Origin of the sequence: Henriciella sp. (assembly GCF_029936995.1) — a bacterium.
In the GTDB taxonomy this organism is placed as follows: domain Bacteria; phylum Pseudomonadota; class Alphaproteobacteria; order Caulobacterales; family Hyphomonadaceae; genus Henriciella.
Map to the genome: position 1 here is coordinate 450,309 of NZ_JAPYRE010000004.1, position 54,491 is coordinate 504,799.

General features: G+C 56.3%; 57 protein-coding genes (1 of these 57 only partly in view). 46 read left to right on the forward strand and 11 right to left on the reverse strand.

The genetic code is table 11. From position 1 onward, the window contains the following. From Q1K31_RS11705 to Q1K31_RS11825, 25 genes are all read left to right on the forward strand, one after another. On the forward strand, positions 1 to 243 hold the final stretch of the coding sequence (locus Q1K31_RS11705; RefSeq protein WP_300379594.1) for a DEAD/DEAH box helicase family protein. It extends 2,361 nt beyond the left edge of the window; the window shows 243 of its 2,604 coding nt (coding positions 2,362-2,604); its start codon lies beyond the left edge, outside the window; the stop codon is at positions 241 to 243. Between the two features lie 467 nt (positions 244 to 710). Further along, a complete protein-coding gene (locus tag Q1K31_RS11710; RefSeq protein ID WP_300379596.1) occupies positions 711 to 854 on the forward strand; it encodes a hypothetical protein in 144 nt (47 codons plus the stop codon). Beyond that, a complete protein-coding gene (locus Q1K31_RS11715) occupies positions 851 to 1,786 on the forward strand; it encodes a hypothetical protein (RefSeq protein ID WP_300379598.1) in 936 nt (311 codons plus the stop codon). The genes Q1K31_RS11710 and Q1K31_RS11715 overlap by 4 nt, the downstream gene beginning before the upstream one ends. Further along, a complete protein-coding gene (locus Q1K31_RS11720) occupies positions 1,783 to 2,019 on the forward strand; it encodes a hypothetical protein (protein ID WP_300379599.1) in 237 nt (78 codons plus the stop codon). The genes Q1K31_RS11715 and Q1K31_RS11720 overlap by 4 nt, the downstream gene beginning before the upstream one ends. A 370-nt stretch (positions 2,020 to 2,389) precedes the next feature. Continuing rightward, positions 2,390 to 2,704 (forward strand): hypothetical protein, encoded by a 315-nt coding sequence (locus Q1K31_RS11725; RefSeq protein ID WP_300379601.1) that lies wholly within the window; start codon positions 2,390 to 2,392, stop codon positions 2,702 to 2,704. A 235-nt stretch (positions 2,705 to 2,939) separates the two neighbouring features. Continuing rightward, positions 2,940 to 3,134 carry a hypothetical protein gene (locus Q1K31_RS11730; protein ID WP_300379603.1) on the forward strand — a complete coding sequence of 65 codons (195 nt, stop codon included), beginning with the start codon at positions 2,940 to 2,942 and terminating at the stop codon, positions 3,132 to 3,134. 15 nt (positions 3,135 to 3,149) lie between these two features. Continuing rightward, entirely contained in the window at positions 3,150 to 3,701 is a 552-nt protein-coding gene (locus Q1K31_RS11735; RefSeq protein WP_300379605.1) for a hypothetical protein, read from the forward strand. 10 nt (positions 3,702 to 3,711) lie between these two features. Beyond that, positions 3,712 to 4,329, forward strand: a complete 618-nt coding sequence (locus tag Q1K31_RS11740) for a hypothetical protein (protein WP_300379607.1) — start codon at positions 3,712 to 3,714, stop codon at positions 4,327 to 4,329. A gap of 350 nt (positions 4,330 to 4,679) precedes the next feature. After that, the gene (locus Q1K31_RS11745; RefSeq protein ID WP_300379609.1) at positions 4,680 to 4,823 is read left to right on the forward strand and encodes a hypothetical protein; all 144 of its coding nucleotides are present in this window, start codon (positions 4,680 to 4,682) and stop codon (positions 4,821 to 4,823) included. 9 nt (positions 4,824 to 4,832) lie between these two features. Continuing rightward, positions 4,833 to 5,162, forward strand: coding sequence for a hypothetical protein (locus tag Q1K31_RS11750; RefSeq protein ID WP_300379611.1), 330 nt, complete (start codon positions 4,833 to 4,835; stop codon positions 5,160 to 5,162). Between the two features lie 102 nt (positions 5,163 to 5,264). After that, positions 5,265 to 5,651, forward strand: coding sequence for a hypothetical protein (locus Q1K31_RS11755; protein WP_300379613.1), 387 nt, complete (start codon positions 5,265 to 5,267; stop codon positions 5,649 to 5,651). Then, positions 5,651 to 6,058 (forward strand): hypothetical protein, encoded by a 408-nt coding sequence (locus Q1K31_RS11760; RefSeq protein WP_300379615.1) that lies wholly within the window; start codon positions 5,651 to 5,653, stop codon positions 6,056 to 6,058. Before Q1K31_RS11755 ends, Q1K31_RS11760 begins: the two co-directional genes overlap by 1 nt. Beyond that, complete coding sequence (locus Q1K31_RS11765; protein ID WP_300379617.1) at positions 6,055 to 7,572, forward strand: terminase; 1,518 nt, start codon at positions 6,055 to 6,057, stop codon at positions 7,570 to 7,572. The genes Q1K31_RS11760 and Q1K31_RS11765 overlap by 4 nt, the downstream gene beginning before the upstream one ends. Then, positions 7,556 to 8,023, forward strand: coding sequence for a hypothetical protein (locus Q1K31_RS11770; protein ID WP_300379619.1), 468 nt, complete (start codon positions 7,556 to 7,558; stop codon positions 8,021 to 8,023). Before Q1K31_RS11765 ends, Q1K31_RS11770 begins: the two co-directional genes overlap by 17 nt. 1 nt (position 8,024) lies before the next feature. Continuing rightward, positions 8,025 to 8,330: a hypothetical protein gene (locus Q1K31_RS11775; RefSeq protein ID WP_300379620.1), complete on the forward strand. Its 306-nt coding sequence runs from the start codon at positions 8,025 to 8,027 to the stop codon at positions 8,328 to 8,330. Next, the gene (locus tag Q1K31_RS11780; protein WP_300379622.1) at positions 8,330 to 10,033 is read left to right on the forward strand and encodes a portal protein; all 1,704 of its coding nucleotides are present in this window, start codon (positions 8,330 to 8,332) and stop codon (positions 10,031 to 10,033) included. The genes Q1K31_RS11775 and Q1K31_RS11780 overlap by 1 nt, the downstream gene beginning before the upstream one ends. Further along, positions 10,034 to 10,342, forward strand: coding sequence for a hypothetical protein (locus tag Q1K31_RS11785; RefSeq protein WP_300379624.1), 309 nt, complete (start codon positions 10,034 to 10,036; stop codon positions 10,340 to 10,342). Further along, entirely contained in the window at positions 10,323 to 10,994 is a 672-nt protein-coding gene (locus Q1K31_RS11790) for a hypothetical protein (RefSeq protein WP_300379626.1), read from the forward strand. The genes Q1K31_RS11785 and Q1K31_RS11790 overlap by 20 nt, the downstream gene beginning before the upstream one ends. A gap of 23 nt (positions 10,995 to 11,017) precedes the next feature. Continuing rightward, positions 11,018 to 12,019 (forward strand): major capsid protein, encoded by a 1,002-nt coding sequence (locus Q1K31_RS11795; protein ID WP_300379628.1) that lies wholly within the window; start codon positions 11,018 to 11,020, stop codon positions 12,017 to 12,019. 26 nt (positions 12,020 to 12,045) lie between these two features. Continuing rightward, positions 12,046 to 12,501: a Bbp16 family capsid cement protein gene (locus Q1K31_RS11800; protein WP_300379630.1), complete on the forward strand. Its 456-nt coding sequence runs from the start codon at positions 12,046 to 12,048 to the stop codon at positions 12,499 to 12,501. Between the two features lie 12 nt (positions 12,502 to 12,513). Next, entirely contained in the window at positions 12,514 to 12,723 is a 210-nt protein-coding gene (locus tag Q1K31_RS11805; protein WP_300379632.1) for a hypothetical protein, read from the forward strand. Then, entirely contained in the window at positions 12,724 to 13,392 is a 669-nt protein-coding gene (locus Q1K31_RS11810) for a hypothetical protein (RefSeq protein ID WP_300379634.1), read from the forward strand. It begins immediately after the preceding gene. Beyond that, the gene (locus Q1K31_RS11815) at positions 13,389 to 15,827 is read left to right on the forward strand and encodes a hypothetical protein (RefSeq protein WP_300379637.1); all 2,439 of its coding nucleotides are present in this window, start codon (positions 13,389 to 13,391) and stop codon (positions 15,825 to 15,827) included. Before Q1K31_RS11810 ends, Q1K31_RS11815 begins: the two co-directional genes overlap by 4 nt. A 3-nt stretch (positions 15,828 to 15,830) precedes the next feature. Continuing rightward, on the forward strand, positions 15,831 to 16,406 hold the full coding sequence (locus Q1K31_RS11820) for a hypothetical protein (RefSeq protein WP_300379639.1): 576 nt from the start codon (positions 15,831 to 15,833) through the stop codon (positions 16,404 to 16,406). Positions 16,407 to 16,408: 2 nt separating this feature from the next. Continuing rightward, the gene (locus tag Q1K31_RS11825) at positions 16,409 to 18,136 is read left to right on the forward strand and encodes a hypothetical protein (RefSeq protein WP_300379641.1); all 1,728 of its coding nucleotides are present in this window, start codon (positions 16,409 to 16,411) and stop codon (positions 18,134 to 18,136) included. Here the strand turns inward: Q1K31_RS11825 and Q1K31_RS11830 are convergent. Next, a complete protein-coding gene (locus Q1K31_RS11830) occupies positions 18,117 to 18,371 on the reverse strand; it encodes a hypothetical protein (RefSeq protein WP_300379644.1) in 255 nt (84 codons plus the stop codon). The two genes, Q1K31_RS11825 and Q1K31_RS11830, sit on opposite strands and share 20 nt — an antisense overlap. 12 nt (positions 18,372 to 18,383) lie before the next feature. Between Q1K31_RS11830 and Q1K31_RS11835 the strand changes: the two genes are divergently transcribed. Beyond that, the gene (locus tag Q1K31_RS11835) at positions 18,384 to 24,188 is read left to right on the forward strand and encodes a hypothetical protein (protein ID WP_300379646.1); all 5,805 of its coding nucleotides are present in this window, start codon (positions 18,384 to 18,386) and stop codon (positions 24,186 to 24,188) included. On the opposite strand, the gene Q1K31_RS11840 is transcribed toward Q1K31_RS11835, so the two are convergent. Further along, positions 24,185 to 24,445, reverse strand: a complete 261-nt coding sequence (locus Q1K31_RS11840; protein WP_300379649.1) for a hypothetical protein — start codon at positions 24,443 to 24,445, stop codon at positions 24,185 to 24,187. The two genes, Q1K31_RS11835 and Q1K31_RS11840, sit on opposite strands and share 4 nt — an antisense overlap. Here Q1K31_RS11840 and Q1K31_RS11845 point away from each other — a divergent pair. The 7 genes from Q1K31_RS11845 to Q1K31_RS11870 are packed head-to-tail and all read left to right on the forward strand — an operon-like array spanning position 24,444 to position 29,036. Then, positions 24,444 to 26,864 carry a hypothetical protein gene (locus Q1K31_RS11845; RefSeq protein WP_300379651.1) on the forward strand — a complete coding sequence of 807 codons (2,421 nt, stop codon included), beginning with the start codon at positions 24,444 to 24,446 and terminating at the stop codon, positions 26,862 to 26,864. The two genes, Q1K31_RS11840 and Q1K31_RS11845, sit on opposite strands and share 2 nt — an antisense overlap. Next, the gene (locus Q1K31_RS11850; RefSeq protein ID WP_300379654.1) at positions 26,861 to 27,382 is read left to right on the forward strand and encodes a glycoside hydrolase family protein; all 522 of its coding nucleotides are present in this window, start codon (positions 26,861 to 26,863) and stop codon (positions 27,380 to 27,382) included. Before Q1K31_RS11845 ends, Q1K31_RS11850 begins: the two co-directional genes overlap by 4 nt. A 41-nt stretch (positions 27,383 to 27,423) precedes the next feature. Next, positions 27,424 to 27,687 carry a DUF6527 family protein gene (locus Q1K31_RS16665; protein WP_367187579.1) on the forward strand — a complete coding sequence of 88 codons (264 nt, stop codon included), beginning with the start codon at positions 27,424 to 27,426 and terminating at the stop codon, positions 27,685 to 27,687. Then, the gene (locus tag Q1K31_RS11855) at positions 27,687 to 28,133 is read left to right on the forward strand and encodes a hypothetical protein (protein WP_300379657.1); all 447 of its coding nucleotides are present in this window, start codon (positions 27,687 to 27,689) and stop codon (positions 28,131 to 28,133) included. Before Q1K31_RS16665 ends, Q1K31_RS11855 begins: the two co-directional genes overlap by 1 nt. 25 nt (positions 28,134 to 28,158) lie before the next feature. After that, positions 28,159 to 28,344 (forward strand): hypothetical protein, encoded by a 186-nt coding sequence (locus Q1K31_RS11860; protein WP_300379660.1) that lies wholly within the window; start codon positions 28,159 to 28,161, stop codon positions 28,342 to 28,344. After that, the gene (locus Q1K31_RS11865) at positions 28,331 to 28,627 is read left to right on the forward strand and encodes a hypothetical protein (RefSeq protein WP_300379663.1); all 297 of its coding nucleotides are present in this window, start codon (positions 28,331 to 28,333) and stop codon (positions 28,625 to 28,627) included. The genes Q1K31_RS11860 and Q1K31_RS11865 overlap by 14 nt, the downstream gene beginning before the upstream one ends. Beyond that, on the forward strand, positions 28,614 to 29,036 hold the full coding sequence (locus tag Q1K31_RS11870) for a hypothetical protein (RefSeq protein WP_300379666.1): 423 nt from the start codon (positions 28,614 to 28,616) through the stop codon (positions 29,034 to 29,036). The genes Q1K31_RS11865 and Q1K31_RS11870 overlap by 14 nt, the downstream gene beginning before the upstream one ends. Before the next feature lie 654 nt (positions 29,037 to 29,690). Here the strand turns inward: Q1K31_RS11870 and Q1K31_RS11875 are convergent. From Q1K31_RS11875 to Q1K31_RS11885, 3 genes are all read right to left on the reverse strand, one after another. Next, a complete protein-coding gene (locus Q1K31_RS11875; RefSeq protein WP_300379670.1) occupies positions 29,691 to 30,095 on the reverse strand; it encodes a hypothetical protein in 405 nt (134 codons plus the stop codon). Positions 30,096 to 30,223: 128 nt separating this feature from the next. Continuing rightward, positions 30,224 to 31,768, reverse strand: a complete 1,545-nt coding sequence (locus Q1K31_RS11880; RefSeq protein ID WP_300379673.1) for a recombinase family protein — start codon at positions 31,766 to 31,768, stop codon at positions 30,224 to 30,226. Next, positions 31,768 to 32,019 carry a hypothetical protein gene (locus Q1K31_RS11885; RefSeq protein ID WP_300379676.1) on the reverse strand — a complete coding sequence of 84 codons (252 nt, stop codon included), beginning with the start codon at positions 32,017 to 32,019 and terminating at the stop codon, positions 31,768 to 31,770. Before Q1K31_RS11885 ends, Q1K31_RS11880 begins: the two co-directional genes overlap by 1 nt. Positions 32,020 to 32,344: 325 nt before the next feature. Here Q1K31_RS11885 and Q1K31_RS11890 point away from each other — a divergent pair, with 325 nt between their 5' ends. From Q1K31_RS11890 to Q1K31_RS11935, 10 genes are all read left to right on the forward strand, one after another. Continuing rightward, a complete protein-coding gene (locus tag Q1K31_RS11890; RefSeq protein WP_300379678.1) occupies positions 32,345 to 32,941 on the forward strand; it encodes a hypothetical protein in 597 nt (198 codons plus the stop codon). Then, positions 32,938 to 33,501 (forward strand): ankyrin repeat domain-containing protein, encoded by a 564-nt coding sequence (locus Q1K31_RS11895; RefSeq protein ID WP_300379681.1) that lies wholly within the window; start codon positions 32,938 to 32,940, stop codon positions 33,499 to 33,501. Before Q1K31_RS11890 ends, Q1K31_RS11895 begins: the two co-directional genes overlap by 4 nt. Before the next feature lie 526 nt (positions 33,502 to 34,027). Further along, on the forward strand, positions 34,028 to 34,225 hold the full coding sequence (locus Q1K31_RS11900; protein WP_300379683.1) for a hypothetical protein: 198 nt from the start codon (positions 34,028 to 34,030) through the stop codon (positions 34,223 to 34,225). Between the two features lies 1 nt (position 34,226). After that, the gene (locus Q1K31_RS11905; RefSeq protein WP_300379685.1) at positions 34,227 to 37,499 is read left to right on the forward strand and encodes a helicase-related protein; all 3,273 of its coding nucleotides are present in this window, start codon (positions 34,227 to 34,229) and stop codon (positions 37,497 to 37,499) included. Next, a complete protein-coding gene (locus Q1K31_RS11910; RefSeq protein WP_300379688.1) occupies positions 37,496 to 38,188 on the forward strand; it encodes a DUF4391 domain-containing protein in 693 nt (230 codons plus the stop codon). The genes Q1K31_RS11905 and Q1K31_RS11910 overlap by 4 nt, the downstream gene beginning before the upstream one ends. A gap of 17 nt (positions 38,189 to 38,205) precedes the next feature. Continuing rightward, entirely contained in the window at positions 38,206 to 40,185 is a 1,980-nt protein-coding gene (locus Q1K31_RS11915; protein WP_300379691.1) for a site-specific DNA-methyltransferase, read from the forward strand. Between the two features lie 13 nt (positions 40,186 to 40,198). Next, positions 40,199 to 43,294, forward strand: coding sequence for a DEAD/DEAH box helicase family protein (locus tag Q1K31_RS11920; protein WP_300379692.1), 3,096 nt, complete (start codon positions 40,199 to 40,201; stop codon positions 43,292 to 43,294). Beyond that, positions 43,291 to 44,568, forward strand: coding sequence for an SIR2 family protein (locus Q1K31_RS11925; protein ID WP_300379696.1), 1,278 nt, complete (start codon positions 43,291 to 43,293; stop codon positions 44,566 to 44,568). Before Q1K31_RS11920 ends, Q1K31_RS11925 begins: the two co-directional genes overlap by 4 nt. Further along, positions 44,555 to 46,606, forward strand: coding sequence for a DUF87 domain-containing protein (locus Q1K31_RS11930; protein ID WP_300379698.1), 2,052 nt, complete (start codon positions 44,555 to 44,557; stop codon positions 46,604 to 46,606). Before Q1K31_RS11925 ends, Q1K31_RS11930 begins: the two co-directional genes overlap by 14 nt. 158 nt (positions 46,607 to 46,764) lie before the next feature. Further along, positions 46,765 to 47,268 carry an antirestriction protein ArdA gene (locus Q1K31_RS11935; RefSeq protein ID WP_300379702.1) on the forward strand — a complete coding sequence of 168 codons (504 nt, stop codon included), beginning with the start codon at positions 46,765 to 46,767 and terminating at the stop codon, positions 47,266 to 47,268. Here the strand turns inward: Q1K31_RS11935 and Q1K31_RS11940 are convergent. Next, on the reverse strand, positions 47,265 to 47,474 hold the full coding sequence (locus Q1K31_RS11940) for a hypothetical protein (protein WP_300379704.1): 210 nt from the start codon (positions 47,472 to 47,474) through the stop codon (positions 47,265 to 47,267). The genes Q1K31_RS11935 and Q1K31_RS11940 overlap by 4 nt on opposite strands. A 350-nt stretch (positions 47,475 to 47,824) precedes the next feature. Here Q1K31_RS11940 and Q1K31_RS11945 point away from each other — a divergent pair, with 350 nt between their 5' ends. Both Q1K31_RS11945 and Q1K31_RS11950 read left to right on the forward strand, forming a co-directional pair. Continuing rightward, positions 47,825 to 48,646, forward strand: a complete 822-nt coding sequence (locus Q1K31_RS11945) for a type IV toxin-antitoxin system AbiEi family antitoxin domain-containing protein (RefSeq protein WP_300379706.1) — start codon at positions 47,825 to 47,827, stop codon at positions 48,644 to 48,646. Continuing rightward, positions 48,636 to 49,574: a nucleotidyl transferase AbiEii/AbiGii toxin family protein gene (locus Q1K31_RS11950; RefSeq protein WP_367187575.1), complete on the forward strand. Its 939-nt coding sequence runs from the start codon at positions 48,636 to 48,638 to the stop codon at positions 49,572 to 49,574. The genes Q1K31_RS11945 and Q1K31_RS11950 overlap by 11 nt, the downstream gene beginning before the upstream one ends. Positions 49,575 to 49,584: 10 nt before the next feature. Here Q1K31_RS11950 and Q1K31_RS11955 read toward each other — a convergent pair whose 3' ends face one another. Continuing rightward, on the reverse strand, positions 49,585 to 50,016 hold the full coding sequence (locus tag Q1K31_RS11955) for a hypothetical protein (protein WP_300379711.1): 432 nt from the start codon (positions 50,014 to 50,016) through the stop codon (positions 49,585 to 49,587). Positions 50,017 to 50,110: 94 nt separating this feature from the next. Between Q1K31_RS11955 and Q1K31_RS11960 the strand changes: the two genes are divergently transcribed. Continuing rightward, on the forward strand, positions 50,111 to 51,865 hold the full coding sequence (locus Q1K31_RS11960) for a type IV secretory system conjugative DNA transfer family protein (protein ID WP_300379714.1): 1,755 nt from the start codon (positions 50,111 to 50,113) through the stop codon (positions 51,863 to 51,865). A gap of 3 nt (positions 51,866 to 51,868) precedes the next feature. Here Q1K31_RS11960 and Q1K31_RS11965 read toward each other — a convergent pair whose 3' ends face one another. The 4 genes from Q1K31_RS11965 to Q1K31_RS11980 form a co-directional block, all read right to left on the reverse strand. Next, positions 51,869 to 52,207, reverse strand: coding sequence for a hypothetical protein (locus tag Q1K31_RS11965; RefSeq protein WP_300379717.1), 339 nt, complete (start codon positions 52,205 to 52,207; stop codon positions 51,869 to 51,871). Between the two features lie 34 nt (positions 52,208 to 52,241). After that, positions 52,242 to 52,496 carry a hypothetical protein gene (locus tag Q1K31_RS11970; RefSeq protein ID WP_300379719.1) on the reverse strand — a complete coding sequence of 85 codons (255 nt, stop codon included), beginning with the start codon at positions 52,494 to 52,496 and terminating at the stop codon, positions 52,242 to 52,244. A gap of 68 nt (positions 52,497 to 52,564) precedes the next feature. Further along, positions 52,565 to 53,833 (reverse strand): relaxase/mobilization nuclease domain-containing protein, encoded by a 1,269-nt coding sequence (locus Q1K31_RS11975; protein WP_300379722.1) that lies wholly within the window; start codon positions 53,831 to 53,833, stop codon positions 52,565 to 52,567. Between the two features lie 35 nt (positions 53,834 to 53,868). Further along, entirely contained in the window at positions 53,869 to 54,330 is a 462-nt protein-coding gene (locus Q1K31_RS11980; protein ID WP_300379725.1) for a hypothetical protein, read from the reverse strand. Positions 54,331 to 54,491 lie beyond the last annotated feature (161 nt).

The following is a 54,491-nucleotide window of genomic DNA, read 5'->3' on the forward strand; positions in this document are numbered from 1 at the left end:
AAGACGGTCTGGAAGGCAGCCCTGTCTTATTGTGCCATGCACTCATCGAAGGGCGAAGATCATGCTCGCAGATGGGCATTTGGCATCGTGTTCGGAAGATCGGGCATTTATCCGACTTCCAAGCCCCCAAGAGGCTGGTACGATATGACCATACCTGCGTCTTTTGATCAGCATGCCTTCTCGCTGGTTGAGCGGGAAACCAAGCGCTTCCGGAAAAACAAGAGAACACGGAGGGCTGCTTAATGCCTCGCAGAAAAGACGCGCCTTATGCAAAATGCTCGGTAAAGAATTGCGCAAGAGATGCGAATAAGCCTGGGGCTGCGCGTGGATTTTGTCCAGCGCATTACAGGCGCTGGAATCTCTATGGCGATCCACTTGGTACAAAGCAAAAGAGCCCACCCCAGACGGAGCAATGGATTTGTGATGTTGCCCTGACATATTTGGGAGATGACTGTCTTATCTGGCCCTTTCAAAGAAATGTTCATGGCTATGGGGTTATAGCTAGTGAACGCCGCCCGCATATCGCCTCTCGCGTGATATGTGAGCGAGCACATGGCGCGCCTCCCGATAAAGCAGTGCATGCCGCGCATAGCTGCAATAACGGCCGTCTTGGATGCGTAAATCCACGCCACTTGGCATGGAAAACTGCTGCGGAAAACGAACGGGATAAGGTCGCAGTGGGTAGAGATAATGCCGGATCGCGGCATGGAATGTCTAAGCTTACCGAAGATGATGTTCGAACGATCCGTAACCGGAAAGATGTAAGCGCCGAGGAAATGGCGTTTCGGTTCAATGTGTCCAAGTGGGCAATCTTCGATATTCGAAGTGGACGGCGTTGGGGGCATATCGCATGAGCCAGACGCTGGACGAAGCCATGCGCGAAGCCTGCGAGAAGGTGGGCATCTGCGTACCGCGCAATACCAAGCCCGGCATATGGGCGAAATCACCTGTTGTCGGTAAGGCCAAAAGCAACACGTCTGGCCGCGTCCTGATTTTCGATGATCGCCAGGGTGGCGTTGCCCACAATTGGGCAAACGGCCTGCAAGAGATATTCAAGCTGAACGGGCAAGGCAGAAGCCGGCTGTCTGACAAGGAGCGCCGCGAGATTGCCGAGCGCCAGAGAGAACGCCAGCGCCGCCAGCAAGAGCAGTATGAAGCGGTGTCGCGTATCTGCACGGCTATCGTGCAGGATTGTGAGGCGACAACGCATCCGTATCTGGAACGCAAGGGCTTCCCGAACGAGGTCGGCCTTGTTCATGAAAACCCGCTAAAGCATTTCCCGGCAAGCAATCTGGGCGAAAGCCTCATGCGTGCCATGCCCGATCTTGGTCAGCCGCTCCTTATCGTGCCGGGCCGGATCGGCAAGACGATCACGACCGTGCAATTCATTACCCCGGAAGGCGAGAAGAAAAACATTCTTGGCGGCAAGATGGACGGCGCAAGCCACAGGATCGCCACAGGACGCGAGACATGGGTTGCAGAGGGCATTGCGACCGCACTGACCCTGCGCGCTGCCCTGAAGCTACTGGGGCGCTCTGCGACGGTTTTGAGCGCGTTTTCTACGGCCAATGTCGCCAAGGTGGCCAGTGAGCATCCCGGCGCGATCATCGCAGCCGATCACGACAAGCCAGTCGAGCAATTTGATGGCCTTGGGACGGGGGAATATTACGCCCGCCGCTCTGGCCATGTGTGGGCCATGCCTCCGGTGCGTGGCGACTTCAACGATTACCAGGACAGTGACGGCCTGAGAGCCGTGGCCCTGCAATTGAGAGGGGTGTCTGCATGAGGATCAAGACTCTCAGGAACGCGGCGAAACTGGCGCAGATGCGCGCGCATGGCGATGACCGTGCGACGATCAAGCGTGCGCGCCAAGATCGCTGTGTAGAGAGCGTCATGGGCCTCATAAGGAAGTACGTCAGCGAAGACGATTTTCACAAGATCACAAAGCGCGGCTGCCTTCACGTGGCCGATTTTCCCGAAAAACAAAGACGAAAGGAGGAACGGGCTGTTCGTACCTGACGCGGACAATCGCCAGCGGTCGGTTTGGTAGACGGTAGCGCTGGAGATTCATTGCCCACTATGGGGCGGGACCAAGGCAAAGCGCAGTCCGAAAGAGAGAAGCGCGGTCCCCGGCACAGTGACTATCAGTGTCGCAAGTAGCTCTCGACTTTCCGGGGATAGGTCACACCACCGGAAGGGCCTGACACGACGGTTCGGCTCCGGCCAGCAAGATCGTGAAGGGCATGGGGACCACCCCGGCCATTTGGCGGGGGCTGGTCGTCCTATGCCTTTCTCTCAGGTTCTCACCAACCAGCAAGACCGAAGAAGAACAGAAATTAGAGACAGTGATGAAGAACAGATTTTCAAATTTGAGCCCGGGGAAAACCTCATGATGTCGAAACCCATGCTCTACGCGATGACCCGTGCCGCATCAGATGCTGGTCAGCCGCTTGCGCTTGCAAAACTCAAGGGCTCGCACCTGCCGCACCACCTTAGCCGCGCCCGGTTCTATGCCTGGGCCTATCTGCGTGCCGTTGACCCGGAAAAATACTCCATGCCCGTACTGGCTCGGCTGTTTGCCATAAAGGACCATACGAGCGTCCTCTACGGCGTTCGCCGCATGTACGCCAAGCACGGTGAAGCGCATTTCTGGGAGCTGGCCGACGCTGACGGGCTGGTTTGCAAACTGGAGGGCGCAGCATGAGCCGCAAGCCCTTTGATAAGGTCCATTGTGTGACGCAAGCGTGGGGCGGTCATCCCGCGCCATCCCCACGCGGCTCCTGCCAGCACACCATCATCACAGACGGCAAGGCCCGCCTCTGCGGCACAGAGTGCAAGGGCCAGCTGTGTGATGAGCATAAGCACGCAACAGCCCCGCTCCCCGGCGCAAGACGCTGGCCGGGCGGGAAGGCGCAATCTGGAATGAGTGGGAGAGTGTGATGTTTGAAACACTCCCCCGCCTCGAACCCCGCTGCGGCTCATGGATCTGCACATCTCCTACAGGTCACGTTGTTGAGACCTTCATGAAGCCTAAGGCCCAGCAGGCGCTTGATGCAGGCTGGAAAGTCCAGACAGCGCAGCAGTATCTCGCCGGCCTGAACGCGCGCAACACCTCCAAACCTTCCACCCCATGACACCGGAGTCCCTTCATGGCTAGAACCCGCAACAAGACCAAAGCCCGGAAAAAGCCGTCAGGTGAGCTGGCACTGAAGGGCACACCTCGCCGCAAGCCTAGTGGCAAGATGCGCGATCGCCCCGTTGATGCCCGCCGGGTGAAGCCCACACCGGAGCAGGAGGCCCGCCGCAAGATACTGCTGAAGGGCGCACCGGGTTCACCAGACGATCCGCTCGGAGTGGCAAAGGCTCATGGCCACCTGAGCGAGCGGCATTGCGAAGCCCTGCACCGATACCGCAACAAGGTGCAGATGTTCCGCATGGCCTCTGGCGCGCCACGTGAGGCCCCTGATATCCTCTCTACGCTGGAACCCTCACGAGGCGAGGGCCTGACCAGCGAGGAAGCCCTGAAGCACATCCAGGACAGCTACAGCGCCGCCGAGGACGTACTGCGCCAGTGCCGCCGGAAGGAGAATGAGGCCCTGCAAATTCTGGTCGCGACATGGGGCTGCACGATCACGCGGCGCACATGCGAGGTGCTGGAATATCCGGCGGAACTTCTGGCCGTGCATTTCGGGATAGTATAGGATTTGTCTTATGATCCAGCTTCAACAAACGCTCGATAAATTGACCGCCGAGTTAGCGTGCATAGATGAGCCGCAAAATTTGAAATCTCGAATTAGTATATTCCTAGCTGAGGATACGTATAATTTCATAATGACGGGTAACTTGCGCGCCAGCCAGCGGGAGGTCGAAAATTTGATAAGCGACGAACCCAAGACGCTGGCCGGTTGCCCTTACGCTGTTACCAGCAGTATCGATTCTGGATGCGCTTTAATCATGGCAGGCTGGAAGCCGGTTGTCCTGTTTCACTTTCCTACGGGAGGAGCAGTCAGGATACGTCCGGAGGTGGACGAAGATCAGATTGAGGCCTTACAGGCAATCTTCGCCCGCAACCAAGCTGATGTGGTGCAGGTGCGCAATCCGGTTATCAAGGTGTTGAAATCCCGTCAGCTGGCGCCTGTATTGACGCCGCCGATCTCAGATAATCCGGAGTCTGAAAAAGTGGATTATTGGGCGGTTGATTTGAGATATCTGGCCCGCACCGGCTTGCTGGAGCAGACACCGATAGGGAGAGACGGAGGGGCATTTTACGCCCTTACACCGCTCTGCAGGCACGCCTTTAAAGAGTTCGAATATTTGCGGTTCCGGTAATTTCCACAACCAGTTGTGTCGTCCCGTTGACGGACTTACCAAATCATGAGAAATGGGGACACAGGAATAAGGGGAGTTGCGGCTAACGCGCTCCCCTTTTGTGATTCTGACGCCCTGCCGATCGTCTGGAGCGCAATCGAGGTCCGGCGGCACCGGCGTAGCGAAGCTGCTCAAGTCTGAATACGGTCCTCGCCTCTGCTCAAACGGGTACGCGAGGGCTTTCTAACACCGCCCGCGCCACACCCGGCAGCGGGCTTTCTCATATCATCCCGTGCAGTTCACTGTGCGGCCCCCGTTGGACTGTCCGCAGGCTTTCGGGGCTTTCTCACATCCCCACATCGGAGGCCCCCATGGATTCCCTTCTCACGGAACACGAACACCGCTGTGACACGGAAGCAGAAGCCGCAAGGGCAGAGCTGATCCGGCAGGCGGATGATGAAGGCGACTGCGGCCCACGCATGAAGCCCATGCCCGCTGAAGGCAAACGAGACTAGGAGAACGATATGATGCAGAGCTACGGACAGCGCGCCCCTGAGCCGGACGGCGAAGATAAGCCTAGTGCTGCTGCTCGCCTGACCGACGCCGTGAAATGTCTTGAGGGCGCTGTGGAGCACTTTCGTGAGGCCGAGCGCCTGTACATTGAGGCGCAGAACAAGCTCGCCAGCGAGCGCCAACACTTTAACGAGACGCTGAAAGAGTTCCAAGGCGTCACTTCCGATACTTATGCGGAAGCCCGGCAATTTTGTGCGGAAGATTACTCTTATCGTGCGCCCAGATCTGCAGGTGTAAATCTGGCAAATGCCGAATGCACTGGCGTGACGTTCACAATCTAACCCTATCCCACCCCAGCCCGCGACCATAGCGGTCACTCCTGACTTGTGCCTAGCCCGTCGCGCTAAGCGTCCGGGCGGGGTGGTTTATTTGAGAGGCAAGGAATGGCAACACGCTCAATTCTGAGGCCTGTGCTACGTCCGGTCCTGCGGCCCGTTCTTGGCGGGGAGGCTGAAGTCACGCCACCGCAGCCCGCCGTCGCAACGCCGTCGATCACCAGCCCGTCTGATGCCGCAACCGATATCGGCCTGACGCCCGAGCTGACCAGTTCGGCCTTTGCGGTCACCAATGGCGGCTCTTACGAAGTCCGCGATGTGTCCGGCACGATCACGCTAACGCTGGAACGCAGCCTGAACCGAGGCTCAGACTGGGTGGCTGTTCCTGACGGCGAGTTCACGGCAGCAGCGACCGGCTACATCGACGCGCCCGGAACATATCGCCTGATTGCCTCTGGCGTGACAGGTGGCTCTGCGGTTGGGACGCTCGGCTAATGGCGCGCACAGCGTTCTCCGAAGCTGTCTTTGAGCGTATACTCGGACGCATTGCATCCGGCGAGAGTATTGCCAGCATCTGCAAGGACAAGGATATGCCCGCGCAGTCCACGTTTTATGTGTGGTTGGATCAGAAGGAAAATCTCGCGGAGAGATACGCGCGCGCGAGAGAGACACAAGCCGACGCGATCTTCGATGAAATTATCTCGATAGCCGACGATGGGCAGGACGACGAGGATAACGCGGAAAACGTTCAGCGGTCCCGGCTGCGGGTTGATGCGCGCAAATGGGTTGCCGCCAAGCTAGCACCAAAGAAATATGGTGACCGCGTTGCGCTGGATCACACGGTAAGCAGCAACCTTGCTGATCGTTTTGCCCGCGCTGAAAAGCGAACGGCTGAAGAGTGACGCCCTCCCAGTTTGATGACCAGCTCATTGAAAGGGCGGTCCAGTTTCGCCACGATCCTGACGGCTGGAGCGACTTTGCATGGGACTGGGGGCACGGCCCGCTTGAGAAGCACGAAGGCCCGCGCGAATGGCAACGCGACATTAACGGGATCATTCGCGATCATCTGAGTGATCCGGAGACACGTTTTGACCCGCTGATGATCGCGGTGGCCAGTGGGCACGGTATCGGCAAGTCGGCGGAGATGGGCATGCTCAGTAACTGGGCGATGTCGTGTTATCCAGGTTGCCGCATTGTCACGACCGCGAACACGGAAACACAGCTGAAGACCAAGACCAGCCCGGAAATCGGGAAATGGTTCAAGGCGTCGATCACGGGCCACTGGTTTGATGTTCAGACGCTGGGCATCAAGAGCAAGGAAGACCCGGAAAACTGGCGGCAGGACCTGGTGTCATGGTCCGAGCATAACACGGAAGCCTTCGCGGGCCTGCACAATGAGGGCAAGATTGTCCTTCTGCTGTTCGATGAGGGCTCGAACATTCATGACAAGGTGTGGGAGGTCGCGGAAGGCGCACTGACGGATGAGGGCACGGTCCTGATCTGGGTGGTCTTCGGCAATCCGACACGAAACAGCGGGCGGTTCAGGGAGTGCTTCAGGCGCTTCCGGCATCGCTGGATCACGCGCAAGATTGACAGCCGCACGGTGCCCGGCACGAACAAGAAATATCTTCAGCAGATGGTCGATGATTACGGGGAGGATAGCGACATTGTGAAGGTCCGCGTGCGCGGCGAGTTTCCGTCGCAGTCGGCCATGCAGTTCATATCCACGGAGGATGCAGACGCCGCCCGCTCGCGTCATATTGAGCGCCACCAGTTTGATTTTGCGCCGGTCATACTGGGGGTCGATCCCGCATGGACGGGCGACGACACCTTCGAGGTGATGCTGCGGCAGGGCAATTACTCGAAATCGCTGATGACGCTTCAGCGCAACGACAACGATATCGAGGTGGCGCAGAAGATTGCCATGCTGGAGGACGAGCACAAGGCTGACGCGGTATTCGTGGATGCGGGCTATGGCACGGGGATTGTCTCTGCCGGTCGCTCCATGGGGCGCAAGTGGCGGCTGGTCTGGTTTGGCAGCGCGCCGGCCGATATCGCTTACGCCAACAAGCGGGCTGAAATCTGGGGCCGCATGAAGATGTGGCTCAAGGAGGGCGGCTGCATCGATCCGAACGATGCCACGCTTTACGAAGACATTATCGGTCCGGAAACGGTCGTGCCGAAGTCGCGCAACTTCGATGGCCGCATCATGCTCGAAAGCAAGCAGGATATGAAAACGCGCGGGCTCGCCTCTCCGAACAGGGGCGATGCGCTCGCACTGACATTCGCTGAGCTGATCACGGCCAAGGCGAAGCTGAACCCGCTGCGCCAGCCGCACAGCAATCACAGGGACTATGATCCATATGCCCGACTCTCACGCGCCAATGCCCGCACCGGCCATGACCCGTACAGCTGAGCCTGTCCGCTTCGAGGAAATCGGCGCGTCCGACTTTCTCGACATGGCCATGCCGCTTCTGGCTGAACATCGCGAGGAACTGGCAACAGACAAGGCACTGATGGTGCTCAAGCCTGACCGTGAGCGTTACGAGGCGCTGGACGATCTTGGCATGCTGCTGGTGATTGGCGCATTCCGTGGCGAGGAACTGGTCGGCTACAGCGCCAACATTATCAGCCCGAACCTGCACTATAGCGACCTGACCATGTGCCAGAACGATGTGCTTTTCGTGCGCAAGGCCGATCGCAAGGGGCCGCTTGGCCTGAAACTGATCCGCGAGACTGAGAAGCGGGGCAAGGCGCGCGGGGCGCAAATCATGCTGTGGCACGCAAAGCCCGGCACCTCGCTCGACAAGCTGATGCCGCGCATGGGCGCGAGCGTCCAGGATGTGATCTGGAAGCGGAACCTCTGACATGGCTATTTCTGCAACAATTGGCGCCGCCGCGCTCGGGGCGGGCGCTACGGTGTATGCCTCGAACAAACAGGCCAAGGCACAAAAGCGCGCACAAAAGCAGGCGGCACGGAATGCCGAGGACGCACGGCGTCAGGCTGACCGCGAGTTCAATGCCGCCAACCAGAAAAGCCCGAACGTGGCCGCGCTTATGAAGCGCAACCGGGCTGATGCGACATCCGGCACGTCCGGCACATTCCTGACCGGCACCAATGGCGCGCCCGCAAGCGGCGGCATGCTTGGGCGGACAACCCTTCTGGGGGGCTAATGGCATACGATTCACACCCACTGGGCGGCGCGGGCAAGGCTCGCAAGCTGTACCAGCAGCTGGATACAGAGCGCAGCCCGTGGCTGACGCACTGGGTCGAGCTGGCCGATCACATGGACCCGATGCTTGTGCGCCGGGACAAGTCCGACCGCAACCAGGGTGAGCGGTCACGCGGCAAGATCATCGACAATACCGGCACGCTGGCGCTCAACACGCTTCAAGCAGGCATGATGTCCGGCATGACCAGTCCGGCCCGGCCCTGGGTGCGCCTGATGCTGCCGGATCCGGAGCTGATGGAGTACGAGCCGGTGAAGGAATGGCTCTCGGGAGAGACCAAGCGACTGCTCTCGATCTTCCACCGATCAAACACCTATCTCATGCTGCACCAGATCTATGGCCAGCTAGGGCTTGGCGGCACGGGCTGCTCGATCACTATGGACAGCTTCGAGCGTGTTGTTGATCACTACACGGCACCGCTTGGCGAGTTCTGTCTTGCGGGTGACTTCAATGGCCGCGTGACGACCGTGGCCCGGAAGTTTGAGAAAACGGTTGAGCAGCTGGTTGCAGAGTTTGGCCGCGAGAATTGCAGCCAGACCGTGCGCAGCCTGTATGATGCCGGAAATTACTATGCGGGCATTCCGGTCATTCATGTGATCCAGCCGCGCCGCGAGCGTGATGCCAGCAAGCGAGATGGCAGGAACAAGCCGTTTTCCTCCTGCTACATCGAGGCGGGCGAGACCGGTGAGAACTATCTGCGTGAAGGCGGGTATGACGATTTCCCGGCGCTTTGCCCCCGGTGGGCGCGGCGCTCGGGCGACATCTACGGCACCAGCCCGGCGATGACTGTTCTGGGCGACTGCAAGCAGCTTCAGCACGAGCAGCTGTTCAAGGGCCGTGCCATCGAATACCAGGTAAACCCGCCGCTTCAGGCACCGACGAGCTTTGAGCAATCCCCCCGCGACATGCTGCCGGGCGGCATGAACTTCGGGGACATGAATACACCGAACAGCCGCATCCAGTCGATCTGGGATGTGCCCTTGCGGCTCTCTGACCTGCGCGAAGATATCTATGATGTGCGTGGCCGGATCAACGCCGGCATGTTCGCGGATGTCTTCCGCATGTTCGACAATTACGGCGCGGACACGAACATGACCGCGACCGAGGTGGCGGAGCGCCACGAGGAAAAGATGCTGATGCTCGGCCCCGTGCTTGAGCGCCTGCATGGTGAGCTGTTGCGTCCGCTGGTCGAGAATACCTTTGCCCGCATGGTGGAGACCGGGCTAACGGCACCGCCACCGCCCGAGCTGGAGGGCCGGGAGCTTCAGGTGGAGTTCGTCTCGGTGCTGGCGCAGGCGCAGCGCGCGGTTGGAACCAATGGCATTGACCGCTTTATCGGGTCGCTTGGCGTCGTCGCACAGATGAAGCCTGACGTGCTCGATAAGTTCGACGCGGATCAATGGGCGGAGATGTATTCGGATTCACTTGGCGTCGATCCCAAGATGATTATCGGCAATGAGCGTGTCGGCTTTATCCGGCAGGCCCGGGCCGAACGCGAGCAGCAGGAGCAGCAGATGGCTGCGGCGGCACAGCAGGCCGAGACCGCATCGAAGCTGGGCAGTATCGACACGTCCGGGCAGAACGGCGCGACGGACGTGCTGAACATGTTCCAGGGCTATAACAGCCCCAGCGCGGTGGACGTCTAGATGGATTGGGAAACGGTTCAGCAGCGCGAAAAGCGCCGCGAGGAAATCAGCGAAAAAAAGAGGCAGCGGGCGATAGAGGTTGATGAGTCCCTGAAGGCCATCCTCCAGACGCCTGATGGTCGGCGCGTGATGAGTGAAATTCTCGGAAAGTGCGGCCTTACGCGAAGCAATTTCACCGGCAATTCCGAAACATTCAAGCTCGAAGGGCGGCGCGAGGTCGCGCTGGTCCTGGCTGACTGGATGGGAAGGGTCGATCCGAACGCCGCAAGGCAGATCATAGGAGAGCTTTATGTCCGACACGACGACTGAGGACACGACCGAAACAACCGAAACGCTGATGACGAGTGCCGCAGACAACACCGAAAGCACCGTGTCATCGAAGGAAGACGACGCCAAGGCCGACGAGCCGGACGCGAAGGCTTCCGAACCGCCGAAAGCTGACGAGGACCCCGAAGCTGCGAAAGCAGATGACGGCGAGAAGAAAGCTGACGCGGATACGCCGGACCCGGCCACGTTCGAGTTCACGACCCCTGATGATGTGCAGATGGCAGACGAGACGCTGGAAGGCGTCAAATCGCTAGCGGCAGAGCTGGGGCTGGACAATGAGCAGGCGCAGAAGATTGTCGATCTCGGCAGTCAGCTGAGCCAGCGCTGGGCTTCAGAGATCCAGAGTCAGCACGAAGCGCAAGTCTCCGAATGGGGCGAGCAGGCCAAGGCTGACAAGGAAATCGGCGGCGACAAGTTCGAGCAGTCACTGGCTGATGCCAAGGCCGCTTATGACAAGTTCGCCACGCCAGAGCTGACAGGCTTTCTGAATGAAAGCGGCCTCGGCAACCACCCTGAAGTCATCCGGCTTTTCGCGCGCCTCAACAAGCAGGTGGGCGATGACACGCTGGTCGCAGGCCAGCCCGCTCCGTCCGGGCCGAAGACCCAGGCCGAGCGACTTTACGGCACCAACTAACTTAGCATGAAAGGAGTGGTGGTATGGCCACGCTCGAAACTTCACACCCAACGCTTCGGGACCTGACGAGCCGTCTTGATCCTGACGGCAAGATCGACGCGGTTGCGGAAATCCTGTCGGAAACCAATGAAATGCTCGAAGACATGGTCTGGAAAGAGGGTAACCTCGAAACAGGCCACAAGGGCACGATCCGTACAGGGCTTCCTGAGCCGACATGGCGCAAGATTTATGGCGGCGTCCAGCCGACCAAATCGACCACGGCACAGATCACCGACACGTGCGGTATGCTGGAAGCCTATGCCGAGGTGGACAAGGCGCTTGCCGACCTGAACGGCAATACGTCTGCTTTCCGCCTGTCTGAAGACCGCGCCCACGTCGAAGGCATGTCGCAGGCAATGGCCTCGACCGTCCTTTATGGCGATGAATCGGTCAACCCGGAGCGGTTCACCGGCTTTGCCTCGCGCTTCTCTGACAAGACTGCGCAGAATGGTGACAACATTGTCCTCTCGTCTGGCTCCTCGCCTGACAATGCTGACAATGCGTCCATCTACCTGGTGGTCTGGGGCGACAATGTTCATGGCATTTATCCGAAAGGCTCCAAGGCGGGCCTTCAGATGAGTGACAAGGGCGAAGTCACCATTGAGAACATCGATGGCAATGGCGGGCGCATGGAAGCCTACCGTTCGCACTATCGTTGGGACGGTGGCCTTCACGTCAAGGACTGGCGCTATGTCGTTCGCATCCAGTACAATGATGAAGATCTGACCAAGGACGTGTCTGCCGGTCCTGATCTCATCGACCTGATGACGATTGCCTGCGACATCCCGCCAAACCTTGCGGGCCGTCCGGCCTTCTACATGAACCGCCGCGCCAAGTCCTTCCTGCGTCGCCAGATGGTGAACAAGGTGAAGAACTCCACCCTCGCCATGGACGAGGTTGCAGGCAAGCGGGTCATGACGTTCGACGGCGTTCCCTGCCGCCGCACGGATGCGCTGCTTCGTACCGAAACCGGCGTGACCGTTTAATCCGAAAACTCGAAAGGACCAATCCCATGATTATGGATGAACGCACCGAGTTCTGCGACGGCACCGCTCTCAATACAGGTGGCGCAGGCTCTTATCTCGTTGGCGATGTATACGACACCGGAGGCGATGGCTGGAACATCGCGGACGGTCTCTATCTCGTCATTCTCGTGGACACGACCGCCACATCCGGCGGTTCGGCCACGGGGCAGTTCCATCTCGTCTCTGATGCCCAGGCTGCAATCGCGGCTGATGGCTCGGCCACGTATCACTTCTCGACGGATGCAATTGCGGTTGCAGACCTGTCGGCAGGTGTGCGTGTCTGCGCTGTCCGTCTCCCGGCGGGTGAGTATGAGCGCTATGTCGGCATACTCCAGACAACCGGTACGGCAGCCTTCACGGCAGGGGCGATTGACGCATTCCTGACGCCTGACATCAGCCAGTGGAAGGCGTTTGCTGACGCGCCTGCTGCGGCAATCGTCTAGGAGGTCTGACACATGGCTGACGAGAAGAGAGAGCTTCGCGTTGCCACCAAAGCCGGGCACTACAATGTGTCCGGTGGCGGGTGGCGTATCGTGGAAAAGGGCGAGCAGGTCTATGTTCCCGTGTCCTTCAAGGCCAGTTGGCTGGAGAAGGTCGAGGACGACAAGTCCAAGCCTGCCGCGAAAGCTCAGCCCAAGACCGAAGAAAAGGCGAAGGCCGAATAAATGGCTTCCGCCCTTGATATCTGCAATGCGGCGCTCGCTCATATCGGGCAGCGTCGCATTGTGGCGTCCATTGATCCGCCAGAGCAGAGCGTGGAAGCAGAATACTGCGCGCTGTTCTGGCCCTTGGTGCGCGACGAGACGCTGGCAAGCCATACCTGGAGCTTTGCCACAGCGCGTGTGACGCTGGCAGACCTGAGCGCCAGTGCGCCGCCCCCGTCTGCATTCACCTACACTTACGCGCTCCCGGCGGAGTGCCTGAAATTCATCGCCGTGCGCGAGAGCATGGCCGAAGACGATACCGTCAACAAGAATTGCCGCCTCGGCATGGCCGATGATGGCCGGGCGGTCATCTATACCAATGTCGAGACAGCCGTTGGCGTATACGTCTCCAGTGCGGCCAGAGTGGCAAACTACCCGCCGCTGATGGTGTGGGCGCAGGAGTTCATGCTTGCCTCGCGGCTGGCCACACCGATCGTCAAGGGCACTGAAGGCATGCGGCTGAGCGACAGCCTGCTGCAGAAGGGCGTGGCCTATCTTGAGCAGGCGCGCATGGCCGACGCGAACCAGAGCCGACAGCGCGGCGTGACCGATCCGACCGATTACAAGGCATCGTGGCTGAATGTGCGTGGTGTCGAAGAGCCGGACCTGCCCCGGATTATCCGAGAATGAAGAAATATACGCGCTCGTTCAATGGCGGCATTGTCAGCCCTGACATGTGGGGGCGTATTGACGACCTGAAGAACAATACCGGTCTGGCTGTCTGTCAGAATTTCATCGTGCTGCCACAGGGTCCTGTCCATACGCGGGCTGGCTTGCGCTTCGTGCGCGAGACCAAGAATAGCGCCAAGCGCTCCCGCGTCATTCCGTTTCGCTTTTCATCGAGCCAGACAGTCATGTGCGAGTTTGGCGAGGCCTATATCCGGTTTCATTCCTTCGCTGCAACACTCCTGACGCCGACCAGCGGCGTAAATGCGTGGGATAGCGGGACAAGCTATATACATGGCGGCATCGTCACCGACGAGGGAGAGACATGGTACGCCACCGAGGACGTGCCCGCAGACAGGAAGCCGGAAGATAACGAATATGGCGCGGCCCCCGTGGTCACCGCGACATGGGAGTTGACAAGTTCTGGAAACGCCAGCGTCCCGGCAGGATATGAGTTTGTCGGCACAGAGTTGCCGGAAGAAGTCGATGTCGGGGATAAGGTTGCCATATCCCGGACAACATATGAGATCGTTTCAGAATCATGGACTGGAGGAAGCAGCGAGGCGACGTTAGGCGAGATCAGGGTTGAGGAAACCACCGTCTATGATGCCTATGACGGCGTTTCCAGTTCAGCCACTGCCGGATACTGGTTCAAGATGGGGGAGGTTTACGAAATCCCCTCCCCTTATGCCGAGGTTGATATACCTGACATCGGCTATGCGCAGGCGGGCGATGTTCTGACGCTGACGCACCCAAAGTATCCAGTGATGGAGTTGCGCCGGTTCGGTCCGACATTCTGGCGGCTCGTTGAATCCGAGTTCGGCTCCGAAGAGGTGGCCCCCACGATTTCCAGTGTCGCAGCAGATACCGCAACCGACCCGTCAGACACGATCACCTATAAGTACGTCGCCACGAACGTCAGTGAGGACCAGCTTCAGGAAAGTGTAGCCAGCGGCGTCAAGACGGCCAGCAATCAGCTTTTTGATACGGGCGCGACGAACACGATCACATTCAGCGCGGCGGGCCGGCGAAACGTCTATAAGTACTCTGGTGGCCTCTACGGCTATATCGGCCAGACGACCGAAACGACGCTTGTGGATGACAATATTGCCGCTGATGTGAGCCGGACGCCGCCGGAAAACATTGACCCGTTCAACACCGACTATCCCCGCACAGTGGCCTATTTTGAACAGCGCAAGGTCTTTGCCGGGACGCTGGCGAAGCCGCAAAACTTCTGGATGACCAAGACCGGGACAGAGAGCAACCTTGATCGCTCTATACCGGTGCGCGCGGATGATGGCATTTCAATCAAACTGGCTGATCTTGAAAGCTCAACGATCCGTCACGCCGTTCCGGTGGGTGACCTGATCCTGTTCACGGATTCGGCTGAATGGAAAGTCTCATCCAGTGATGGCGGGCCGATCACGCCGTCCACTGTGAGCGTGCGCCCGCAATCGCGTATCGGGGCCAACCGCGTCCAGCCGGTCGTCGCGGCGGAGAGCATCATCTACAGTGCCGCGCGGGGCGGGCACATCCGGGCGCTTGGGTATGACTTCGAGGTTTCGGGATATGTCTCGGTGGACCTGTCCCTTCGCGCCACGCACCTGTTCGATTACAAGACTATCGAGGACATGGCCTATGCGAAGGGGCCTGTCCCGATTGTCTGGGCGGTATCGAGCGATGGCCAGCTGCTTGGCCTGACATATGTACCGGAGCAGCAGGTCTATGCCTGGCATCGACACAGGACCGCTGGCGGGACATTTGAAAGCTGTGCGATCATCGAGGAAGGCAACGACTCCATTCTTTATGCGATTGTCCGGCGTGAAATTGACGGGGAGGTCGTGCGCTATGTCGAGGCGATGGCAAGCCTGTATTACTCCAAGGTCAGCGAGTATGTCGGTCTGGACAGCTCCATAAGTTATTCCGGAGCGGCAGAAGACACGTTCACCAATCTTGACCACCTTGAGGGCGAGGAAGTCTACGCGCTTGCTGACGGGGCCGTGATGGGGCCTTACACGGTTGCCAGCGGGTCCGTGACAATTGACCAGCCGGCGGAAACTGTGCGGGTTGGCAAGCGGATCACCGCAGAAATGACCACGCTGCCACTGGTGGCTGAACTGGAAGCCTACCTGAACGGCACAATTGTCACGATCCGCGACGTGACGCTGCGGCTCTATCGGTCCGGTCGCGTTTTTGTCGGGCTCGACAGCGACTCCATCACCGAGACCAAGAACCGCACGGTTGAGACATATGGAGAGCCGCCTTCACTGGTCAGCAAGGAAGAAGAAGTGCTGATCCAGCCGAACTGGGACGCGGATGGCCAGGTCTATATCCGCGCGCAAGACCCGCTGCCGGTCATGATTACCGCGCACACCGTTCAATTCTCGACAGGGGGCTGACACATGGCGATAGCATCACTCGCCGCACAGGGCGCTGGCGTCGGCATGAACGCGGTCGGCTCCTATTACGGGGCACTGAACCGCAAGCGTGACGCTGAATTTCAGGCACGTATGGCGCGCATCAATGCGGACCTTGCCGAGAGTGATGCCCGCGCCGCATTGGGGCGGGGGGAGCGGCAGGAGCAGGCGTCACGGCTTGAAAATGCGCAGCTGAAAAGCCGTCAGCGCGTCGGTTATGCGTCCAGCGGCGTAGACCTTGGGTCTGATACTGCCGTTGATGCGCTCACATCCACAGACGTTATGGGCGAGGTTGACGCAAACACGATCAAGGCAAACGCACTGCGGCAGGCATGGGGCCACCGCATTGAGGCGACCGGGCTTCGCGGACAGGCCGGGATGGCTGAGGCTAGCGCGGAAGGTATCAGTCCGTGGATGGAGGCTGGCACGTCGCTTCTGGCCGGCGCCAGCCAGGTGCATTCGTCTTTTCAGGATTTCAAGCGCTCAGGGGCGCTGGACAAGAGCAAGAAAGCATGGGGCGACCGTGCTGACGGCTTCCTTTCAGGGTTGCGAGGGCTGTAAGCATGGCGAGAGTACCCCAGCGCCGCAATTTCGAAGTCCTGCCGGGTGGTGGACAGATGGGCCGTGTCCCGCTTTCTGTTCCCGGTCGCGGCAATGAGGCTGCGGCCAATGCGCAACGCAGCGGGCAGGCCCTTGCCGGGATTGGTGGCGACATTGGCCAGCGGGTACAGGATCAGCAGGCCCGCATAAACAAGGCGCGTGTCCGCGAGGGGGCGCTTCAGTTTCGTGGCGCGCTTCAGGAGGCCGAGGAAGAGTATTCCAAGCTGAAGGGGGCCGAGCTTGTCGATGGCGAGCGGCCCGTCATGCGCGAGATCGAGCAGCGCCTTGAGAAGCGCCGCTCCGAAATCCTTCGCGACATGAAGAACGAAGATGCGCAATACGCCTTCGAGTCTGCGTCAGCCGAACAGTTTGCCCGCTTTCAGGCCCGCGCATCCGCCTACGAGGCCGAACAGGCGGAGTTCTATATCAACCAGCAGCGTGACGCGGTCGTCATTGCGTCGATGGAGACCAGCCTTAGCGACCCGTCGCGCCGCGATGAAAGCCTTGCATCGGCAGACGAGACGCTGCGCGAGAAGTTTTCAGACGAGGGCTATTCCGGTGATCGGCTGGACCAGCTGACGCAGGATGCGATTGGGGAGTTTGCCGCCGGGAATATCGAGAGCCTGATCGAGCAGGGCGAGGCAGAGCAGGCTGCGGCCTATCTTGAGAGCGCGCGGGGCTATCTCTCCGGCAGTCAGGCATCTGCGCTTGGCAAGGCTGTTGACGAGGCGGTTAGCGCCCGCAAGACGCTTTCACTGGCCGATCAGGTGTTCAGCCAGTTCGACCCGTCGCAGTTCGGGCGAAATGCGCCGAAGGCCGATATATATGCCTATGCCCGTGAGGTTGTCGGCGATGACCCGGAAGACCTGAAGGCGCTGATGGCCGAGGTTGAAATGCGCATTGGGCTTTACGAGGATCAGGCGGGTGACCAGTACGCAGAAGATTACAACACCGCTTACGAGACCGCGATGAGCGCGCCGGGCCGGGTGTATGGCCTGCCTGCGTTCCGCCGGCTCGATGCCAAGCACAAGGACGCCATTCTCTCAGACATTCGACGTCGCGCGAGTGGCAAGGACCGCGAGACGGACAATACGGCTTATGCGCAAGCCTACAGCCTGATTGGGCAGGGCGACATGCGGGGCGCGCAAGAGTTCCTGATGGAGAACCAGACGAAGTTTCGCCCGACTGACTGGCGCTCACTCTACGACAAGGCCAGCAAGCAGAACGACACGACCGAGTTCGATGATCCGCGCTCCAACCTCCAGATCATCGAGGATTCGATGCGTGCGGCAGGGCTCAGTGACAGCGCGATCAAGAATAACAAGGATGATGTCGTCACGGCAGTCTCGCACGCGGGCCGCCGACATTTCGAGCAGACCGGCGAGGAACCGGACGAGCAATGGTATGAACAGAAGGCCGGTGAGCTGGTGGCAGAAGTCAAGGTCAAGCGGCCGGGCTGGGTTCCGTTCAATGACCGAACGGTGCGCGTGTTCGAGGGCATGGAGTTTGAAACCATCCCGCAACGCCATGCGCCAGTTGTACTTGAGGCTTTCGGCGGGGGTGCAGCAAGCGAGCAGGATATGAGCGGGGCTTACTACCGCGCCATGACCATGTTCCGCGAGGAAGGCATTGCCAACCCTTCAGACGAGGCGCTTATCGCCATGATCCGATCTATCGGCGGGACCAATTGATACGGTCCACGGCATCGCGCAAGCCATCAAGCGCCATTGAGCCGACGATGAACAAGAACCCGGCTGTGTAGATGATCGTGATGAGCAGGACTGCGCCCGCGACCGTTGCCCAGCTGATCGACCCAAGCCCGTTCCACAGTATGCCGATAATCATGAATATCCCCATGATCCCGGCAAAGTGAGCAAGTGGCTCATTTAACAGTGTGCGCTCAACCGCGCGGCCGATCCATTTCATTAGCGAGCCTTTATGACGCCTGAGCAGATAATAGAGCAGGAAAAGCGCCGGCAGTCAAAGCCGCAGCGTGCGCAGTTCTCGTCACCGGACGAGATCATCGCGCATGAGCGCTCGCGTGTGGCGCGAGAGGCAGAGGGCGCATTTCACGTCACGCGCGACACCAAGCCGGATGAAGCCGGTAAGGTGGTGGACTTGTCCGAACGTTACGGGACCGACTTCCTGTTTGCGCAGAAGAACCGCGACACCATGCAACGCAGCGCTGACACGCAGAAGCGCATGGACATGCTGTCATCGTTTCCGGGCATGGCATCGTTCCTGAGTGACCCGGCGCGCGCTGCGGTGGCCTCTGACAGCCTTGAGCAGCTATCCCGTGTCGAGACCAAGGCGCGGCGCAAGGGCAATCTTCTCGGTACCGCTGCGACACAGGTGGGGGATTTCGGGCGATCGGCGGCTTCTGGTGTCCCGGCCATGTTCGGGCGCGGGATTTCCGGCGCGGGCGACCTGCTGGATGCCGCCGTGCAGTTCAACTGGGAGTATGGCATCGGCGCGATCCCCGGCGTGAAAGCCATCGGGCGGGCTGAAGAGGATTTCTACGAGCGAAACCCCGAGATCGGCAAGATTGCCCGCAAGGCGAATGTCGCTGATGCCATCCGCAATTATGGCGGGCTGGGTGAGGCCGCGGCGGAAGCGTGGCGTCCTGAGAATATGGGCATCGAGGACCGCATTGCCGAAGGGCTGGGCCAGATCGCGGCAGCTGTGCTTACGGGCGGCGCTGGTAGTGCGCGACTGGCTGGCGGGCTCTTTGCCGGCATGGGTGCGGATGTGCAGGCTGACCGGATGCGGGCGCAGGGCATGGACCCGTCGCAGAACCCCGGACCGCTTGCAGCAGGTGCGGCGATTACCGGCGGCACGGAAATGCTGCGTCTTGGCTCTATTCTTCGCATCCTGCCGAAAGAGGTGCGCAGCCGGGCGGCGCGTGCAGCCGTGGCGCGGATTGCCGGGCAGGGCCTAGAAGAAGCCTCGCAGGAAAGCATCGAGGCGCTGGGGCAGAACTTGGTCACGCAGCTGGGCTTCGATGAGGATGCCGAGCTGTTCGAGGGGCTAGCGGAAGAAGCGGGCGTTGCGGGGGCATCCGCCGCGATATTCCAGGCACTGGTCGAGACCATCATTCCGGGCCGGGCGCGTGTGTCGCAGGCGCAGGAAAGCGCCGAGCGGCTGAACAGCATCCGTGAAGACGTGGAAGAGGCTCCCGTCACCAATCGCCGCCGCCAGGACATGGAAGCCTTCATCGAGCAGGCGTCCGATGGCGAGAGCGTCTATGTCGATAGCGAGGCTTTTGTCGAGCTTTACCAGTCGGACCCCTCCAATTCCGAAGAAGTCGCCCGCGCGCTGGGGCTGAGCGATAACCAGCTGGCGCAGGCTTTTGACGGCACGGATATCGAGCTGAAGGTTTCGAAGCTGACAACGCTGGAAAACCGCGAGCTTTATGACGGGCTGGTCGATATTTCCCGCACGTCCCCGGATGCCATGACACCAAGGCAGGCTCGCGAGATCGAGGAAAGCGGGGCGATGCCGGACGGGTGGCGGCAGGAGCTGGATGATACGGTTGAAGATGTGCAGGCGCTTGAAGGCTTCGAGCGTGCGCAGAACGCGATACAGGACCAGCTGATACAGGCGGGCCGATCCCCGCAGGAAGCCGAGTCGCTTGGCGCGGTTTATGGCGCGTTCTTCCGCAGGCTGGCAGAGGCCGGGCTGGACGAGGGGCAAATTTGGGACCAGTTGCGCCTCAACGTGCAGGGGCCGCAGGGTCGCCGGATGCGCAAACCACAAGAACCGCAGACGCTGAACGCCTTCGTGCGCTCGATGGGTGGCATCCGTGAAGTATTTGGCGAGGACGGCAGTGGCTACCTGCGCGGCGAAATGCAGCAGCGTGTGGGCAATCTCCCGCCGGGGCTTATCAACAACCAGCGTGGCGAGGCGGTTGACGAGATTGCAGCCCGTGCCCGCGAGGCCGGGTTCGAGATCGAGAGCGACGAGTCGCTTGTCGAGGCACTGGCCCGCGACCTTGGCGGTGAGCGCGTCTACCCGGCAGGGCAGGGCGAGCAGTTCCGCGCCGAGATGGAGGCGTTTGAGGCACAGCAGACGCCGGATGACAGCGAGGTTCTGACGCAAGCCGAAGGCGGCAACACCAAGAAGCCCCGCGCCACGGTCCAGATCCCCGGCGTTCTGACTGATCTTCCGGGCGCACAGGTGCTTCAGGACAGCGATGTAATTGTCAGGCTCTCCAAAGCGGCGGACAAGACCACCTTCCTGCACGAGAGCGCGCACATCTTCCTTGAGATTTACGCCGCGCTTGAAGACGGGAATACCGAGATAGCCGAGCGCATGGAGCCAGTGCGCGAATGGCTGGGCTGGAAGAAAGGTGAAAAGCTCACCCGTGACCAGCACGAGAAGTTTGCCGGGCTGGAAGGCTTCGAGGGTTTTGCCGCCACGGGACAGGTTTCAGACAGCCGGCTCAAGCAGACATTCCGCCAGTTCCGCCAGTGGTTCCTTGATGTGTATCGCTTCCTGCGGGGCAAGCAGATCAGTCTCGACCCGCGCGCCCGTGAGTTCTTCGATCGCATGCTGTCGTCCGACGAGGATATTTCGCAGGCCGAGCGCGAATATGATGCCCGCTATTCTGCGCAGATGGCGGATATCATGACGCCGGAGCAGATCGAGAAGTATCGCCGCTATGCCGACGAGGCGGGGCAGGTGGCGCGTGACCGCATGTTCCGCAAGCATCTGGCCGAGATCAATCGCCGTGACAAGAAGCAGTACCAGGAGGACCGCGCGCGCGTCGAGCAGGCAACCCGCGAGCGTCTGGCAGAACAGCCCGTATACCGTGTCCGCGCCGGTGAGGCCATCGACGCAGAGACCGTGCGCGAGCTGCGCGGTGATGAGGCCGTTGAGGCGCTTGGCGAGCTTGTCAGCGAGGACGGCACGAATGCCGAGCTGGTGGCCGCAGATGCGGGATATAGCAGCGCCGACGAGATGCTGTCAGACCTTCTGGCCGCGCCGGAGTTCGAGCAGGCGGTTGGCGCTGCCGTCGATGCCGAGATGCGCCAGATGTATGGCAGCCTGCGCAACAACGAGGAAGCCTACGCTGAAGCCGTTGAGGCGGTGTTCAATGACCCGGCCATCCGCCGCATGGAAGCCGAGCGGGACGCACTGGCGGCAAAGGCTGCGCGTGATCCGATCCCGCTGCAAGCCATCCGCCAGCGTGCCGACCAGATTATTGAAACCTCGCCACTGTCGAAGGTCATCCAGCCGGGGCGCTATGCCATCAAGGCGCGCTCCCTGCACCGCAAGTCCGTTCAGGCGGCAGCCCGCGAGCAATGGGATGACGCCCTGCGCATGACGCATCAGGCCATGCTCCAGCATGAGCTGGCCCGCCGCGCCTACAAGTCCCGCGAGGAAGTTACCAAGATCAACCGGTATCTCGCCCGCTTCGCCCCGCACCGGAAGCTGGACGGCAACAAGATCAGGCCCGACTTCATCGAGCCTATCCGCCAGCTGATCAGCCTGCCGGGCGACGAAAACCAGTTCGAGCGCCTGGACGCGCTGCGCCGCTTCTCGGATGCGAAGCTGAACGAGAACCTTGCCGTCTACCTGCCGGCGCGTGTTGTGGCCGACCAGCCGCTCCCGCTGCGCAAGGATATGTCGCTGGAGGAATTGCGCGAGTTCCGCGACAGCGTGAAAAGCATCTATCGCACGGGCCGGGAAATGTCGGCCGAGCGTGATGCCGAGCGCGCGAAGTATCATGGCGAGCTTGCCGAAACGATCAACACGGCATGGGGTGACAAGCCGCGCAACACCTACACGCGCAACCCGACCATGGGCGACCGTTTCAGGGACTTCACGCGCGAGATCGACAGCTTCATTCTTGCCTTGCCATTCGTGGCTGAGAGCTTCCAGGGCGCCAAGCGCGGCAAGGTGGCAGATGTTCTCTATAACGACATTGCCGAGGCGCAGGGCAAGCGCGAGGACCGCCAGTACGGGCTCGAGGAAGAGCTGGTCGCCATTCTTGACCGGCACGGCATTACGCAGAAAGAGCTGCGCAAGAAACTGCATGTCCCGCAGATCGACCGCAACGGCATCGAGACGCAGGGGCTTATGGCGCTCCTGCTCAACATGGGCTCGCAAAGTAACCGTGACCGGATCACGTCAGACCCGTCCATCCCGCTGGATGCCGACCAGGTCATGCAGATTGTCGAACAGCGCCTTGAGCAGCGCCATTTCGACGCCGCGCAGGAAATCTGGGATTTGATTGACACGCAGCGCGGCGACCTTGGCGAAGTGCACAAGCGCAAGCACGGTGTTGCGCCCCGCTGGGTCGAAGCGCAGCCGGTGGTGTCGCGCTACGGCACGTATCGCGGCGGCTACTACCCGCTGGCCTATGATCCGAAGTCGCCGGTCAACCGTGACCTGAAAGAGCAAAACACGGAGGATCTGTTCAAGGCGTTCTCTGCTGGAACCGCAGCCAAGGCGCAGACAAACTCGGGCATGACGGAAGAGCGCCTGACCAATGTATCACGCCCGCTCGACCTTCGCCTCGACGTGCTGCTCAAGCATTTCAGCGACACCTCTGCCCTGATCGAGCTGAGCGAGCCGATTGACCGGGCTTGGCGGGCGATTTCCAGCGAGCAGGTCGGACAGGTTCTGGAGGAAACCCACGGGCGCGCCTACATCGACGCGGTTAAGTCTATCCTGCGCCGGACTGCAACCGGTGGCATGGGCCGCGACGACGCGCTGAACAATGCGATCAACACCATTCTGCGGACCTTCCGCGTCAATGCTGCCGTGGCCATCCTCGGGCACAATGTGACGACCGCAGCCCTTGCGCCGGTTTCGTATGCGCAGACAGTCCTGCCACGCTATGGTGGCAAGGTTGCAGCGCGCGGCCTGATGGACTTCTACGGCAACCTGCCGAAGTCGATCGACATGATGCACGAGAAGTCCGCCTTCATGCGCGAGCGGTCCCGTACGCTCAATCGCGAGGCCAGTGATCGCGTGCAACAGAAAGTGCGTGAGGGGGCGTGGAGCAAGGTGCAGGGCTCCGGCTATTGGCTGATGCAGACGGTCGAGAAATACTCAGTCTCCGGCCCGTTGTGGCACGGCGTCTATTCGCAATCGCTGGAAGACGGGCTGACCGAAAGCCAGGCGGTGGCCGAGGCGGACAAGGCGGTGAACACGACACAGGGCTCGGGCCGGGTGATGGACCAGGCGGTGATACAGGGCTCATCCAATGAGCTGGTGCGCGTCTTCTCGTTCATGTGGGGCTATGTCTCGCGGTATTACGGCGTTGTCCGCAATGACGTGGCGCAGGAAGCCGGGATGAAAAAGGCGTTCCCGGTCATCAAGCACATGATCCTGCTGAACATCGCCGCGTCCATGGTTGAGTCCCTGATCCGCGACGGCATCGGGGACGAGGAAGACCCTTATTACGAGAACGTGATGAAGCTGTTCCGTCGCAATATTCTCGGTATGGTGCCGGGCATGTCGGCGTTCTTCAACAAGTACGACTCCGGCCCGGCCATCCAGCAATTCGGCACCAAGGTCACGCGCGCTGGTGATGCGGGCATGGCCATTGTGGATGATGGCGCGGTCGACGGAGAGAACGGCCGCAGGCTCGCAGAAGCAACCTTCGAGGCGCTGGGCTTTGGCTTCGGCGTTCCGGGCACCGTGCAGGCGCAGAAGGCGCTCAAGACCTACGAAGAAGACGACGATCCGACAATCTACGAGGCGCTTGTCGCCGGGCCTGACAACGACAACTAGGCGCGAACGGCGCGCACAATCAGGCGACCAAGGGCAAAGAGCATCCAGCTCATAAGGAAGATTGCAACAATCCCGCCCACCAGCTCGGCGGGGCGCTCTTGCATCATCTCCGAATAGTCTGCGCCGCCCTGAATGGTGGCGACAAACACAAACAGCATGACAGCGAGAAATTTCAACGGGTGCTTGGTCATGCCGCCAAGCATGCCCGCGCAACCGGCTTTCAGCAAGTCCAGACCACTTAACGGGTAACCAGCCATGACAATCGAGACTGACAAGCGCCTTGCCGGGCCTTTCACCGGCAATGGCGCAACAACGGCGTTCACCTTCGACTATCGCGTCTTTGCGGCCGGCGATGTCACCGTTTTTACGCGAGACGGCGACACCGACACGACGCTGACCGAAGACGTGGATTATACTGTCACCCTGAACGCAGATCAGGACGACAGCCCCGGCGGCACGGTCACGTTCGGGACAGCCCCGGCCAGCGGCGTTACCCTCTATGTCGAGTCCAGCGTTCCTTACACGCAATCTGTTGCGGTCAGTAATGCTGGCGGGTTCTACCCGGAGGTGGTCAATAAGGCGTTTGACCGGGCGGTCGCGCTGACGCAGCAGAACAAGAAGCGGCTGGATCGCGCGCTGGTGATGCGTCCGGGCGAGACGGCACTACCCTCTATCAGTCGGGACAAGTTTGAGGATGGTATGCCGTATCTCGATACGGCGACGGGCAAGTGGAAAAAGCTGGTCACTACAGGCATCGCTTCAATCCTGCCGTATCTGGATGAGATCGAGGATGTTGCTGAAGCAATCGAGAATGGTGAAATTTCCGACCTTCTCGATGGGCAGGTGGCGAAAGTCGATTATCTGAGCGACCTTCAGGATTTTGCGAATACCGACAAGAAAACCGCTGTAATGACCGGACGCACCGAGACTGGACGTGGCGGCGGTGTGGTCATCTTTCATGAAGGCGACATGTCGAGCAAGGTCTCTGCCGACGAGGTAACGGCAGGTGAGGGCGATGGGGGCGAGTGGATTGCTCGGGCAAGTGACAAGTCCGGCGCATCCGGCGCGTGGCAAAAGACCATCTATTTCAATAAGCGTAGATCCATCGAAGATTATGGCGGGATTGAGGGCGCGGGCGTCTCTCTGGCTGCTGCGGAGGTTAACGCTCGGGCCTTGACGGTTATGGGCCGGCGGGCGGGTGACATCTATATACCGAAGGGTGTCTGGCGCGTTCCGTCAGCAGTCGAGTTGGTCTCTTCCGGTATTTTCCTTTGCGGTCCGGGCAAGCTCCTGCTTGGGGGCGCCGATGCCGTTTCGGCAGGCGACAGCATCATTACCGCCACCAAGGGTAATTTTCGTTGCGAGGTCTCAGAGATCGAAGCGGAAAAGCGCGTGACCGGCCTGCGGGTCGATTGCGCCGATGCGGATCAGGAGCGTTTCTGGTTCGAAGGCACCAAGTTCACTAATGTTTTTTACGCGATCAACTCCAGTACATCGCCGGAACGCATTGGCGACCTTGCCATGATCGACTGTGAGGCTATCGCTTGGGATGGCGATAATGCTGGTGCGTTCCTCGCCAAGTACGCAGATGGTGTTAAGATGCGCGGACTGACCACGTATGGCGGGCAGGGCACGGCCATGATCGGGCTAGCTGATTGCGCAAATTACATTATTGACGAGTGCCGCCAGCACGGCATCGTTGCCGGTTCGACAGGCGCAGAAAGCGGTATTCAGATCGAAGATTACGCCGAAACAGAGGGGCGAATCTCCAACTGTGAGTGCGATGATGATATCTGGGTCGATGACTCCCAGCAGGTCGAAATTTCAAATTGTAAGGCCCGCAGAGCGCGCATCACTGTGTCGGGCTCCGATCCGGGGAATCTTATTCAGCCCAACAAGATTCATTTCCACGGCGGGCGTTATGGGCAGATCAGTGTCGGCTCTCTTGGGACGCCGGGCGCGCAACGCATACAAGCGCAGTTTACCGACTTGCAGCTTGATCCAGCAACAGCGGAAGTGCTCGGATCTTCTGTGTCGTCCTCGATCTCATGCTCGGGCAGTTACGTTGGCGATATCGTCTTTGATCGTGTCCGCGAAATCAGTGAGGCCACTACTTACGCGACCAGCTTTACCCGCAATGCCAGCGCCAACTATCGCTACAGCGGCTGCAATTTCCTGACAAAACCGCACAATGTCAGCGGTACTGGCGGCGTCGTGGAAGAAATCAAACCGGAAAGCAACCCAATCTTCACGAACAGTCCTGTCGAGCTAGGCTTTGGCAGCACATACAGTCCATCTGGCACTGGCGGGGCGGCATGGACAACATTTGCGCTGGCACAGACGACCGATCGGAATGCCGAATGGGATGATACGGGCAGGACATTTACACCGAACAAGACCGGCTTCTACAAGATTGATGGCATTCTTCGCTGGGTGCCATCCGCGTCTGGAGTCGAGTTCAGACTGCGCGTCTACAATGTCACGGACGGCGCTGAGGTCATGCAACTTGTTGATCTCAACGCCCCAGCATCGGCTGGACTGGCATTTCCTGTAAGCGCTCCGCCAATCCACATGGTCAAGGACAAGGACTATAGGTTTGAGTATATTCTGACCGGCGGGACAGCAGACTTTAGTCCAGGCACGTCAGTGTCGCGCATATCAATAAGCCCTGCATGAACATCGCAAGCCTGCCGTCCGCCCTCATCCGAGGGCTTTTTTCTGCGCGCCATGAGCGTGCCCAGCCCGAAAGAGAGCCTGTCCGTATGAGCTACAACCGCACGGCCATGAAGAAAGAGCTGCGACGGGACGAGGGCTTTGTCCCGCATGCCTATCGCGACTCGGAGGGGCTGCTTACGATCGGTATTGGCCGGCTCATCGACAAAAGCCGAGGCGGTCGCATCACGGAGGATGAGGCGTTCTTTCTCCTGAACCGCGACTTGGACCGCTTCGAGGCAGAGCTCGACGCAAAGCTCCCCTGGTGGCGCACGCTCGACGATGTACGCCAGCGGGTCATTCTCAACATGGCCTTCAATCTGGGCGTTGGGGGGCTCCTCAAGTTCGAGAAGATGCTTGCGGCTGTGAAGGCGGAGCGCTGGCAGGATGCAGCCTATGAAATGCTGGATTCGCACTGGTCGAGACAGGTTGGTGCACGGGCCGAGCGGCTGTCGAAGATGATGCGGACGGGCTCGGTATGACTGTTTGCATTTCGCCCCTAAAGAAAGACCCTCAAAGTCTCATGTTTGAGTGTCCCGGATGCGGTCAGCCGCATAGGGTTCAGATCGGGCGGGGAAAGGGGCCGCGCTGGACGTTTAACGGCGACCACGAGCGCCCCACCTTAAGCCCGAGCGTGAATGTTACTTGGCGTAAACGCGACGGGTCAATCCACAAAAGATGTCACAGCTTTGTACGCGAAGGCAGCATTCAGTTTCTCGGTGATTGCACTCATGATCTGGCCGGACAAATGGTGAGGCTGCCTGCATGGACGGGGAGGTGGGACTGATGATCACCCTCATCGCCCGCTACTGGCAATTGCTCGCCGGGGCCGGGGCAGTTCTCGCCTGCGTCATCGTCTTCAATGTATGGCTCTCCAAGGCAAAATCAGCCGCCTATACGCGCGGTTTCGAGACAGCCGCCTCAGACTGCCGCAAGGCCCGTGAAGCCGCCCAGCGCGCACGAGACGCACAGATAGACGCCATCCGCAAGCAGGAAGCCGCCAAGCGCGCTGACCTGCAGGCTCGGCTCGACGCCCGCAACGAACGCAACCGGGCGCTCGACGATGAAATTGCCGCGGCAAATCAGGCCGCTGAACGAGCCAGAAAAGAAGCAGAGAGACTTGCCAATGAAGACCTTGCCAATGATGGCCTTGCTGGCTGCAAGCCTACTCCCGGCGTGTCAGACGGCTACAGAGACGACCTGTCCGCCTACCGCGCCCGTCACGGTCACTGAATACGTTGAGATCGAGCCCGAACCGGTGGCGGAAAGCGCGCTGCAAGGCCCGCTCGCGCCAACGCTTCAGGACGGAACGGATGCGAATGTCCTCGCAACGAACCTTCGCCGGATGCTTGCATATGAAGCGCGGCTGACAGCCTACACCGCTGGCCTTGAGCAGACCATACGCTGCCGCATCAATCAGGAGTGTGACAATGCAACCGACTGATGCCCGCAACTGGACCTATCGACGTATCGCTGTCTACGCGAGCCTGAGCTTTACCCTGATCACCTCTGCCGCGCTTGGCTGGTCCAAGGATACGCTCACAGCGCGGGCTTATATCGACGCGGCCATGTTCCTCGCAGGATTGGTGCTGACCACGTACGTGATCGCGCCCGTTCTTGAGCCTGGCTGGAACGTTCTGGACCGCTTCTTTCAGCGGCGCGGGGGAGACAAGCAGGGGACCGATCAACCATCTCAAACGTTAAAGGAACAAGATGGCCCTGCCTAAAGAGGACATTCAGGAAATTGCTACAACGGTGGCGCAGGCCGTGGCTGCCTCCCGTCAGCATGACCTGCAAGAAACACAACATCAGTCAGCGAGCCAGATGGGCGATTTCTTCCAGAAGTATTTCGGGGCCATTGCCGTGCTTGTTGGCGTTGCTGTGGCCTATGGTGTGCTCACGGGCAAAGTGGATAACCTCGAAGAGTCCCTTACAATGCTCACAGAGCGAACAGAGCGGATCGGTGACGACTTCAACGAGTTCCGCCTTTCGGGCGATCGTTGGACCGCACAAGACCATCAGCGCTACGCAGATGAGCAGTCCGCGAGGGATGGGCGTCAGGAGTCCAGTATTGCTGACCTTAAGGCCCGCGTCAGGGTTCTTGAGGGGCGACCAGCGCCGACAGGCGGCGAGTGATCCACCTCCCCAGCCGCCATATCTCCTGTGCGGCTATGCGTAGGTGCGTGGAGATGTACATGGGTGGAGGATAGCACAAAGACGAAGCCCGCCGAAGCGGGCCTCAATGGCAGATTTAGCTGCCGGAAATCATGATCGCCTCCGAGGCTTGAGTCAAAACGCTCAAATCGTCAGTTGGTGATATGCTTATACTCGAATCCGACTGATTCCGCAACAAATTTTCGCCCCGTGGCCCTATGGCTGCGGGGCTTTTTCGTGTATGGTGTAAGTGTTCCCGCTCTGCTTCGGCATCGGGCTTGCTGCCGGTCGTCACTGCTACATACGGTTCGGTTCAGGGAGGTGCACGCGCTTCGCGTCTGCTATCCCGGCCTCAGACAAAAAGCTGCCTATTCTAGACCCTGTCAGCTACAAAACTGAGGCACCTTCGCGCCCGGTGAGCGACAAACTTCAAGGTGTTGTACGAATTGCCTTTAATGTCGTTTTTCGTCTGTGGCTTAAAGTGTGATCACATGTTCGTCACACCATCTTGCTGGTCCCGACAAAATGATGAGATAGCAGAATCCGTCACACCATATTAGTGCCACCACTAAAATGGTCTCGGCTCTCCCATCCTCATCTTCCTTTCAGCTGGTCTCTCTGGTGGGTTAGGCGGGCTTAGTCTCGCTGAGCATCTGAACGAATAGCTCTGGGCTCGTCGCCTTTGGGAAGGTTTTCATAGTGATCATCCCACTGATCCTCGGTCGCGTAACGATGCTCGAACATTTCCATTTCTGACAGGAAGCACCATTTCCCAACTGCGTCTTCCGCCTTGCCGATGGCTTCACCAGCCGTGGCGCCCTGAAAGGTATGAAGCCGGCTTGGCCCCAGCACATACGAAAACACTTCCACAGCCCAGTAAGGCGCCTCCGAGTCGCCAACCACAGGAGGCAGGTTGAAAGAGATAGAAACAGCGCCCTCGCTAGACTTGCCGTGTCCATCCTTCCGCGCCTCGTGGTAAGTGGAGGCGCGAAGCCTCTCCCGCATCCTGATAAGTCGGGTGCTTTCTTCAAAGCTGATCATTTTCCAGTCTCCTTATTTACCATTTCATTCCCACTCCCTCCGTAATCCCCAGTCTGGCCGGGGCGTGAACGAAAGGTGAAACGTGGGAACGGGTTGAATGAAAACAGGGTCAACGCTGTGACTCTTAATCAGCGGGTCCGAGGTTCGAATCCTCGTGGGCGCGCCATTCCACTTTTGTCGCGTAAGAAGTCCCCTAAAACCTTGAACGGCAAGGATAAATCAACGGTTCGAAAACCTTTTTTTCGGTCGTATGCTATTTGGTCTGAGAAGGTGAGTTTGAGCACTGCGCGTTTGTCCTCAAGGCGCTTCGATCTCCATAGAATCAATGGGTTAGACAGGAAGCGCATCGCGGTTCGAAAAGTCCGCTCAAAGGTGGACTGCGGCTGACCGATTTTGCTCTGCTTTTCAGCAAGAACGAGCTTGCGTGTTTCAAGATCGCCTATGCGATCCTCGTAGCGCTTGGCGAGCGTGCTGTTCTTCGTCTCTAAGGTCCGATCAACGAGCCTTTCGATATCACGCTCGATTTCTACCAGTTCTTTCTTTGCAGTTTCGACTAAAGCTTGCCCACGGGCTGCCTGTGCGTCCCAAAGGTCTTTCAGCATCGCGTGAAGGAGGTGGAATAGCTCATCGCTTGGTCGCATCGTGGTGAGCAGCTCTTCGAAGGCCTTTTCGATCTCTGCCTTCTTGATCGATTTGCGATAGGACGGGCAGCTCTTATTGAAGCACTCATAATAGACGTAGTACTTCGACCGGCCTTTCACACGGCTGCCGGTGTAGGGATGATCGCAATCCCCACATTTCACGAACCCGCGCAGAGGCAGCAGTTCGTTTAAGTTCAGCTTGGCAGGTACTTTGGCCGCTTTGCCATCGAGCCGATCTTGGATTTTTTCGAAGGTCTCCAGAGAAATAATAGGCTCATGGTGGCCGCGAGTGCGCTCGATTCCCCAAGCCTCATGTTCAATATAGCCCGCATAGATTACCCGTGTGAGCAGGTCGCGGATGCGTTGGATGCGCACTTCGCCTGCTTTGGTATCACGTGGGTACTCGGGAAACGTTTCGAGGAACCGCTTCACCTCTGCCATGGTCTGGAGTCTGCCAGAGGCAAAGCTTTCTAGCGCTTCCTTCAGGATTGAAGCCACGGGTTCATCGCGCACGAGCATTTTTCCATGTGCGCCAACCTTCTCGAACACGTAGCCGCGCGGCGGCTGGAAAACCCAATAGCCATTCTTCAAGCGACCCCACATGCGGTTTTTAGTCTGTTCGGCATTTTTCAGGCGCTGATACTCAGCCACGTTGACGAGCATCATTTCGACCATGCGGTCGTCGGCGCCATCTCCAAATTTTTGCGTTGGGGATTCGAAGCGAGCACTAATGGCTTTCAGCTTCTCTCGAAACATCAGATGCACTTCAAGGGAGCGAGAAATCCGATTAATGTCGTCTACGATAACGACATGAGCTTCGGCTTTTCGCGCTTCGAGGAAAGCAAGCATTTCAATGAAGCGTGGACGATCGGCGATCCCGCCGGAGGCGTCGTCTTTGAAAACTTGAACGATGTCATAACCACATCGCTGTGCATAATCGATGCAACGCACTTCTTGGCTATCGAGACCGTGTCCTTCTAGCTTTTGCTTCGTGTCTGACACGCGACAGTAAATGACCGCTTTCTCACCCATTATGTTGGCCCTCCTTGGAGGTTGTTATTATTTTCCTGGGATGGCTTTAAGTATACGGAATCCAGGTAGTTCTTGCCAGAGTCGGCATCGCGGTTCTCAACAGAAATCTGAGTGGAATCGATGCCGTATGCGCGATCAACAAAGTTCTGAGCAATCCGCCATACGGATTTCAGCAACTCTCTCTTGTGATCGTCTGAAATATCGAAGGCGTCCACAAGAGGCATATATTTATCAAGATCATGCCTACTCATTGTCAAAACTCAAAATATAAATTGACTTATACTTATAGTTTACCACAACTGAACATGCGGTCGTCAAAGGTTCCGCGTTGTGCAATGCGTCTATTTGCAAGGGTTTGCGGGCGTCTCTCTCCGCAAGCCCTTGAAATATTGTCAGAATAGGCGACGCTTTCACGTGACTATTTTTTTCAAATTTTTCGCGTTTGATCATGGCAAAACTCTGTTTTTACGCCTGTTTTTGGGAAAAACGTGCGTATAAGACTGCCATGATCGTCTGGTCTGGTAGTACCCAGGCTGAAGGAACATTCCGGAATCTTACAAATAGAAGCGCAGTTTTATGAGCTTTGATGCCGCCAAACATGGTCTTTTGAGCCATTATTCACCAGAGGCGCAGCAACGTATCAGGCGGTTGATGCTCGAAGACTGGAAAGCGGCGGGAGTGAAGCTCCCCACCTATATGAAACTTGTCGCCCGATCCATCGCCTCAACCGGCGTTTCGGAGGGCTGGCTTGCCAAGCTTTCCCATCAAACGATGGATAAGATGCTCAAATCGGCTTCGACGCCTCGATATGAGTTTTGGGCCTGCCTCCACCTCTATCTGAGTCGGAAATACGGCCCGCAGGATATTAGCCCTGAACTTACCGATGCTGATATACTCGGCCAGGCAGTCTGTCGGTTTGGATGGATCGATGACGCACCCGATCCGGGCTCGTATGAGTTTGATGGGCGCAGCATTGCCGTTGAAACCGAAGAAGGCCGTCCATACGCTCTTGCGGAATGCGTTGAAACGCAGAACGGCGCGGAGCCATTCGGTGTGCAAATTGAGCGCAAGCACCTAGGGATCGCCGTAGCGCAAGGTGATCGTTTGATTGCGATCCTGCGCGATACCGTTTCGCTTCAGATCACCACAACTGAGCTGGAGCCCAGCAGATGATCGACGACAGCCGCGAACGGCTCAGGCAGCTTGAAGTTTATTTGAAGAGCCTTTCGGAGAACGAGCGGCGCGACCTGGGCACTGCGGCGTACCAAAGCGAGCGTGGCATATTCGATCTGGTGACGAGTGGGGATGCCGCTGGCTTACACGTCGCTCTGAAGCGTGACCCCACCTTGGCGGAGCGTCAGGACGAGAACGGTATGACGCCGCTGCACTGGTCCGCGATCGACAAATCCGGCCTTCTATTCGAAGTGCTCACACAGGAGGCCAATTCCGCACCTTGGACACGGGACAAGGCCGGGCGGCTTCCGCTTGATGTGATGCGAGAGGCTGGACGACGTGGCGTCGCCGATAAGGCGGAGCGGCTAACCTATCCGCAGCTTTTTCTAGACGAGCGCGATGGTCCTGTAGGGGCAAAGAAATTGGCTGCTTTCAAAGAAAAATACGAGGCCGTGAGGAGGCCGGACACACGCCCAAACCATGCCAGACATTTAGAGCCATTAGTAAAGACCCAGGCTCGCCGAACGGATGGAAAAGAACGAGACGACCGGGAGCGATAATTCGCAGTTAGAGCCGCTTATTCTGCGCGCAAGATGTGTGTGGTACTACCACACATCTTGCCAAAGGGGCTGCTGCGCCCCCTGTTGGATACCCCAAGCCTTGGCGCTGACTGGGTATTGAACCTACCCAGCACCACCCAATCGTATCGCCGATTGATCCCTCATCAGAGGCGGAGAATGACCTCTCCCCTCCGACACCTCCCCATGTCCGAACAGCCTGCCGTTCGATCGCAGATCAGGGTGAGCCTCCAAGCTCCCCCGATACCCCCATGGCCATGTCATGGAGACGATGTCGTCGAGACCAACCGTGCGCCGTTTGGATGCCGCCAGCGTATCGCCGCTGAACTACTCGCAGGTGAGAATTCTGCTCTCCCTGCACCCATCGATCGAAGGGCTTCTGCGCCCCTCGAACCCCCAGAGTGTTGCGCGGTTTGAAAAACCCCTGCCATCAGCTTGAGCAGAACAGTCGCTACATAAGGTTGCATTAATCCTTCACAATCGTGGCCACAATGGATACACTTCTGTCATGTCGGGCAAAGATTCCGGTTTCCGTATCCGCGTCGAGCGAGACCTTCGAGAAAAGTTCGTCGAGGTCTGTCGTGCGCAGGATCGCCCAGCGGCGCAAGTCCTTCGGGACTACATGCGCGCTTACATTGCTGAGCACGCCAGGGAATCAGGATTAAAAGAGCCTAGAGTTAAACCGGATAAGCCCAGGACGAAGTGAATTGAAAATCATAGACAATGTATCGGTCCTGCTTGGTGACGATTTGAAAGAAACCATCGGCAAGGGCGATCGCCTGAAGATTGCTGCTTCTTGTTTCTCAATCTACGCTTTCGAGGCGCTCAAATCTGAGCTTCAGAAAGTTGATGGCGTAGACTTTATTTTCACCGCGCCGACATTTGTTCCCCAAAACGTCACAGATCAGATTCGCAAAGAGCGACGTGAGTTTTTTATACCCAAAGCCGAACGTGAGCGAAGCCTGTACGGGTCCGAATTTGAAATCCAACTTCGCAACAAGCTGACGCAACGAGCGATCGCCAGAGAATGCGCTAACTGGATTCGAAAGAAAGCGCGCTTCAAGTCGAACAAGACTCGCTCTGCGATGCAGCAATTTATGTGCGTGGACGGCCAGCAGGAGCCAGCAGCCTACATGCCGATCAACGGCTTTACTGCCGTTGATCTAGGCTATCAGAAAGGTGATGCGGTTTCGAACATCGTAAACCGTTTTGGCGGTGCTCCATATACTGACACTTACCTCGATTTGTTCAATCAGATTTGGACCGATCCTGAGAAGCTTCAGGACGTGACTGAGGCAATCTGCACCCATATTGAGTCCGTCTATCAGGAGAACTCACCGGAGCGAGTTTACTTCCTTATCCTCTACAACCTGTTTCGGGATTTTCTCGAAGAGGTAGACGAAGATGTGCTCCCAAATGATCTGACAGGATATCAGGACAGCGTTGTCTGGAATAAGCTTTTCAATTACCAGAAGGACGCGGCGACCGGGATCATCAACAAGCTGGAAACGTATAACGGCTGTATTCTTGCCGATAGCGTCGGGCTTGGGAAAACCTTTACGGCGCTAGCCGTCATCAAATACTATGAGCTACGCAACCGAGCGGTTTTGGTTCTGTGCCCTAAGAAGCTCGCTGACAATTGGCTGAACTTCAACACGAACCTGAAGACCAATATCTTCTCGAAAGACCGCTTCAATTACGATGTGCTCTGCCACACCGATTTGTCGCGCACGAGTGGAGAGTCGTTCGGCATTCCGCTCAACCGGGTGAACTGGGGAAATTACGACCTCGTCGTGATCGATGAGTCCCACAATTTCCGCAACAACGATATCTACAAGGACAAAGAGACCCGGTATCAAAAGCTGATGAACCAGGTCATACGCGAGGGCGTAAAGACCAAGGTACTGATGCTATCGGCGACCCCGGTAAACAACCGTTTCACCGATCTTCGAAACCAGCTTGCACTTGCCTACGAAGGCCAGTCAGAAAGCCTCAGCAAGAAGCTCAAATCGCAAGCAAGCGTCGAAGAGATTTTCCGGCGCGCTCAAACCGCGTTTAACACTTGGTCAAAGCTGCCGCCCGAAGAGCGAACGGCACCTTCGATCCTGAAAATGCTCGATTTCGATTTCTTCGAGCTTTTGGACAGCGTCACAATCGCGCGGTCGCGAAAGCACATTGAGACGTTCTACGACACCGCCGATATCGGAAAATTCCCGGAACGACGGAAACCACTCTCTTTCCATTGCCCGCTCACTGCACGCAAAGACGTGATGAGCTTGAACGAAATAGTCGCTCAGCTTGGGCTCTTAAAGCTGTCCGTCTATGCGCCCTTGAGCTACATTCTACCGAGCAGAATTGCGAAGTATGAGGCGCTGTACGACACCCAGGTTGAGGGCGGTAAAGGCGCACTAAAACAAGCTGATCGTGAGCGAAGCCTCCAGGCGCTTATGACGACGAATTTGCTAAAGCGCCTGGAAAGCTCTGTCGAAGCGTTCCGCCTGACGCTTCGCTCTCTCAAAAGCAACGTCAACGCGGCACTCGACGCGATTGCCGATTACGAACGCAATGGAAGTGCGCTTGAGATTTCTGATTACACGGCTGATGCGGGAAGTTTTGACCCCGACGATGAAGATCTCTCAGGCCTTGGAGATTTTACCGTCGGCAAGAAGGTCAGGATCAGCCTTGGTGATATGGACGTTCAGTCTTGGACGCACGACCTCAAAGGCGACTTGGCTTTAATTGACGCGCTCCTGGCGTCGATGGACCTGATCCGCCCTGAAGATGACGCCAAGCTTCAGCACCTAAAGAAGCACATCCGCGACAAGATCAATGCGCCGCTTAACCCGGGAAACAAGAAGGTACTGATTTTCACAGCCTTCGCCGACACCGCAAATTATCTCTACGAGAACATCGCGGGGGACCTGACGAAAAGCGCCAACCTCCACTCGGGGCGCGTAACCGGCTCCGATGCACCGAAGACGACGCTAAAGAAGTCCTACGACTTCCAGTCAATCCTGACGCTTTTCTCGCCGCGATCGAAGGACAAGCATCTCGTGCTTCCGAACGAAGATGGCGAGATCGACATCCTAATTGCGACTGACTGTATCTCCGAAGGTCAAAACCTTCAGGATTGCGATTACCTGATCAACTACGACATCCACTGGAACCCGGTGAGGATCATTCAGCGGTTCGGACGGATCGACCGGATTGGATCGCCCAACGCCGAAATCCAGCTCGTCAACTACTGGCCGGACATCACGCTCGATGAGTATATCAATCTCAAAGAGCGCGTGGAAAATCGCATGATGATCGCGGACGTCACCGCAACCGGCGACGACAACGTCCTTACGGCCAAATCCAGCGAGATCGCATACCGCAAGGACCAGCTAAGACGGCTCCAAGAAGAAGTGATCGAGCTGGAGGACGTGAAGACCGGCGTATCGATCACAGACTTGGGATTGAACGACTTCCGAATGGACCTTCTCAACTATGTGAAGGAACATGACGATTTAGAGCGGATGCCCAACGGCATGCACGCCGTTGTTCCGGCAGATCAGGCTCTAGGCCTAGAGCCTGGCGTCATTTTCGCCCTTCGTAACATTCATGATGGCGTGAACATCAATCAGCAGAACCGGCTCCACCCATATTATCTAGTCTACATAGGACAGGACGGTGAGATTGTTGCTGACCACACAGAAGTTAAGCGACTCCTGGATTTGATGCGCGCAAGCTGCAAGGGAGAATCCGAACCGATTAGAGCCGTGTGCAACCTCTTCAATGAACAAACAGACGATGGGCGGAATATGAGTCGTCAATCAGAGCTATTGAGTACGGCAATCCGCTCGATGATCGAGGTGAAAGAAGAAAAGGATATAGACAGCCTGTTTTCGGGAGGCCGCACCACAGCACTTGTGAATATGATCGCAGGGCTGGATGACTTCGAGCTGATTGCGTTCTTGGTGATCCAGGAGGCGGCATGACTGGGTGTTACGAATATCCCAAAGCTGCACGCTTTGGTCGTGTTGTGCCAAAATCAAAAATCTACGAGGCAGGAAACCTGACAGCGAAGCAACGCCAGCGTTTTGTAGACCAAGTGGATCAAATCAACTGGGCGTATAAGCTCGCACCGGAGACAATAAACCTATCCGGGACGCCGGGCGTTCCCGAGATTCAGGTTTTTGAAGTTCGGTTGCGTGGAAGCAAGATCGATAGTGAAGTTCTAAATGCGATCGACAAAGCGATCCCCTTTCCCATCCTTTTCGAGCTGAAAAAGGGTGACGAGCGAAGGCTAATTGCCGCCTACAAGCGCCCAAGTGAAGCTGACGCAAGCAAGTGGGTAGTGAGTGAATATTTCGAGGCGAATTGGGAGCCTGTGGATAAGTCTCGCTTATCGCTTCCCCGAACTCTCGATCTTGGGACGCTTTATGATAACGTATTGAAAGAATTGATGCCGGGAGCCGCCCTTGAGGGCGAAACTCTTCAAAGTCGCGTCTCTCGAATAGAAGAAATTCGAGCGAAAGAGCGTGATATTGATTGGATCAAATCGCGTTTGGCTCGCGAGAAACAATTCAACAAAAAAGTTGCGATCAACGCCGAGCTGCGCGCCGCGACTTCTGAACTCAAACAACTTGGAGGCGGGCTCAAAAGCGACCCCGCGGCCAGCCAATAACGACGAATGGACGACCGATGGAAAAACTAAAGATGCACAGCCCGAACCTCACTGATGAGAACATCGCGAAAATTCGCGAGCTGTTTCCGGGTTGCGTGACAGAAGCGACAGATGAGAGCGGCAAACTCCGTTATGCCGTCGATTTTGATCAGCTTCGGCAGGAGTTGTCCGATCATATCGTCGAAGGACCGCAAGAGCGGTACCGACTAAACTGGCCGGGCAAGCGAGAGGCCTTGCTGGCGGCTAATACCCCTATTGCAAAAACACTTCGTCCCAATCGAGATGAAAGCGTGGATTTTGATAAAACTCGGAACCTATTCATCGAGGGGGACAATCTGGAAGCGCTTAAGCTTATTCAGGAAGCTTACCTTGGTCGTATCAAGCTGATTTATGTCGACCCCCCGTACAATACCGGTAAGGACTTCATCTATCGAGACAGGTTCGCCTCTGGACAGGCAGAGCAGGAAATCGCGTCTGGTGAACGTAGCGAGGAAGGTGCACGCCTTGTAGCCAACCCTGAGGGAAATGGTCGTTTCCATTCAAATTGGCTAACCATGATAACCCCACGTCTCAGACTCGCGAAAAATCTCCTTAAGCGTGACGGGGCGATTTTTGTATCATGCGACGAGGGAGAACAGCCGCGATTGCGCATGATTATGGACGAGATTTTTGGTCAGTCGAACTTCGTGGCTGACATGGTCTGGGCAGCCGGGCGTAAAAACGATTCCAGACTCGTTTCAGTCTCACACGAATACATCGTCTGCTATGCGCGCGACGCCGAGTATCTACGCGAAAGTGGGGTGACTTGGCGGCAGCGAAAGAAGGGACTGGACGAGATTTACGCGCAGCATAAGCGGCTGAAACGCCAGCATAGAAATGACTATAAAGCAATGACCGCTGGCCTAAAGGAATGGTTTCGCGATCTGGCGGACGGAAACCCTTCGAAGGCTCATAAGCACTATAGCAATATTGACCACAAAGGGGTCTATTTCGCGGCGGATATTTCCTGGCCTGGCGGCGGAGGTCCTACATATGAGGTACTTCATCCGACAACTGGGAAGCCCGTGAAGGTTCCTGCAAGGGGATGGATGACGCCAGATCCGAAGAAAATGGCCGATTGGATCAAGGACGAACGCGTTCACTTTGGCGATGACGAAAACTCTGTACCTTGCATCAAGAAGTATCTCACAGACAGCGAATTCCAGACACCATACAGCGTTTTCTATCAAGACGGTCGCGCCGCGTCGAAGCGATTGCGGGCTCTTATGGGCGGCGACCTTTTCGACTTCCCCAAGGATGAATTGGTTCTTCAGGAAGTCATCGAGATGATGACGGAGGGCGAAGACATCATCCTCGATTTCTTTGCAGGGTCTTCGACTACCGCGCATTCAGTGATGCTTCAAAATGCGAAGGATGGCGGAAACAGGAACTTCATCATGGTCCAGCTGGATGAAGTGGCTGACGAACAATCCGAAGCCCACAAAGCCGGATTTAAAACAATTCCTGAGGTTAGCCGTGAGCGCATCCGCCGCGCCGGAAGACAAATTCTTGATGGCGAGTGCCACAAGGACTGGGGGAAGGATGTAGGATTTCGAACACTAAAAATAGACACATCCAATATGGCCGAAACCTATTATACGCCCAGTAAAGTTGAGCAAATGAAGCTCTTGGATTCAATTGAAAATGTTAAGTCCGATCGGACCGATCCTGAAGACTTGCTTTTCCAAGTATTGGTCGATTGGGGTGTTGATCTCACCCTGCCGGTTGACAAACAGGAGGTCCAAGGCAAGACAGTCTTTTTCGTGAATGAAGAGCCCTATGACCTAATTGCCTGCTTCGACTACGGAGTAACTGAGGAATTAGTGAAAGAGCTGGCCAAGCATGAGCCAGCCCGCGTCGTGTTCCGAGACAATGGTTTCGCCTCCGATGCCGTTAAGATCAATGTGGAGCAAATTTTCAAACAGCTCTCTCCCGCTACTGACGTGAAGTCTATTTAAGGGCGGGCGAGACATGAAACTTAAGTTCAAAACACAGGCCTATCAAACTGCTGCTGTTGAGGCGGTTGTAGATTGCTTTGAAGGTCAGCCGAAATCCGATCCGCTGCGTTATCGGATCGACCCGGGCAAGCACAAAGACGTTCGCTTGGAGCTGGAAGCCGGGTTCAAAAACGAGGATATTCTTCTCGGAGATACAGACCTGCTGACGAACATCCAGACCGTCGAGAAGCGTCAAAATCTTCCGCTCTCCAATTCCCTGAGAGACTTCTCGACCCTAGACAACAAGGGTGCGCGCAAACCGGCCAAGAGCAACTACAAGCCCGGCGCGAAGATCAATCTCGATATCGAGATGGAGACCGGCACGGGTAAGACCTACTGCTACATCAAGACGATGTTCGAGATGCACAAGCGGTATGGCTGGTCAAAATTCATCGTGATGGTGCCGAGCATCGCGATTCGCGAAGGCGTCCAAAAATCATTCCAGATCACGGCAGACCACTTCGCCGAGACCTATGGCAAGAAAGCGCGCTTCTTCACATATAATTCCAAACGCCTGCATGAGCTGGAAAGCTTCTCTAGCGATGCCGGTATCAATGTGATGATCATCAACATCCAGGCGTTCAACGCCAAGGGGGCTGATAATCGCCGGATATACGACGAGCTGGACGACTTCCAGTCTCGCCGCCCGATCGACGTGATCAGCGCGAACCGGCCAATCCTGATCTTGGATGAGCCGCAGAAGATGGAAGGCAAGGCGACGCTCGATGCGCTACCAAAATTCAATCCGCTGATGATCCTGCGCTATTCGGCAACGCATAAAACGCAACACAATAAAATTCACAGGCTCGACGCGCTCGACGCCTATAACCAGAAGCTCGTTAAGAAGATCGCCGTGCGGGGTATTCAGACGCGCGGCCTCGCGGGAACGAACGCCTACCTCTATCTCGAAGGCATCGAAATCTCGACGAAAGCGCCTGTGGCGCGTATCGAGATGGAAGTTAAACTCAAATCTGGTGAAATCAAACGCCAGCTAAAGCGCCTTGAGTTCAAGGACGACCTATACACGGCCTCCGGTGAGCTGGATCAGTATCGCGGCTATGTAATCTCTCAGATCGACGCCAATCAGGACGTGGTCGAGTTCACGAATGGTGAGCGCCTGGCCGCCGGTGAAGCTCAAGGCGATGTGAACGAGAACGATATTCGCCGCATTCAAATCCGCGAAACGATCAAAGCCCACCTCGACAAGGAAAAGCAGCTCTTCGTCCGAGGCATCAAGGTGCTCTCCCTCTTCTTCATCGATGAAGTGAAGAAATATCGCGACTACGATCAAGAGGATGAGAAAGGCGAATATGCGCGCGTGTTTGAACGCGAATACGCTGCGCTGAAGGAAGAATACCTCTCCGAGCTGGCGATCGATAACGAGGACTATCGCGCCTATCTGGACGGCATCGATCCGGCCAAGACGCACAACGGGTATTTCTCGATCGACAAAAAGAACCGCATGGTCGATCCGAGCATCAAGAAAACTGGTGAGGAAAAGGGACTCTCCGACGACGAGAGCGCTTACGATCTTATCCTGAAAGACAAGGAGCGATTGCTATCGTTTGAAGAGCCGACGCGCTTTATTTTCTCCCACTCCGCGTTGCGCGAGGGCTGGGATAATCCAAACGTCTTCGTGATGTGCATGTTAAAGCACAGCGATAATACGATATCGCGGAGGCAGGAGGTTGGACGCGGCTTGCGCCTGTCCGTCGATAAACATGGTGATCGTATCGATCACCCCTCTCTGGTGCATGAGATCAACGTACTGACGGTTGTGGCCAGTGAAAGCTACAAGGATTTCGTCAAAGGCCTTCAGACCGAGATTGCCGATACACTCTCTGCCCGCCCGCGCAAAGCCGACGAGGATTATTTCACTGGCAAGATTCTCCACACCGACAACGGTCCGGTCGAAGTTACGCCTCAAATGGCCAAGCAGATATACCGTTATCTGCTGAAGAACGATTTTACCGACGATGTTGACGCCATTACAGACACCTATCATGAGGCAAAGGATACCGGGGAACTGCCTGGCTTCGCAGAAGAACTTGAGCCGTATCGCGACCAGATCATCGACCTGATCGATAGCGTATTTGACGATAGTAAGCTGCCGCGTATCGAAGATGGCCGGAAGCCCAAAACCAATCCGCTCAATGCGAATTTCAAGAAGAAGGAATTCCAGGAGCTTTGGTCACGGATCAATCGCAAAGCCGTCTATCGCGTCGAATTTGACTCTGAAGAGCTCATTGAAAAAGCCGTGAGCACCCTGGACGGCGAGCTTCGCGTAACACCGCTCCAATATACGGTTCAACGTGGTGAACAGGCCTCAGCGCTGACTGACGAGCAACTGAAAGCTGGCGAAGGCTTCAAAGTAACCGATACCTCAACCGAGAAAGGTGGGTTTGTCTACTCCGACGTGACCTATGACCTGGTCGGTAAGGTCGCAGAAAATACGCAGCTAACACGCAGAACCGTCGCTAAGATTCTGACGGGAATAAAGGAACCGATTTTCGACCAGTTTAAGTCGAATCCAGAGCACTTCATTGCCGAAGCCTCGCGCTTAATTCAGGAACAGAAAGCAACGGCAGTGATTGAAAAGCTTCAGTATGATGAGGTTGAGGATCGGTACGAGACCGACATCTTCACGGCTGCCCAAACTGGCCAAGACTTTTCGCGCGCGACGGACAAACTCAAGAAGCACATTTACGACTACTGCATTATCGATTCTGGCCAGGAGCGCCGTTTCGTTGGCGAGCTGGATACGAGTGACGAAATTGTTGTTTACGCCAAACTGCCACGGGGCTTTTTGATCCCTACACCGGTCGGTGATTACAATCCTGATTGGGCCATTTCATTCACGCGCGGAACCGTGAAGCACATCTACTTCATGGCTGAAACGAAGGGCTCTATGTCCTCGATGAAGCTCCGTGAGATCGAGCGCACAAAAATCCGATGCGCACGTAAGTTCTTCGACGAGATCAACCAGCAGATCGAAACCGACAAAGTCAAATACGACGTTGTCACCGACTTCGACAAACTTATGGATTTGGTCAGCGGGGTGGCCGCATGAGCGATTTAAACTTCTTAAAAGGAAGTCGTGACGAATTCGCAAAGCTCAAAGGGGAAAGCTCTTGGGAAGACAAGGCTGAAATCATTCAGCGGCAAATGGCGGAAGTCTTCGGTTCCAAAAATCTCTCCCTCCTGATGGGGTCAGGTTGTTCGTCCTTACGACATGAGGACGAAGAGCTGGGGATTCCTACGATGAAATTCCTGGCAGAAGAATTTCAAGCGCTACTCGCCGCTGACGCAGGTCAGACTTTCGTCAACGCGGAGCAAAAGGCAAAACTCCATGAAAAGCTCGGGATTGACCTTTCTTCTGACGACTTAAAGGGCAATTTGGAGCAAATGATGGCTGTTTTGATAAATGCCCATCAATTCTGCAAGACAAGTGACAAGGAGGAGCTGAACACCGTCGCCCCTCTGGTGGAAAGTGTAATTGTTGGCATCAAGCAGTTCGTGCTTTTCAAATGCACTACGGGGCCTTTCTCCAATGGTAACAATAGTGTCGTCGCGCTCTATCGTAGACTTTATCAGTCTTTGGCGACACGGGCACGGGGCCTTGCACCACCTTGGGTCTTCACTACCAATTACGATCTATTCAATGAACGTGCTATGGACCGTTCAGGCATTCCATATTCAAATGGTTTCTCGGGAACGGTGGAGCGTAGATTTAACCCTGCCACCTACAGACTGGCGCTAGCGGAGCAGTTAGACATCACCTCCCGCCGCTGGGCTGCCGTTGATGGTTTTGTGCACTTCTGCAAGCTACATGGCTCCGTCAACTGGACTGAAGAAGATACGGGTCTCTTTCCCATCCGTGAGTCGCATGCACCGCTCGATCCTTCTAAAGATCGCGTCATGATCTACCCCACGCCATCGAAACAGACGGCGAGCTTCGGATCGCCATACTCAGATATGTTCCGCGAATTCCAAAGACAGGTTGTGCAGGATCAGAGTGTCCTGGTGATCTTGGGATTTAGCTTTGGAGACGAGCACGTCAACAACATCATTTTCCAAGGGCTGACCTTGCCAGGCTTCAGGATCGTCGCCTTCATGGACCCCGAGACGAATGATATAACGCGTGAGCTTGCAGCGCTTGGCGACCCACGCATTTGGTTCATTTGGGGCGATGGCAAAGAAGCGAGGAAGAAGGCCCATTACTTTGAGGGCGTTGTCAATCATCTAATGCCCACAAGCGCTGATCAGAAGATCGATCAGACAATCGAGAAGGCATTGCATACACTTCTTGCCAAGCAGCAGGATACTGAAGATGGTCAGGGATGATGCAAGCCGCGCTATCGGGAAGATCGTCAGCGTTTCGGCTGACCGTTTGGTTGTCGAACTGCATGGGGGCAGTGACAACTTCACCATCGTCGGTTTTGACGACATTCACTACGTGGCAACCTTGGGATCGTATCTCACGGTTCCGATGCAGGCTGAGTATGTGGTTCTAGAAGTCGTCGGACTTCACGAGAAGGATAGCGCACAGCCCCACGTCTCTCAGGCCGAATTGGACAAAACCTCTTCCGCTAAATTCCTTGACGTAGTTCCGGTTGGCTCGATGCCTATACAGGGCGGAAGCTTTCGCTTTGGGGTTTCAACATTTCCGCCGCTCTATGCGGATGCGCTCTACGCGCGGGATGAAGATCTCGATCGGATCTTCAACGTGGAACTCCCATCTGAACTTAAGACGAAGATGGACGCGGCGGGGGCTCAGCAGCTGGGTAATGTTCCACACAATATCGAAATCGGTACGTCGGCTGTATTTAAAGGCTATCCTGTTAAAGCACGCCTTGATGAGCTGTTCGGCGGGCATGTGGCGGTTCTTGGCAACACGGGAAGCGGAAAGTCCTGTACCGTTGCGTCGATCTTTCAGTCCGTTTTTATGAAGCCTGAAGTGTTTGCACCATTAGGTGCAGCTTTCGTGATTTTTGATGTAAATGGAGAGTATCGTCAGGCGCTTGATAACATACCTACCTGGATTAAGTCTTGTTATCTCAAAGCGACAGAGCCGGATAAGCCCATCCTCGACCCTTCTGAGAAGAGGCAAGCGTCAGAGGTCAAGGACAGATTCAAGCTGCCACACTGGTTCATGAGCGTCGATGAATGGGCATTACTATTGCGGGCGAGCGAGAGGTCGCAACTTCCGGCTCTTCGAACGGCACTTGGTTTAACGACTCTGTTTCAGGAAACGCCCGACCAAGAGCCGGTTGAAGATGATGGCGCAGAGAACAGTCTCAATACGATCCGCAACCACGTTCTCGCAAAGATCATCCTTTCAATATTGAATACGGATTCCAGCACTGGGAGCAAGGAAGGGCAAATAATAGCTGTCCTTAATTCGTTTTCGACAGAACAGATTTCGAAAGACACAATCGCCAGTGGTTTGTACAATGACTACGGGCAATTCAAAGATGGAAAAAATTCAACTACGTCGAATAATTATGACGCAGTCCTGACGCTCCTTGAGGGGTTTGTGAGCGATGAACCTGTATTGCCAAGCTATTCAAATCTCCCATTTTCATTCGAGAGGCTTCAGGCCGCGCTCGACCTTGCGCTCTTTTATGAGGAAGCAAACGGAAACAAGCAAATTCGTGAATATTGCTCGCAATTGGTTACACGGCTCAAGTCTGTAATAGACAATCCTGACTATGAGTTTCTACGAGCTGACGTGGGTGCATTGCAAGATCATGACCGGGAGCCCACTCACTATGTGAATCGTTTGCTAGGGATCGCAGTCGATAACGGGCGCTATAGGAAAGAACGCCAAATTTGTGTCATCGATCTCAACGATGCATCAGACGAAATTGTCGAGTTGGCCTCAGCCGTTGTTGCCCGTCTGGTTTTTGATCGTATGCGGCGTGCTGATCCCCGCAACGCCATGCCTGTTCATATGGTTTTGGAGGAAGCGCACCGATATATATCCGAGAAGCCAAGTCGTTTTGCGATTGATGCAGGCATCACTTTCCAAAGAATTGCCAAAGAAGGTAGAAAATACGGTGCTTTTCTGATCGTGGCATCTCAGAGGCCAAGTGAACTATCGAAAACGGTTCTCTCTCAGTGCAACAATTTCATTATCCACCGCATTCAGAATCCCGACGATCTTTCCCAGATCAGGCAAATGACTCCTTTCATTTCGGAAACGGTGCTTAGACGACTACCATCTCTTCCTAAGCAGCATGCGCTCGTCTTTGGGAACTCAGTGAATATTCCTACCACCTTCCGCGTGAGAGACGCAGACCCGACACCCAACAGCAACGACACTGAAATAAGAGATATCTGGTACGTTCCGAATGATCCGCTGATTGATTGGTCAGGTTGATTCATTCCGATTTCTTTGAATTACCCGCATCATTAGCGGCTGCCGTGCCAGCCACAACAGACCTTCCGCGCCACGGCCTGACGGCCCCGTGAAGGCAATTGTGCCCGCCACTTTTCGCACCCGCTGTTTCTTCTGCGTTCAAAGCAAAGGAGGAACACATGACCAACATTTATCACGCCACACCTTACGATATTTCAGCCACCGGCTTCTATTTCAGCACCTACGAAGACTATCTCGAAAAATCTGCATCCCACCGCAACCAGTACGGCGGTCCAGTCGAGGAATACGAAATCCAATTCATCGACGGCGAGAATTGCGCGCTCTTCTCAGCAATCCGCGTCAATCAGGCCAATCTCAAACTTTGGTTCGAGACATTCGAGGACTTCGGTGAAGATGAAGCCGTGAAGGCAATCTATCTTGCGGAACATCTCAGCTGCACAGCCGATGAGGTACTAGGTCATCTCGATGATGTTTATCTCTTTCAGGGATCATCGCTCGAATATGTTGAAAATTATATCGAGGACACCGGCCTCTTAAATGAAATTCCGGAGCACCTTCGCTACTACTTCGACGCCGAAGCTTTCGCCCGCGATCTGGTTCTTGGTGGCGATATCACCGAGGTCGAAATTTTAGGTCGCACCTGGATCGCTCAGCCTCTTTAGGAGGCTGGGTTTATCCAGCCAAAACGCTTCGCGATCCGGCGTTTGAGTTCGAAGCGGATCGCATCCAAAAGCTTGAGCGCTCTCTCGCGTTCGCTGCTGCCTGGTGCAGTTTCGCACAGCTTTTCTCGGATATAGACGAAGAGCGCGTCTAATTCGTCATTGCTCAATGAGCAAAGCTCATATGGTTTGAAGTCGGGTATCATCATGGCCTCCCTGGGCATTCAGGCCAGACCCATTTCTGACCCTCTCTGGGAGTGGCAGAGTCATTGGACGCCCACGATTGCACCGACACTTAGGCCGCGCGCAGCTTAGGAGCTGCCCTCAGCTTGCAATCCAGTGGGTGGCCAATGGCCAAATGACTCTGAAGACGGGCGGAAGGGGATGGCTGGGCCGCAGCGGCTGGCCATCATGACCTGACCACCGGTGAGCCGCGCAGGCGGCGATGGCGCAACGCCTCTTTGGAAACCTCTAAAAATGTTATCTCATAGCGAACATTTTTGAGAAAAATCAAAGAGAATTCTCGACATTTCTTTGAAAATATGGGAAATTGTTCGTTATGAGCGAACAAAAAGAGACAAAAATAAAGAACCTTCTATCGTCAGTACCGCCAGGCGGGCTGGTCGATGCAGCATGGCTCGCTCGCCATGACGTGGCCCGGCCAACGGTCAACGGCTATGTGAAGCGCGGCTGGCTAAAGCGCCTCGCGCACGGGGTCTATTTAAGACCAGCGAGCACCTACGATGCGGATCAGCCATTGAGCTGGCAGGCCGTTATGGCGTCGATGGACGCAACGATGAACATACAATTCCATGTGGGCGGCATGACAGCACTCAGCCTTCATGGCCATGGCCACTATGCACAGGTGAGCGGAGCAGAGCGGGTCTCGCTTTACGCGGACAAGCTTCCCGGCTGGCTTTCCAGGATCAAGGTCAATGCCCGCTTCGAGGAGCGGAGCTTGAACCTCTTCTCTGATCCAAATCTTGGTGTTGAGCTTCTCAAAAATACTGGCTTCAGCTTTGGCGGTGATGCTTCCTTCTCGCTTTCAAGCCCGGAGCGTGCAGTTCTCGAAGCGCTCGACGAACTGCCAGAAGGTGCCGGTTTTGATCAACTCGATATGGTGTTCCAGGGGCTTGCGAGTTTAAGTCCGCGTAAGCTAATGGCGCTCCTGCAAGACTGCCGGAAGGTCAAGGTCGTACGCCTGTTCTTCGTATTCGCTGACCGTCATGGCCACGCTTGGCTCAAGCATCTCGACAAAAGCAAGCTCGACTTCGGCAAGGGCGATAGGCAGCTAGTCAAAGGCGGCAAGATACACCCGACTTACCGGATCACGGTTCCGGCTATGTTTGCCGCAATAGGGCGGGAGGGTAGTGATGCGTGAGCGCTACGCCGCCCAAGTTCGCTTGCTTGTTCGACTCATTCCCTTTGTCGCAGAAGAGACCGACTTCGCCCTCAAAGGCGGGACAGCCATAAATCTCTTCTACCGTGATCTACCGCGTTACTCCGTCGATATCGATCTTATCTATTTGCCGATCAAAGACCGCGCTGAAAGCCTCATGGCAATTGCGGCTGCCTTGGAGCGCTTAGCGAAAAAGATCGAAAGCGCGGTTGCTGAGGCGCGCGCGACGATAGTGCCTGGGGGCGGTAATCAAGAAACGAGGATTATTATTCAGACCTCAGACGCGCAGGTAAAGATCGAGGTCTCACCGGTCATGCGGGGTACGTTGTTTCCACCGCAGCCGATGATGGTGCATGAAGCCGTCGAAACGGAATTCGGCTTTGCCGAGATGCCTGTGATTGCATTCGAAGAACTCTTCGCTGGCAAGATTATCGCCGCACTCGATCGCGCGCATCCCCGCGATCTTTTTGATATCCATCATCTCCTTGATGAAGAGGGCATATCAGACGCGCTCTTCCGAGCGATCCTGATTTATCTGATCAGCTCAGGCAGGCCGATGCATGAGTTGCTCGACCCCAGCCCAATTGACTTGAGTGACGTCTACGTCAGAGAGTTTGATGGCATGACGGCGGAGCCCTTGCCATTGGAGGCGCTATACAGGGCTCGCGAAAATTTGGTTTCTGAGCTGCGCGGAAAGTTGACCGGAGATACAGCTGCGTTTCTTGAAGGCGTTCACAATTGCGAGCCTGACTTCGATTTGATCGGCTTACCCCAAGCTGGAGACCTGCCAGCCGTCCGCTGGAAACTTCAAAACTTAAAGAAATTCAAAAGCGAGAATTCCGCTCGTCACAACGAACAGCTAGAAGCGCTGCGCGCGCTATTTAGTGGCGGGAAAACAGCCGCTTCGTGACCCTGGCTGATCAGTCTTCGGAGTAAAGGGGAAGCTCGCCTTCGCCTTCGAGAATATTCTTATTGAACATGTCTGTTCGGTTGGCGATCTCGCCCCGGAATTTCGTGCCCATAGCGGTCGCGGAAAATTCGAGAGCGATCGAGTCGAAGAAGATCGACACGACGTGTTCTTTAGCGTGCAGGTTGGCTTTCGAGCCAGTCCCTTTGAGAAGCGGAATTTCCTCTGTCTCGCCAGGAAGCAAAACGCCGAATTGTCTTCTCAGGCGGTCAGTGATGATGCCGTCGGATTTTACTTTGCCTGTGAATGTCAGCGGGAAGGTATCTTCGCGTGAAATATTCGTAGCTCTAAGCAAAATCACACGTCCCCCGCCGAATTTTCCGTCCGACCGAAGAAGACCTGCTTTATGAAGTTCGATCTTCCATTTTCCTTCGAGCGTATACATTGGCACTCCATCACTAATTGAGCCTAGGTGAGTTCTATGTATTCCTTATTGCGGGCAGATCGCCGATGTATCAAGTCTATCTAACGGAGAAATTGTGAACACTAAGAGCGACCATATTCTGCATAAGCTTGAGCTTGTTGATGCTAAGTTTGATGGGAAGAAGGGTGGCTACCGGTTCGATATAGCATTCAATCGAATGGTGGACGGTACGCACGCAAAGGTCGATGCGGTTTTGAACCGTGAGTTGGCGGCTATGCCAGCACGCGAAAGAGAGATGCTACGACTCTTTGAGTACTTTGTTGAAGCAGGCGTGCTGACCTACTCAGAAAAAATATACGGTGCCCTGGTCTGGGGAGATGGCAAGGCTGAGATCGAAACTTGCTCTTACCTGTTCGACAAGGATGTTGGACAAAGCGTCAAAGACTTTAAAACCGCTATTGATTGGGTGTTCGCGTTTCATGCGATGACGGTAGATAGCGAGATCAGCACATTCCTGAATTTCATTGATCGATTTACCGAAAAATACCCCAACACTGTTCTTGCGGCCCGCGTGCTAGCGAGGCTTCGTGGGGGTGGCGCATGGGCTACAGAGAGCGATCTGACAGGCGACTTCTTGCCAAATAGCACCGGGTTGCTTCTCGGCATTCATCAAACCAGCGAAACGCCCATACGGTTTTCAGGCGAAGGGTCGCTGATAACCATCGCAGCACCTGGGACGGGCAAAACACAGTCTCAAGTATTGCCCAATCTGCTGGAGTGGCAGGGCGCTGCGATCGTGCTCGACGTTAAAGGCGAGATATTCGAGGCGACGGCGCGGTGGCGTGCGGAAAGCGGATTTCCAGTGCACCGCTTCGCGCCGCTCGATCCTGAAGAGAGTCATTCGTTCAACCCGTTAAAGACAATCCGCAACACAGACGATTTTCTGTGGGAAGACTCACGCTTTCTGGCTTCGATGCTTTTGGTCCCAAATAAAAAGTCGAATGACCCGTTCTGGGAAACGAAAGCCCAAGACCTGATAACGGCATCGATCGCTGCCGTCTGTTTTCTATCGGGGCCGGAGGAGCGCAGCATGGCGCAGGTGCTCGACTATCTTTATCGGGTCGAGTGGGAAGAGTTTATCGCGGTACTCAAAGCCTCCTCAATTCGCGCAATGATGCGAGCGGGGCATTCTATTGAAAGTATGACGGAGAAGACGCTGGATAGCGTACTTCAGACAGCCCAATCTGCTTTGTCCGCGTGGGAAGGTCCCCGTGTTGAGCGTGTGATCTCTGGAAGTGACTGGAGTGTGTCAGACTTTCAAAGCACGGATCACCCGCCAACACTATATATCACGCTCAGACCTGGAGAGATTGACCCTTACAGATCGCTCCTAAGAGTCGTTGTAGCGCAGCACTTGAGAGGGTTGATGAGCCAATTGCCGGATGGCGAAGCGCCCCCCGTACTGTTCATGCTCGATGAGGTGCCGCGCCTCGGAAACATGCCGCCGATTGAAGAGGCTCTGGAAGTCGGCAGGCAGTACGGAATCAAATTGTGGATGTTCGCGCAAAGCTTAGGGCAGCTTCGAAACATCTATCCGAACGCTGATGGCCTGATCGGGAATTGCCGCGTCCAGTGCTACATGAATCCATCCATTCATGACGGTACGGCAGAGCATATTTCAAAGTCGCTTGGTATGTTTGAAAGTCCTCTTGATGGCTCTCGGCAGCGTGTTGCGGAGCCTCAAGACCTGGCTGGCCCCGAGTTCAAAAATCTGATTGTCGGATTTTCTCAATCCATGCGTCCACTCAAAATGAAGAAGCAAATGGCGTTTGAAACGGAGCCTTATCGAACAAGGCTCTTCGGTGAGTAGCTCTTAAGCCCGTGAGCCTTGCTGTTTCTGCCACTCGCGTTCACGAATTTTATTCCAGGCGATGGCCCACTGTTCTGCGGTCATTGAGCCTTCTGGGATAACGGGAATTTCAATGTTATTTTCGGCGGCTACGAGCTGCGTAACATCGTCAACGTATTCGACGGGATCGCTCTCATAGATGCGAGCCGTTGCGCGAAGCTTATCAGCGATGAGTGTTTCCAGCTCAGGCTTCAAATAAAGAAGGTGGTAAAGACGAGCGTATGGCTCAAAGTCTATACGGCCTTTGATAATTTTGCGGTCAGCGTCTCTTAAATAGATGTCCAGCGTTTCGTCGTCATACATACTGTAATAGTAACACTATGCGCCTGAATTTGCACTATTTTTCTCGATCAAAAGCCTCTTTGGACTTCCCTTTGACAGCGTCTAAGCGCGGAGCGATCTCATCACGCCTTTCTACCAATTTTTCAGTCGCCTGTTTTCTGGCTTGTATCTGAACCTGGGTCGCTTGTTGGCGCATTGAGCCTCCGGGCGCAGGGGCCATATGAGGCGTTTGTGGGGCTTGAAGCGTTTTGATGCGAGCATTGAGTCGATCAAGCTCCTGCTTTGTGGGAGGGGGCTTGCTCATTTTCATGCAGCTCCAAAGAAGCGCCCCAACGGGCTGATCGCTTCCGCTCACATATCATAAGTTGTCAGGCACGCCTATCTTTCGGCATCGCGATCCGGTCCCGCATGCCGCTTTGGATCGTTGGACCGGTTTTGAATTTCTCTGTTTTTGTCGCTCTGCAGCTTTTCGGGTGCGCTCTTCATGTGAAGCACCTGACCAATTACGCGGTCGAGTTTTGTGCGGTCCAAAACCTGCTTTTTTCGCATCTCATCAATGCGTGCTTGCAAATGACGGCGTTCAGCAATTTGACTGAGTATCAAGTCGCTCATTTGTGCCTGGTCTCGCTTTAATGCTTGCCAAGCCTCGCGATCATTTTGTTCTCGGGTTTGCTGGGTTTTGCCCGTGACCAAATCAAAGAGGCCCTTAACGCCGGTCCGGAGGCGCGCCTGTCTCAATGCGCTCTCATCCAGCCAGCGTTTCTCTTGGCCTGCTTTCAATTTGGCGCGTTCGGCCTTGTGTGTCCGTGCTAGGTTTCGGGCTTCGTCTTTTAACGGCTTTTGTTCGTCGGCTTGCTTCTTTCGCAATTGGTCAGACATTGATCGCAGGCGAGGTGTGAGTCGTTCGCGCAGGGCTGTTTTGGTATCTTCAACGCTGTTGAGTGTCGTAGGATCACCGAGCCTTTCGCGGACACCACTAGCTCGAACGCCGGTGTATTTGGCGATGGCATAGACTTCGCCGGTATAATCAATCGCGACGTGGCCGCGCCTATCCCCACGAGCGATAACAAAGCCATTTTCTAATAGCGCAGCACCAAAAGCTTTTGCGCTATCGGATTGGCTCCATGCCCTCTGAAAGACTTGCTTGATTTCTCTCGGGTCACGCCCGGCGCGCAAGGCTTGTTGCCATTCATCTTGATTGAAATTTAGCGGATCACGAAGATTTGGATCGCGAAGGCCTTCTGGCAATTTCCAGTCGTTTTCGAGGAAGACTTCTTTCGACAACGCGGTGAGCTTCCGTTTGAAATGAGGAAGGTTGATTGCCCGCATATTTTCTGCGTCGATGCGGGACCAAACAACATGCGCGTGGCGGCGGCCCTCTTTTTCGTGGAAAACAATAGCTCTTGGCTGGCCTTCCAGACCGAGCCGCTCCTCAGCGGCATTGGCTGCACGCTCAAAAGATTCGGTGGATGCTCTTTCCCAGGGAGGCGGGCTAAGGCTCATTGAGAACAAAAACTGCTGACAGCGTGTGCCCTTAGCTATCGCGTGAGCCTCATTGAAAGCTCCATGCAAATCATCCGACACAAACCCGCGTAGCTCGTGAATCTCAACGTGTTCATTTTCACTTTTTAAAAGGTGCGACGCCAATTGCGTTGCGCCCCCGCGTTGTGAGCCCTTTATGATCATGGCACTAGCTCTCGCGTATCTAATGTAGAGCGAGTGAAGCTCTGTGATGCTGATTCCCGGCTTGTTGCGTCTTCATCTGTCTTCATGCCGAGAGCGCGCATGAGTGACGAACGCATCGCCTGAACATCACCGCACGCTTGTTTTAGTTCACGCTCGATGTCGTGGGTCAGCGGTAGATTGCCGGTGTTCACGGCCTTGGCGAGCTGATTGAGGTTTTGAGAGAGCCTTGAGTGTCCAAGTGCAGCAAGAACTTGAGCCAGGAGAATGTGGTCCTTAACCGGCGCTTTCCCTCGCTTTTGAGGCGGTGCAGCATTTCTTTGTCCGTTCTCAGTAAAAACATTGCGCTTAATGAAAGAAGACAGGCTTTCACCCGCAGCCAGATTCTCCAGCTTCGCACGTTCTTCGAAGGATAGACGTAGAGAAAACGGCGCTAAACGCTTGTTGGGACGATCACCCATGATCGCCCCCAAGCGCCTCAATTAAAGCGTTGTCAGGGCTTTCTAGGTCATTTGCCGGGTCATGTATCTCAGCAAGCTGATCAATGGAAACGTCCTTGAGGACGCTGTTCCAATCAGCAAGCTCATCAAATATCTGGTTCGACGCACCTACGCTAAGGTGC

Excerpts from the sequence above, each read along its gene's own strand:
- Q1K31_RS11710 (WP_300379596.1), top strand. The coding sequence starts at position 711 with ATGTCTAAGCTTACCGAAGATGATGTTCGAACGATCCGTAACCGGAAA.
- Q1K31_RS11715 (WP_300379598.1), top strand. The coding sequence starts at position 851 with ATGAGCCAGACGCTGGACGAAGCCATGCGCGAAGCCTGCGAGAAGGTG.
- Q1K31_RS11720 (WP_300379599.1), top strand. The coding sequence starts at position 1,783 with ATGAGGATCAAGACTCTCAGGAACGCGGCGAAACTGGCGCAGATGCGC.
- Q1K31_RS11725 (WP_300379601.1), top strand. The coding sequence starts at position 2,390 with ATGATGTCGAAACCCATGCTCTACGCGATGACCCGTGCCGCATCAGAT.
- Q1K31_RS11730 (WP_300379603.1), top strand. The coding sequence starts at position 2,940 with ATGTTTGAAACACTCCCCCGCCTCGAACCCCGCTGCGGCTCATGGATC.
- Q1K31_RS11735 (WP_300379605.1), top strand. The coding sequence starts at position 3,150 with ATGGCTAGAACCCGCAACAAGACCAAAGCCCGGAAAAAGCCGTCAGGT.
- Q1K31_RS11740 (WP_300379607.1), top strand. The coding sequence starts at position 3,712 with ATGATCCAGCTTCAACAAACGCTCGATAAATTGACCGCCGAGTTAGCG.
- Q1K31_RS11745 (WP_300379609.1), top strand. The coding sequence starts at position 4,680 with ATGGATTCCCTTCTCACGGAACACGAACACCGCTGTGACACGGAAGCA.
- Q1K31_RS11750 (WP_300379611.1), top strand. The coding sequence starts at position 4,833 with ATGATGCAGAGCTACGGACAGCGCGCCCCTGAGCCGGACGGCGAAGAT.
- Q1K31_RS11755 (WP_300379613.1), top strand. The coding sequence starts at position 5,265 with ATGGCAACACGCTCAATTCTGAGGCCTGTGCTACGTCCGGTCCTGCGG.
- Q1K31_RS11760 (WP_300379615.1), top strand. The coding sequence starts at position 5,651 with ATGGCGCGCACAGCGTTCTCCGAAGCTGTCTTTGAGCGTATACTCGGA.
- Q1K31_RS11770 (WP_300379619.1), top strand. The coding sequence starts at position 7,556 with ATGACCCGTACAGCTGAGCCTGTCCGCTTCGAGGAAATCGGCGCGTCC.
- Q1K31_RS11775 (WP_300379620.1), top strand. The coding sequence starts at position 8,025 with ATGGCTATTTCTGCAACAATTGGCGCCGCCGCGCTCGGGGCGGGCGCT.
- Q1K31_RS11780 (WP_300379622.1), top strand. The coding sequence starts at position 8,330 with ATGGCATACGATTCACACCCACTGGGCGGCGCGGGCAAGGCTCGCAAG.
- Q1K31_RS11785 (WP_300379624.1), top strand. The coding sequence starts at position 10,034 with ATGGATTGGGAAACGGTTCAGCAGCGCGAAAAGCGCCGCGAGGAAATC.
- Q1K31_RS11790 (WP_300379626.1), top strand. The coding sequence starts at position 10,323 with ATGTCCGACACGACGACTGAGGACACGACCGAAACAACCGAAACGCTG.
- Q1K31_RS11795 (WP_300379628.1), top strand. The coding sequence starts at position 11,018 with ATGGCCACGCTCGAAACTTCACACCCAACGCTTCGGGACCTGACGAGC.
- Q1K31_RS11800 (WP_300379630.1), top strand. The coding sequence starts at position 12,046 with ATGATTATGGATGAACGCACCGAGTTCTGCGACGGCACCGCTCTCAAT.
- Q1K31_RS11805 (WP_300379632.1), top strand. The coding sequence starts at position 12,514 with ATGGCTGACGAGAAGAGAGAGCTTCGCGTTGCCACCAAAGCCGGGCAC.
- Q1K31_RS11810 (WP_300379634.1), top strand. The coding sequence starts at position 12,724 with ATGGCTTCCGCCCTTGATATCTGCAATGCGGCGCTCGCTCATATCGGG.
- Q1K31_RS11815 (WP_300379637.1), top strand. The coding sequence starts at position 13,389 with ATGAAGAAATATACGCGCTCGTTCAATGGCGGCATTGTCAGCCCTGAC.
- Q1K31_RS11820 (WP_300379639.1), top strand. The coding sequence starts at position 15,831 with ATGGCGATAGCATCACTCGCCGCACAGGGCGCTGGCGTCGGCATGAAC.
- Q1K31_RS11825 (WP_300379641.1), top strand. The coding sequence starts at position 16,409 with ATGGCGAGAGTACCCCAGCGCCGCAATTTCGAAGTCCTGCCGGGTGGT.
- Q1K31_RS11830 (WP_300379644.1), bottom strand. The coding sequence starts at position 18,371 with ATGAAATGGATCGGCCGCGCGGTTGAGCGCACACTGTTAAATGAGCCA.
- Q1K31_RS11835 (WP_300379646.1), top strand. The coding sequence starts at position 18,384 with ATGACGCCTGAGCAGATAATAGAGCAGGAAAAGCGCCGGCAGTCAAAG.
- Q1K31_RS11845 (WP_300379651.1), top strand. The coding sequence starts at position 24,444 with ATGACAATCGAGACTGACAAGCGCCTTGCCGGGCCTTTCACCGGCAAT.
- Q1K31_RS11840 (WP_300379649.1), bottom strand. The coding sequence starts at position 24,445 with ATGGCTGGTTACCCGTTAAGTGGTCTGGACTTGCTGAAAGCCGGTTGC.
- Q1K31_RS11850 (WP_300379654.1), top strand. The coding sequence starts at position 26,861 with ATGAACATCGCAAGCCTGCCGTCCGCCCTCATCCGAGGGCTTTTTTCT.
- Q1K31_RS16665 (WP_367187579.1), top strand. The coding sequence starts at position 27,424 with ATGTTTGAGTGTCCCGGATGCGGTCAGCCGCATAGGGTTCAGATCGGG.
- Q1K31_RS11855 (WP_300379657.1), top strand. The coding sequence starts at position 27,687 with ATGATCACCCTCATCGCCCGCTACTGGCAATTGCTCGCCGGGGCCGGG.
- Q1K31_RS11865 (WP_300379663.1), top strand. The coding sequence starts at position 28,331 with ATGCAACCGACTGATGCCCGCAACTGGACCTATCGACGTATCGCTGTC.
- Q1K31_RS11870 (WP_300379666.1), top strand. The coding sequence starts at position 28,614 with ATGGCCCTGCCTAAAGAGGACATTCAGGAAATTGCTACAACGGTGGCG.
- Q1K31_RS11875 (WP_300379670.1), bottom strand. The coding sequence starts at position 30,095 with ATGATCAGCTTTGAAGAAAGCACCCGACTTATCAGGATGCGGGAGAGG.
- Q1K31_RS11880 (WP_300379673.1), bottom strand. The coding sequence starts at position 31,768 with ATGGGTGAGAAAGCGGTCATTTACTGTCGCGTGTCAGACACGAAGCAA.
- Q1K31_RS11885 (WP_300379676.1), bottom strand. The coding sequence starts at position 32,019 with ATGAGTAGGCATGATCTTGATAAATATATGCCTCTTGTGGACGCCTTC.
- Q1K31_RS11890 (WP_300379678.1), top strand. The coding sequence starts at position 32,345 with ATGAGCTTTGATGCCGCCAAACATGGTCTTTTGAGCCATTATTCACCA.
- Q1K31_RS11895 (WP_300379681.1), top strand. The coding sequence starts at position 32,938 with ATGATCGACGACAGCCGCGAACGGCTCAGGCAGCTTGAAGTTTATTTG.
- Q1K31_RS11900 (WP_300379683.1), top strand. The coding sequence starts at position 34,028 with ATGTCGGGCAAAGATTCCGGTTTCCGTATCCGCGTCGAGCGAGACCTT.
- Q1K31_RS11910 (WP_300379688.1), top strand. The coding sequence starts at position 37,496 with ATGACTGGGTGTTACGAATATCCCAAAGCTGCACGCTTTGGTCGTGTT.
- Q1K31_RS11915 (WP_300379691.1), top strand. The coding sequence starts at position 38,206 with ATGGAAAAACTAAAGATGCACAGCCCGAACCTCACTGATGAGAACATC.
- Q1K31_RS11920 (WP_300379692.1), top strand. The coding sequence starts at position 40,199 with ATGAAACTTAAGTTCAAAACACAGGCCTATCAAACTGCTGCTGTTGAG.
- Q1K31_RS11925 (WP_300379696.1), top strand. The coding sequence starts at position 43,291 with ATGAGCGATTTAAACTTCTTAAAAGGAAGTCGTGACGAATTCGCAAAG.
- Q1K31_RS11930 (WP_300379698.1), top strand. The coding sequence starts at position 44,555 with ATGGTCAGGGATGATGCAAGCCGCGCTATCGGGAAGATCGTCAGCGTT.
- Q1K31_RS11935 (WP_300379702.1), top strand. The coding sequence starts at position 46,765 with ATGACCAACATTTATCACGCCACACCTTACGATATTTCAGCCACCGGC.
- Q1K31_RS11940 (WP_300379704.1), bottom strand. The coding sequence starts at position 47,474 with ATGATGATACCCGACTTCAAACCATATGAGCTTTGCTCATTGAGCAAT.
- Q1K31_RS11945 (WP_300379706.1), top strand. The coding sequence starts at position 47,825 with ATGAGCGAACAAAAAGAGACAAAAATAAAGAACCTTCTATCGTCAGTA.
- Q1K31_RS11955 (WP_300379711.1), bottom strand. The coding sequence starts at position 50,016 with ATGTATACGCTCGAAGGAAAATGGAAGATCGAACTTCATAAAGCAGGT.
- Q1K31_RS11965 (WP_300379717.1), bottom strand. The coding sequence starts at position 52,207 with ATGTATGACGACGAAACGCTGGACATCTATTTAAGAGACGCTGACCGC.
- Q1K31_RS11970 (WP_300379719.1), bottom strand. The coding sequence starts at position 52,496 with ATGAAAATGAGCAAGCCCCCTCCCACAAAGCAGGAGCTTGATCGACTC.
- Q1K31_RS11980 (WP_300379725.1), bottom strand. The coding sequence starts at position 54,330 with ATGGGTGATCGTCCCAACAAGCGTTTAGCGCCGTTTTCTCTACGTCTA.